The sequence below is a fragment of the Nocardia yamanashiensis NBRC 100130 genome (assembly GCF_001613325.1).
Lineage (GTDB): Bacteria > Actinomycetota > Actinomycetes > Mycobacteriales > Mycobacteriaceae > Nocardia > Nocardia yamanashiensis.
This window is the reverse complement of sequence record NZ_BDCD01000022.1, coordinates 114,763-171,560: the sequence shown is the minus strand read 5'-3', so window position 1 is coordinate 171,560 and position 56,798 is coordinate 114,763. Positions and strand designations below refer to the sequence as shown.

Here is a 56,798-nt window from a genome sequence, read left to right as displayed (position 1 = left end):
GACGATTTCCCGGCCACCCTGCTGTGGCAGTTCCGGGTGGCGTCGCTGGCCGAGACCGCCACGCTGTGGGCGGCGCTCGGGCTGGCCTTCGCGGCCTTGACCGAATTCGCTAGCCGCGATCGGGTACCAGCCGGTCTGTGACGCCCATGGTCACCCTGTGGAGCAGCCACTCCGCTGGACCGCGGCGGAATACGCTGCGCCACAGGGTCGCCAGGAGCAGTGAACCGAGCGCCAGGATGGCCAGCAGGCCCCAGCCGGGGGCATGGATTCCGGTCGGCATCGCCTCGGATTCCGAGTCCGGCAGCGGGACCAGCATTCCCACGGCCAGCACCTGCAGGATGTAGAGACTCAACGCGCAGGACCCTGCGGCGATGAGGGGCCGCAGGAGCAGTTCCATATGCGGGGTGAGCAGCAGCAGCGCCCCGATCACCAGCAGCGCCGTGCCGGTCGCGCCGAAGACCTCGAACGGGGTGCCGCTGTGCGGGTTCGCCACGGTAAGCCACCACCAGCTGGTGGTCGGGGTGACGCCGAGGCCGGACGCGTCGAGGAACTGACCCGGCTCGAAATCCATGCCCGATTCGGCGAAAACCGGGGCCAGCAGATCGATCAGGTGCTGCCGGCCGCCCAGTGCGTGCTGCACGAACCACGAACCGCCGTAGCCGAGCACGGCCAGTGCCAGACCGCCGCCGAGCACCACGACGGGCCGGATATGGCGAATTCCGAAGCGCCCCAGGGCCAGACCGGCCAGCACGAACGGCATCCAGGTCAGCGCCGGATAGCCGCCGGTGAGAACCAACATCTCGGCGAACTCGCGCACCCCCGCCCACGAGGTGAGCATGTCGAAGGTCGGGCTGCCGCCGAAGGTGTTCTGGTCCATATGGCTTCGGAGCACGAAGGACAGGATCGGTCCCGCCACCGCCCACGCCGCCGCGAGCAGCGCGAGCATCCGTGCGGAGAGCCGCAGCAGGGGTAGCGCGAGCAGGAAATACAGGCCGTAGTAGGTCAGGATGATCATGATGCCGATGCCGGACGGTACCAGCGCGAGCGCCATGCCCAGCACCGCGATGAGCAAGGCCCGCGCGGCAATGCGAATCTTGGCGCGGCGTGCCGCGATTCCGGAGTAGGGGCGATCCCCGCCGGACATCAGCGCCAGCGACACCCCCGCGAGCACCGCGAACAGCGCGGCGGACCGGCCCTGGAAAACCGTCAGCCACGATGCCCCGGCCATGCCCTCCTGCGGTCCGACGTGCACCGCGAACATGCCGAGCACCGCGATCCCGCGCGCCGCGTCGAGCGCGAGCACCCGCGGCAGCGAACCCTTGGCATCCGCTGTATCGGCGGTTTCGACGGCTGTCTGCCCACTCATGAAAAACACCCACCTTCGCGATCTCGACTGGCAGCGACTGCCAGGCTAGATCCGAAAGTGGGTGCGATTCGAGGCGAAAGCCCGGTTCCGGGCGAGAAATAGCCGAAAGGACTAGCCCCCGGCCATCCCTCGCAAACTATCGGCGTACCGGCTTCGCGACTCAGGACTCGAAGGTCGCGTCCAGTTCGATGTTGTCCACACCGGAAAGCGCCTTGGAGACCGGGCAGCCCGCCTTGGCGGCCTGCGCGGCGGCCAGGAAACCGTCGGCGTCGATGCCGGAAGCGCGGCCGACCACGGTCAGCTTGATGTTGGAGATGCGGAAACCGCCGGCCGGATCCGGGCCGAGCGTCACATCGGCGGTGACGTCCAGGGCTTCCGGAGTGCCGCCGGCCCGGCCGATCTCGGCCGAGAGCGCCATCGAGTAGCAGGAGGAATGCGCGGCGGCGATCAGCTCTTCGGGGCTGGTGGTGCCGTCGGCATTGTCGGCCGAACGCTTCGGGAACGAGACGTCGTACTTGCCGACGCCGGAGCTGACCAGCTCGACCTGACCCGAGCCGTCCTGCAGACCACCGGTCCACGCGGTGCGTGCGGAACGTGTAGGCATTCTTGTCCTTTCCAGGATGGAAGTCTTACAGGACGAACCTACTCCGGCGGTCCGCATGTGGGCTGGGACCCGCGACTATCGGCAGCCCTGCAGTTGTGCCGCTACGTTCTTGGGAACGTTGTAGGCCTCGTTGCAGTCGATCGCAGAGCCCTGGGTGACCAGTTGCCAGAAGCCCTGGACGTTGGGGTGCAGCAGGTAGCCGGTGGGCTGGGGGTATTTGTCGCTGTGGGCGGAGTGGAGCATGGCCCAGCTGTCGACGCACTTCCAGCGGTCGATCTCGATGCCCGGGAGGCCCAGGACCTGCTTCAGGTCGGCGAGGCCGACGCGGGAGCACCAGTCGAATCCGACGTCTCCGGGCTTGGCCACGGTGGTTGCCGGGGCGGCGGTGGCGGTGGGCTCGGCCGGGGCGGCCGTCGCGGGGACGGTCGCCGGTTCGCCGCCTGATGCGCCGCCACCGGAATTACCTTGGCCGCCCGAGCCCTCCGATCCGCCCGGCCCGTTCGATGCGGTGGTGCTGCTCGGGGCGACAGTGCTCGATGCCGAGCTGGAGGTGGCGGGGGCGGTGCTCGAGGTGGCGGGTGCGGCGCTCTGGTTGCTCGAACAGGCGGTCAGCCCGAGCGCCGCGGCCAGCAGCAGGGTCGAAACGGCAACTCTCACTTGGTGATCCCCCAGAATTCTTCGAGAGCGGATTGATCACCTGGAGCATCGGCGGGGCACGGGCCGATCATTACGCCGTGAAACGATCCGGCGGGCCATGACTTTTGGGGGCATGACCCGGCCGGATCAGACCGAGGCGGAGGCGCGCTCGTCCCACTGCTGGAGAACCTGGGGCCAGGATTGCTCGTGGCGATCGCGGGAGGCGGCGTTGGGGAAGCCGGCGTGGGTGAGCAGGAGGACGGTGCCCGCGCCGTGGTCGGTGAATTCAACGGTGAGAACGGTTTCCACGCCCTCGGTGCCGCCAGGACCGGTCACCCAGGTCAATTCGACCAACTGGTCCGGGATCAGGCGCAGGAAGCGGCCGTAGTGGGGGTGCCCGCCGCCGGCCGTGAAGAAGAACGGTTCGTTGACGGCGGGACGCATGAGCACCGATCCGGGATCGGCGAACCACAGCGACAGCTGCTGGGTGCACATGCGGTACAGCTCGGCGGGCGAGGCCGCCATGATGCGCTCGGTGGCCAGGAAGAACGGCCGCGCGGAGAGGTCGGGAGGCCGGATCGGCGCAACGTCCATGGGGCGGCACGATACCGCCCCGCGCGCACGTCACTCGGGATTGGTCACCCTTGCCAGCACTATGCCGCCGACGATCATGGCCAGCGCGAGCACCCGGCCCGCGCTGAGCGGGTCCTTCTGCACGATCACGCCGAGGCCGATGGCGCCCACCGCGCCGATGCCGGTGAAGACCGCGTAGGCGGTGCCGACCGGGAGCGATTGCATGGCATAGGAGAGCAGGTAGACGGCGACCGCGGCCAGCACGAAGCAGATCAGGGTGGCCAGCGGCTTGGTGAAATTCTGGGTCGGCTTGATGGACTGCGACCACGCGATCTCCACCAGGCCGGCCAAACCGAGGATGAGCCAGTTCATTTCAGTACTCCTTGCCGAGGCGGCGGGCCGCTTCCAGGGCCGCCGCATAGGACGCGTCGTGCTGGTCGCGCAGGTGGGCCAGGCCGGGATCCTGGCGGGAGTTGGCCAGTTCCGCGTGCACGAAGGCGGTGTCCTCGACGGCGAAATGGCCGGCGAAGAAGTCGCGGAGGTAGCGCTCCTGGTAGTCGTAGATCGCCTTGGGCGCGCCGGGCGAGTACGCCCCGCCGCGGGCGCTGGTCACCACGAAACGGCTGGGGGCCAGCGACATTCGCGGGAAGGTGATCTGGTCCAGCCAGGCCTTGAGCGCGGCCGGGATCGAGTAGTTGTACATCGGGGTGCCGATCAGCACCACGTCGGCGGCGCGCACCTCGCGCAACAGCGGTTCGACGATGGCCCAAGCCGCCTGCTGCGCAGGGGAATTCACCAGTTCCGGGAGCCGATCGAGGTCGATGCTGCCCGGTCCGGCGGGGAGCAGCCGGGCCAGCACCAGATCGCAGAGTTCGGTCCACGCCTCGCCGATGAACGGGACGGGCTCGGCCGCCAGGTCGCGATAGACGTAGCCGCCGTCCGGGTGCTCGGCCCGCCAGGCGTCGGCGAACACGCCGCTGAGCTCGCGGCTGATCGAGGTGCGGCGGGCGCTGGCGTCGAGGTGCAGCAGGTTCGGCATGACGTTCTCCATTCAAGTGGACATTCTGTCCGGTTGATGAATCGAACGATAGCGATAACCGGACAGCTTGTCCACTTATTCCGTGACGGCTACAGTGAGCTGCATGAAACCCGTCGGGCTACCGCTGCTGAACGATCTCTCGACGCCCGCCGCGCCGGTCGAACGCGCCGATGCGGCCCGCAATCGGGCCAAGATCCTGGCGGCCGCCACCGAACTGTTCGGGTCGCGCGATCCGCGCACGGTGACCATGGACGACATCGCCAAGGCGGCCGGGGTGGGGCGGGGGACGCTGTATCGGCGCTATCCGGATGTGGGATCGATCGCCGTCGCGCTGCTGGACGAGCACGAAAGGGCTTTGCAGGAAAAGCTTTTGCGCGGCGAGCCACCGCTGGGTCCCGGCGCGCCGCCCGCGCAGCGATTGGCCGCCTTCTACGCCGCCATGGTCGAACTGCTGGACACCCACGCCAACCTGGTGCTCGGCGCGGAGGCCGGCAGTGCCCGGTTCCGGACCGGGGCCTATCAGTTCTGGGTCGTGCACGTGCGGTCGCTGCTCACCGAAGGCGCTGTGCCGCAGCCCGATTCACTGGTGGACGCACTGCTGGCTCCGCTCGCCGCGGAGGTCTACCAACAGCAGCGCGAGCGCGGCCTGACCTCGGAGGAGATCAAGACCGCGCTCGGCAGACTGGCCGTCGGCGTATTCGATTAGGCCATATCGCGGCGGCGGATCAGGAATACCGTGCCCGCCACGAACAGCGCCACGTAGATGGCGAGAGTGAGCAGGGATTCGTTGCGGCTCAACACATCCAGCACTCCGGGGGTGGCGGGGCCGCCCGTGGTGCGCATGGCTCCGGCCAATGAGCCCGCGGCCGTACCGGGCAGATGATCGGTGATCGCCTCGATGGGCGAGAAGATGCCCGCTACCCCTCGAAGCAGGTTCTCCACCACCAATACCCAGACCAGGCCCAGGCCCACGGCCAGCGCCGGTCCTCGGGCGATCACGCCGATCACCGCCCCCGCGAGGGTCCACATGCCGAGAATCGCGGTGCCGGTGGCGATTCCGAGCACGATCCGGCTCACCGGCGGCAGGGCGAGAGACTGCCCCTGGGTCGAGGCGATCAGCGCCGCCACGCCGGTATCGACGACGAAGGCGGCCAGCACCAGCGCCACCACCGTCGCGGCCAGGCTCACCACCACGCCGCCCACCGCCGCGGCCCGCGAAGGCCCTTGGGTGAGAACGGTTTTCCAAGTCCCCCAGCCGTAGCCGCTACCGGTGGCCAGTGCGCCGAGCACCAGCATGAGCGCCCCGCCGAACATGGCCATGCCCTGCGTGAACACCTCGGGCACGGCGGCCGGAAGCATCAACTGCAACAACACTTCTCGCGGCTGGCCATTGGACATCCGGCCGCTGTCGCCGGTGGTGTAGGCCAGATAGTTGAACAGATATGCGAACGTGAGATTCAACAGGATCCACGTCCCCAGCACGATCCAGAAGGCGGGCCATTTGCGCAGGCGCAGCAGTTCGGCCCGGGTGGCGGACAGCAGGTCTCTCATTTCACCGACTCCGTCATCTCGAAGAACACTTCTTCCAGGGATTTCTCGTCACTGCGCAGTTCCAGCAGGTCCGCGCCCGCCCCGATGACCGCACGCGCTACCGCGGGCGCCTGTGCCGCACCGGCGTCGACTCTGATGCCGGTGGCGGTCAGCAGTGCGGATCGATCGCCGACCACCCGGCGCACCGCCGGGAAAGCCAGCTCGAGCGGGTCGGCGCGCACGAAAAGCGATGCCGCGCCGCGCAGTTCACGCACCGTGGACTCGGTGAGCAGCCGGCCACCGGAGATGACGCCGACGCGGTCACAGATCTCCTGCACTTCGCTGAGCAGGTGACTGGACAGCACGACGGTGTGCCCGTCGGCGGCCAAACCGGTGATGAGCTCCCGCATCTCGGCCATGCCGGCCGGATCGAGACCATTGGTGGGTTCGTCGAGAATCAGCAGGTCGGGACGGCCGAGCAGGGTCGCGGCCACGCCCAGGCGCTGCTTCATGCCGAGCGAGTAGGTGCGGAACTTGTCGTCGCCGCGCTCGGTGAGCTTGACCCGGCCGAGCACTTGCTCCACCTCGTCGCGCCCGGCCCCGCGGTATTCGGCCAGCACCCGGAGGTTGTCGCGGCCGGAGAGATACGGGTAGAAGCCGGGGCCTTCGATCAGAACTCCAATGCGGCGCAAGGTATCTGGATCACCGGGCCGCTGCCCGAGCACCGTCGCGGCGCCCTCGGACGGCCGGATCAGGCCGACCAGCATGCGCAGGGTCGTGGTCTTGCCCGCCCCGTTCGGGCCGAGGAAACCGTAGATCTCACCGCGCTGGACGCTCATGCTCACGGCGTCCACTGCGGTGTGGGAGCCGTAGCGTTTCGTCAACCGGTCGGTGCTGACTACCGCGTCGGTCGCGTCAAGCCCGGAGGCGGCAGCCCGCGTAACCACGGAGGGCTCGCGATCGACGCTGTCAGATGCTGCTTCGTTCATGGCTTCCAGAATCCGCTCCGACCTGCGGCGGAACATCCGGCGCGGGGCGCGATCGGGCGTACGTATCCAGACGTATTTCGGGCGTAGCGGCTGCCGCCAGGGGGTGTACGGCATTACCGTGCAGCTATGGAGTCGAGTGGGGGACGAGTCGGACGGTGGGATATCGCGCTCGCCGCGATCGTCGCCGTCGTGCAAGTGGGGGCGGGCACGCTGGCCAATCGGCATCAGACCGGGATCCGGGAACTGGACGTGATCGGGTACCTGCTGCTGGTGGCGGGGCCGCTGCTATTGCCGGCGCGCAATCGGTATCCGCTGGCGGTGTTCTACGGCGTGCTGGCGGCGACGTGCGCGTTCATGCTCGCGGGGTACGGGTACGGGCCGGTGTTCATCTCGCTGGTGATCGCGTTCCTCACCGCCGGGGTGCGCGGATCACGTTGGCACACCTACGGTTTGGTACCGGTCGGCTATCTGCTGATGGTCTGGCCGGTGCCCGGATGGCGCGGCTACGACACCGATGCGTGGCAGGAATTCGGGCTGCTGGCGTGGCTGGTCGTGCTGGTGGCCATCGCCGAGGGGCTGCGGCAGCGGCGGGCGGCGGTGCGGGCGCGGCGCGAACGCGAGGACGAGGCGCGGCGCAACGAACAGGCCGAACGGGAACGCGAACACGCCGAACAGGCGCGGGAACTCGCCGAACGGGAGCAACGCGCCAGTGAGGAACGCCTGGCCATCGCGCGGGAACTGCACGATGTGCTGGCGCACAGCCTGTCGCTGATCAATGTGCAGTCCTCGGTGGCGCTGGAGCTCATCGACCGCAAACCGGAGCAGGCGGCCACCGCGCTGGCGGCCATCAAGACGGCGAGCAAGGACGCGCTCGGCGAGGTGCACGCGCTGCTGCGGTCCATCCGGGCGGGGGCGGGGACCAGCAATGCGGGGACCATCACCGCGCCGACCGCGCCCACCGTGGGCATTACCGATCTCGACAGTCTCACCGCGCCCGCTCGCGCCGCCGGGCTGGTGGTGCACACGGCGGTGACGGGAGCGCGACAGCGGCTGCCCGCCGTGGTGGATGTGGCGGCGGCGCGGATCGTGCAGGAGTCGCTGACCAATGTGGTGCGGCACGCGCCCGGAGCGAGTGTGCTTGTCACGCTGAACTATTCGGCCGATCGGCTGCAATTGACCATCGACAACACCAAGCCCACGCGGGCGCCGGCGCCGGCTTCCAGCGGCGGGCACGGGATCACCGGGATGACCGAACGGGTGCGGGCGCTGGGCGGGCAGCTCTCGGCGGAACCCAAGGTGGACGGTGGATTCCGGGTGACGGCGCGGCTGCCCACCCATCTGGCCCGGCCGGAACCGGCTGCGTAACTTCGATATTCGACAGGAAGGACGGGCCTTGAGCATTCGAGTGGTGATCGCCGACGATCAGGCGCTGGTGCGGGCGGGATTCGTGGCGCTGCTCGATGCCCAGGACGATATCGAGGTGGTCGGCGAGGCCGACAACGGTGAGCAGGCGCTGCGGCTGGCGCGCGAACACGCGCCCGACGTGGTGCTGATGGACATCCGCATGCCGGTGCTCGACGGGCTGGCCGCCACCCGCGCCATTGCCGCCGATACCGCGCTCACCGGCGTGAAGGTGGTCGTGCTGACCACCTTCGAGCTCGACGAATACGTCTTCGAGGCGATGCGCGCCGGGGCCACCGGGTTCCTGGTGAAGCACACCGAACCCGCCGATCTGATCAAAGCCATTCGGGTGGTGGCGGGCGGTGACGCGCTGCTCTCCCCCAGCGTCACCCGCCGCCTGGTCGCCGAATTCGCCACGCACGCCAAACCCGCACCGGCGGCGCAGCTCTCGGAACTCACCGACCGGGAACGCGAGGTCATGGCGCTGGTCGCCGAGGGGCTCACCAATGCCGAGATCGCCGAGCGGCTGTTCATGAGTCCCGCCACCGCGCGCACCCACGTCAGCCGGATCCTGTTGAAGCTCAATGCCCGGGACCGCACCCAGCTGGTCGTCATGGCCTACGAATCGGGGCTGGTGCGGCCGGGCTGGCAGTGAATCAGCTGCCGGGATTGGATTCGTGGCGCTCCTGATCGGTGAAGCCGCGGCGCGCCCGGGCATGCAGGTGCCGCTGGGATTTCAGGTCCGAGGTATTGCGTGCGGCGGCCCGGAAGACATTCGAAACACCCTGTGCCCCGGCGGCATAGGTGATGGACTGCTGCGGGGCGAAACCCATGGCGGTGCCGATCGAGACGGCGTCCATGTTCGCGCCCAGGAACAGGAAGTTCCAGTTGTAGACGTCCTGCTGCTGGGTGATCAGGGCGCGGACGGCCGGATGCGTCCATTCCTTGCTGGAGTTCTCGTGGCCGTCGGTGAGGACCACCACCACGACGGTGCCGGGGCGGGCGGACTCCGGGCGGGCGGCGAGTTCCGCGCCCACATCGGTGATCAGACGGCCGACGGCGTCGTACAGGGCGGTCATGCCGCGCGGTTGCAGTTGCAGCGGCGGGACCGCGGGCAGTGGGCGATTGGCGTAGACCAGGTCGTATTCGGTGTCGAACTGGGCCAGGGTCACCTCGACGATCTCGTCGCGGCCCGCGGAATCGCGCTGTTCCTGCATGTAGGCCGCGAAGCCGCCCTCGGTATCGGACTTGATGGACTGCATCGACCCGGAACGGTCCAGCAGTACCGCGATCAGCGTGAGATTCGGATTCGTCATCGGTTTCAACCCTTGCGATTCGGCCATGTGAACGACCCCGACGGTACGACCGGGCGCTTACGGCCCACCGTGTCTTTTCCTTGCAGGACCGGCGGATCGGGTCGATCCCCGTTGACGCCCGTACGTACCCGGACGTAGTCGAGATACCGTCCGCAAACAGATTCCCCGGCAATCCGCCCCGCGCATGCTCGAAGCATGAGCATGAACTTCGGCCTAGTCACCGCCCCTCGATCCGGTTCCGAATGGGTGCGCACCGCCCAGGACGCGGAAGCGCAGGGCTATTCGGTCCTGCTGCTCCCCGACACCCTCTACACCCCCTCGCCCCTGCCCGCCCTGGCCGCCGCGGCCGCCGTCACCGAACGAATCCGATTGCGCCCCAACGTCCTGGCCGCCCCCCTGCGCACTCCCGCCGCCACCGCCCGCGAAGTGTCCGCGCTGCAATTGCTCTCGGACGGCCGGTTCGAACTCGGACTCGGCTCCGGCCGTCCGGACGCCGCCGGCGAGGCCGAAAAGCTCGGGGTGGCCTGGGGTTCCGCCGGGCAGCGGCGACAGCAGCTGGTGGACGTCATCGTGGCCGTGCGCGCGACGGTGCGACCCGCCCCGCCGATCGTGCTCGCCGCCTCCGGGCCGCGCATGCTGGCCACCGCCGCCGAACTCGCCGACCGCATCCACCTGGCCGTCCAGCCCGCGGCCACCGAACAGGAGCTCGCCGGCATCGTGGCCACCGTGCGCGATCACACCGACCGGCCGATCGCCTTCAGCCTGCAATTGGTCGGGATCGGCGAGCAGCTGCCCTACTTCATGTCCAAGCACCTGGGCGTGACCATCGAACAGTTGCGGGCGGCCGACTCCGCCGCGCTGCTGCCCGCCGATCCGGGGGCGGCCGCCGAACTGCTGGAATACCGTCGCGAGAAATACGGCATCGACGAACTGCTGGTCCCCGCCGAACTCGCCCGGCCCATGGCTCCCGTGCTGGCCCGTTTCCGCTGACCTGCGCTACCCGGGAGCTCAGGCCGGGACTTCGGTGAGACCGCGGCGGATAGCCAGTTCTACGGGTGAATAGTCGGCGCCGCCAGGGAATTTCGGCGGGCGGATACGCGGAAGCCCCGCACACCTGAGTGGGTGTGCGGGGCTTCCGTTGTCTCGCTGGGCCTTTCGGACTACTCGCCCGAGGCGGCCGCGGCATCACCCGCGAGGGCGACGACCGGCTTGTCCTCGGCGGCCTCGTCCTTCTTGGTCAGCTTGGCCTTGGCCGTGAACGTGAACTTGGCGTTCTCGCCCTGGCCTTCGCCGTCCCAGCCTTCCACGTCGACCACCACGACCTGACCGGCGCCCAGTTCGCCGAAGAGGATCTTCTCCGACAGCTGGTCTTCGATCTCGCGCTGGATGGTGCGACGCAGCGGGCGGGCGCCGAGCACCGGATCGAAACCGCGCTTGGCCAGCAGGCTCTTGGCCTGCGGGGTCAGCTCGATCTCCATGTCCTTGTTCCGCAGCTGCGTGGCGACGCGGCCGATCATCAGGTCCACCATCTGCACGATCTGCTCGCTGGTCAGCTGGTGGAAGACGATCACGTCGTCGATACGGTTCAGGAACTCCGGGCGGAAGTGCTTCTTCAGCTCGTCGTTGACCTTCTGCTTCATGCGCTCGTAGTTCGAGCCCTCGACATTGCTCTGGGTGAAGCCGAGGCCGACCGCCTTCGAGATGTCCTGGGTGCCGAGGTTCGAGGTGAAGATCAGCACCGTGTTCTTGAAGTCGACCGTGCGACCCTGGCCGTCCGTCAGGCGACCGTCCTCCAGGACCTGCAACAGGGTGTTGTAGATCTCCTGGTGGGCCTTCTCGATCTCGTCGAAGAGCACGACCGAGAACGGCTTGCGGCGCACCTTCTCGGTGAGCTGGCCGCCCTCTTCGTAGCCGACGTAGCCCGGAGGGGCGCCGAAGAGCCGCGAAGCGGTGAAGCGGTCGTGGAACTCGCCCATATCGATCTGGATGAGCGCGTCGTCGTCGCCGAACAGGAAGTTCGCCAGCGCCTTGGACAGCTCGGTCTTACCGACACCGGACGGACCGGCGAAGATGAACGAGCCCGAGGGACGCTTCGGATCCTTCAGACCGGCACGCGTACGGCGGATGGCCTTGGACACGGCCTTGACCGCGTCCTCCTGGCCGATGATCCGGCGGTGCAGCTCGTCCTCCATGCGGAGCAGACGGGTGGTCTCCTCCTCGGTGAGCTTGAACACCGGGATACCGGTCCAGTTGGCCAGCACCTCCGCGATCTGCTCGTCGTCGACCTCGGCCACGACGTCCAGATCGCCGGAGCGCCACTGCTTTTCGCGCTCGGCCCGCTTGGCGACGAGCTGCTTCTCCTTGTCGCGCAGGCGCGCGGCCTTCTCGAAGTCCTGCGCGTCGATGGCGCTTTCCTTCTCGCGGCGGGCGTCGGCGATCTTGTCGTCGAACTCGCGCAGGTCCGGCGGCGCGGTCATCCGGCGGATGCGCATGCGCGCGCCCGCCTCGTCGATCAGGTCGATGGCCTTGTCCGGCAGGAACCGGTCGTTGATGTACCGGTCGGCCAGCGTCGCCGCCGCCACCAGCGCGGAGTCGGTGATGGAGACGCGGTGGTGCGCCTCGTACCGGTCGCGCAGGCCCTTGAGGATATTGATGGTGTGCTCGACCGTCGGCTCGCCGACCTGCACCGGCTGGAACCGGCGCTCCAGGGCGGCGTCCTTCTCGATGTACTTGCGGTACTCGTCGAGGGTGGTCGCGCCGATGGTCTGCAGCTCACCGCGGGCCAGCTTCGGCTTCAGGATCGAGGCCGCGTCGATGGCGCCCTCGGCGGCACCCGCACCCACGAGCGTGTGCAGCTCGTCGATGAACAGGATGATGTCGCCACGGGTGTTGATCTCCTTGAGCACCTTCTTCAGGCGCTCTTCGAAGTCACCGCGGTAGCGGCTGCCCGCGACCAGGGAACCCAGGTCGAGGGTGTAGAGCTGCTTGTCCTTCAGCGTCTCCGGCACCTCGCCGTTGACGATGGCCTGCGCCAGGCCCTCGACCACGGCGGTCTTACCGACACCGGGCTCGCCGATCAGGACGGGGTTGTTCTTGGTACGGCGCGAGAGCACCTGCATCACGCGCTCGATTTCCTTCGAGCGGCCGATGACCGGGTCCAGCTTGCCTTCCAGGGCGGCCTGCGTCAGGTTGCGGCCGAACTGATCCAGCACCAGCGAGGTGGACGGCGTACCGGCCTCGCCACGGGTGCCCGACTCCACGGCTTCCTTACCGCCCTGGTACCCGGACAGCAGCTGAATCACCTGCTGGCGCACGCGGTTCAGGTCAGCGCCCAGCTTGACCAGCACCTGCGCCGCGACGCCCTCACCCTCGCGGATCAGGCCGAGCAGAATGTGCTCGGTGCCGATGTAGTTGTGGCCCAGCTGCAGCGCTTCGCGCAGCGACAGCTCGAGCACCTTCTTGGCGCGCGGGGTGAAGGGAATGTGACCCGACGGGGCCTGCTGGCCCTGCCCGATGATCTCCTCGACCTGCGACCGCACGCCTTCGAGCGAAATGCCCAGCGACTCCAGCGACTTGGCGGCGACGCCTTCACCCTCATGAATCAGACCCAGCAGGATGTGCTCGGTGCCGATGTAGTTGTGGTTGAGCATCCTGGCCTCTTCTTGTGCCAGAACGACGACCCGCCTAGCGCGGTCGGTGAACCTCTCGAACATCGCTCCCTCACTTCCTGCTCCGCTGTCAACGGCATCCGGCGCTTCAGTACCCGACTGTGCGTCAGCCTGCCATGAAGCCCTGGGGTTGCTTCCCCCGACTCCACTCTAGTTGTCGGGGGTCACGCACGTCGCCCGTCCACCCTATTGCGAACCAGCGACAACACGAGTCATTAGGTCATAACGGGGCTGTAGCCGGGATCGTTTCCGACCCGGCTACGCCCACAGCGAACAAACCCGTCTGCTCGAATGATTACCCGGTGAAGGGGGCCACGAACCCGCACGGCACATCACGCTGATGTTCCGGATCGAGACCGTTCAGGGCAAAGGCGGCCGAGCGCCAGCTGCCGGCGATGGCCAGGTGATCGGAGTAATCGATGGGGCAACCGTCCTGCACCACGTGGTTGACCGCGTTCGGCGCTTCGACGACGCCGATCGAGTAGGGCACCACCAGTTCGTCGTAGATGCCGATGATGTTGGTGTAGGAGACGGTCGGGTCGTAGATACCGTCGGCGTTGAGCGCGGTCATGAAGTCCGCGCCGCCGGTCATCTGGGTGCAGGGGGTGCAGACGCCGCCGCCGAGCAGGGCGTCGACGTTCGAGACGCCGAGCGCCGTGGAGAAAGCGCGCACGGCCTTCATCTGATCGCCGTAGGTGCCGAGCCAGGGGGCGGCGATGGCGATGAAGTTCCCGACGTGCCCGGAGCCGCCGAGCCGCTTGATGAAGTACTGGGCGACGATATTGCCCTGCGAGTGGGCGACGAAGTCGACCTTGTCCGCGCCGGTCGCGGCCCGGACCCGGGCCACGAAGGACGCCAGCTGCTGGCCGCTGGTCTCGATCGGCTGCATGCCGCCCATGGCGTTCAGCGGCCAGGGGACGTCCAGAGCGCCATAGGTCAGCGAGTAGACGCAATAGCCCTCATTGGCCAGCAGCGGGGCGTACGCGCCCCAATTGGTCTGTGCCCCACCGGCGGTGCCGTGCACCAGCACGACGGGATCGGGGTGGGCGGCGGTGGGTTTGCAGTTCCAGTCGTTCGAACCGGGCAGGGAGCCACCGGGATTCGCGAGCTCGTAGGGGATGCCGGCGAAGAAGTTGTAGACCACCGGGTATTCGGCCCGCGCGGAACCGGCCGCGGCCGTCCATAACCCCGCCAGTATCACCAAGATCAGCATCGATCCCGGCGTACGCCGCAGCATACGTCGCATGAACCCCTCCAAAACTAGAACGCGTTCCGGACAAGGTAGCCGGAGCATCGGGCAGTTCGAGGGCGTACCGGCGAGTAACTATTACAACGTGTTACGCACACAGAAAAAATGCGCTCCGCCCGGCAGGGCGGAGCGCATGTTTCCTGCTGTGAATTCAGCGGTTCCAGTTCTGCCCCGGCTGCAGCGGCGCCTGACCCGGCTGCTGCACCGGCGCCTGGCCGTACGGCGCGGCCGCCTGGCCGAACTGCGGGCCACCGGCCACCGCACCCACCGGCGCGGCGGCGGCCGAGTTCTGCGACTTGCCGTGCTGCACGCCGGCCACGAACAGCGCGCCCATCAGCACCAGGAAGGCCAGCGTGTGCAGGATGGCCCGCAGCACGTTCCAGCGCACCCAGGAATCCTCGAACTGCGCCCGCACCGCGGCGATATCGCCGATCTGCCCGACATCCCCGGCCGCGGCCAGCTGGTCGTTCAGCGGCACGTTCAGCCCGGAGGTGATCCCGAAGGCGATGATATTGATGACCAGCGCGACCACCGTCCAGATCAGCACGGTGCGAACGTCTTTGCCCAGATGCAGTGCGGCCGCCAGGATGCTGAACCCGACGGTGCCCATGAAGCCGATCATGAACCACGGGTTGATGATGACCACGTTGATCTTCTGCATCACGTCGACGAAAGTGCGGTCGTCCGACTGATGCAGGGCACCCATCACCGAGGTCGCGTAGGCGTAGAACACTCCGGCGATCAGACCGGTCGTAAGCGTCGCGGCGACCAGAGCGGCCATGCGAAGTGCGAACATTTGACTATCTCCTGACTGGGTCTGTTCCCCGCCGAAATCTTCGGGGGATCAATGACTTCCAGTCAACCGCTGCGGCTCCGCACTCTCCATCGCTCAGAAGCTCACGCGCATGAGCTTCCGTCTCACAGGTCGCGTTCGGAGATCACGCCGGAGCGCAGGGCCAGATTCGCCAGCTGCACCCGTTTGGCGTTCTGCGGCAGATCCTCCACGCCGAACTTGGCGAACAGCGCGCGCAGGTGCGTCTTGATGGCGTCCACGCTCAGGAACAGCTCGGCCGCGATCTGCTGATTGGAGGCGGGCGAGGCGAACCCGTCGTTGCCGCGCAGCGGGCGGCACAGCGCCACCAGCACCGAGCGCTGGGTTTCGGTGAGCGAGCGCAGGGTGGGCAGGCCACCGGTGGAGGTCTGCGTGATATCGCCTGCGGCGCCGCTGAAGTCGTGATAGGTGATGCGCGAGGTGCCCATCCGGATGACATCGCCGGGCTGCAGCCGATGGCGGCCGACCAGGCGATCGCCGTTGACGAAGGTGCCGTTGCGGGACAGTCCGTCGTCGACGATGGTCCAGTGCGGGCCCAGGTATTCGGCGGTGGCGTGCAGCCGGGACACCTCGACGTCCCAGAACAGCGAAAGATCGGCCTGCGGGGAGCGGCCGATGGTGATGCGAGGCTGATCAGGGGTCAGCATCAACTCGTGCTGACGGCCCTCGTGATCCTTCACTCGCAGGAGTGAACCGTGAAATGCGGTCACTGTGCCGATACCTTCTCTCTACACCCAGCCAGTGACATCATGCACACAGTTTCAATGGTGCCTGCCCGCTTCGGCCCGAGCAAGATCGGGGCTCGTAGATGGGCGACGACCACCCATCGGAGTTATACGCAAAGCGTATGAATAAACCACTGCCGCCCGGGTTCGCACGAAACACCCGAGCGGCAGTCGAATCGGCGACTAGTTCTTGACAGCAGCCTTGTTGTAAGCCTCGGTGATGTCCGCGGAGATACGACCGCGCGCCGAAACCTTGTGTCCATTACGACGCGCCCATTCACGAATGGCGGCGCTCTGTTCACGATCGATGGAGATCCGGCCCTTGGGCGCAGCGCCCGCGGCGCCGGCGGCGACCTTGGTGCGGCGGCGTCCACTCACCCGACGCGCACTGGAAACCCAGACCTCGAGCCCGTCCCGCAGCTTGGCCGCATTCTCCGTCGACAGGTCGATCTCGTACGAGACGCCATCGATAGCGAACTCGATGGTCTCGTCCGCGATGGACTCACCGTCGACATCGTCGATCAAGCTAACGGTGACCTTCTTTGCCATGAGATGAACGTCCTCTCGAAATCGTGCGACCCGCATAGTTAGGCCGATTACCCGAACCCAGAATAGCGCTAATTGCAATACTCCCAGAACGGGCCTCGACAATGCAATCCAGCGAACTCAGCGAGACGATGGACGCACAATTGGAAAGAGTATCGTTTCCCGGATTCCCAAGCCAGTCAGGGCCATCAGCAAACGATCGATACCCATACCGGTTCCGGTCGTCGGCGGCATACCGTGCTCCATCGCGGCAAGGAAGTCCTCGTCCAGGCGCATAGCTTCATCGTCACCGGCGGCGGCCAAACGCGCCTGATCAACGAATCTTTCGCGCTGGATGACCGGATCCACGAGTTCGGAATATCCGGTGGCGAGTTCGAACCCGCGCACATAGAGGTCCCACTTCTCGGTAACCCCGGGTTTGCTGCGATGCTGACGCGTCAACGGAGAGGTCTCCACCGGGAAGTCGCGCACGAAAGTCGGGGCGTACAGCTTGTCGCCGTAGACGTGCTCCCAGAGTTCCTCGACGAGTTTGCCGTGACCGTAGCCCTTGTCCGCCGGAATTTCCAGACCCACGCGATCGGCGAGCGCCAGCAATTCCTCGACCGAAGTTTCCGGAGTGACCTCCACACCGATCTGCTCGGACAGCGACGGGTACATCTCGACCGTCGTCCACTCGCCGGACAGATCGTATTCGGTGCCATCGGCAAGGGTGACGACCTGCGTGCCGTACACCTCCTGCGCGACTTCCTGGATCAATTCCCGCATCATCTTCGCGGAATCGTCGTAGGTGCCGTACGCCTCGTAGGTTTCCAGCATTGCGAACTCCGGCGAATGCGTGGAGTCGGCGCCTTCGTTGCGGAAGTTCCGGTTGACCTCGAACACCTTCTCCAGGCCGCCGACCACACAGCGCTTCAGGAACAGCTCCGGCGCGATACGCAGGAACAGCTCCATATCGAGCGCATTGGAGTGGGTGGCGAACGGACGGGCCGCGGCGCCGCCGTGAATGGTCTGCAGCATCGGGGTCTCGACCTCGAGGAAACCCCTGCGCTCCAAGGCATTACGCAGCGCGCGCACCGCCTTGACGCGGGTGCGGGCCATTTCCCGGGCCTCCGGGCGCACGATCAGATCGACATAGCGCTGGCGGACGCGGGCCTCTTCCGACATCTCCTTGTGCGCCACCGGCATCGGGCGCAGCGCCTTGGCGGCCATCTGCCACTCGTCGGCCATCACGCTCAATTCGCCGGTGCGGGAGGCGATCACCTCACCGTGCACGTAGACGAAGTCGCCCAGGTCGACATCGGACTTCCAGGCCGCGAGGGCATCGGCGCCGACGCCGTTCAGGCTGATCATGGCCTGCAGCTTGGTGCCGTCGCCCTCCTGCAGGGTGGCGAAACACAGCTTGCCGGTATTCCGGACGAAAATGACCCGGCCCGCGATTCCGACCACCTGACCGGTCTGCGTATCCGCTTCGAGATCGGGGTACGCCGCGCGAATTTCGGCCAGGGTGTGGGTGCGGGACACCACCACCGGATAGGCCTCGCGGCCTTGCTCCAGCAACCGCTCCCGCTTCTCCCGGCGAATCCGCATCTGCTCGGGAACATCGTGCTCGACAGCATCCTTCGCACGGGTTTGCCCAGCAGGAGCCGTGTTGCTACCGGTGGAAGTGGGGTTGGGGGTGCTCACGGGTTTCAAGGGTATATGGCGCGGGAAAGCGAATTTCCCGCGCCCGGGTCAGAGGCGGCGGCCCCGTGCACCCCGGGGTCTACAACCAGGCGAGCGCCGCGACCTCGCGCTGGAAGTGCGGGGCGGCCGCGGCCACATTCAGCAGTCCGGCGGCTTTGGCTGCCTGATATCCGCCCACCAGGTCGGTGGCGCGGCGCAGGCCCAGCTGCTGCAGGGAGGCGGCGGCCAGGCTCGAGGTGTAGCCCTCCGAGCAGAGGATGATCCATTCCACATCGTGGTCCTCGGCCAGCGCGAGGCGCGCGGAACTGGTCGGATCCAGCCGCCATTCCAGGACATTGCGCTCGATGACCAGCGCGCCGGGGAAGGTCCCCTCCTTCAGGCGCTGGGCCTGCGGGCGGATATCCACCAGAATCGCACCGCGCGCGATGGCCTGCGGCAATTCGTAGGCGTAGATCCGTCGCAGCGTCTCGCGCGCCTGGGCGAGCATGCCGTCGATGGTCAAGTGCGTCATTCGAGTTCGCCTTCGGGCTGATCGGTCAGGACGGAACGGGTGCGCCGCAGGGTGCCGTGGCCGGTGACCTCGTAATAGGACATGGCCGTCAGCGGCGGCGAATAGGCGTGCACGCTCAAAGTGGGATTCAACGGGCCGGTGATTCCGGCTTCCTCGGCCGGCGCGCGAACCACGTCGTGCACCCAGCCGAGCGGAAAAGACGCCTGATCGCCCGCGGTGAGGGTGCGGCGGCGCAATTCCTGGCCATTCCAGCGATATTCGGAAAGTGCACCGGACAAAACGGTCAGCGCGCCCAGCGAGCCGGCGTGATCGTGCAGTTCGGTGTACTTGCCCTCCGCCCAGCTGATCAGCCAGAGGTCGACCTCGTCGTCGGCGATCAGCCTTGCGGCCCAACGGTTTTCGGTCGGCCACAGGCCGCCCTGCGGCAGCAGGTGATCGTAGCGGCCCTCCAGGACGTCCTGCGCTCCTTCATCGGTGAGACGCAGCAGATCGGCCGGCCGGAGCCGGGTCGGGAGAGCCGAGGCGGTGGCCCGCTCGGTGACCTCGGGCAACAGCCGCGAGGCGCCGGTACGGGCGGAATCGTTCTTCGACAGCGAAAGCAAAGAAGATCGCATGAGCGAAACTCCAGGAGTCGTGTAAATGGCCGGGGGCTATACGAAGCCTCGACGACCGTCGAGGCGAGTCAGCCTCGACAACACTCCTGGGTGCTCATGCGGGAATACACGTCGGCGAGTCTAACAGCGCATCTCCGGGAAGCAACAGACCCTCCCGGAGACGACTGGATCACTTTTACTCAGACCGGTCGGTATCAAGCGCGCCGACGTTGCTGGTTGCGCTCATAGACGAGTCGCAGACCGTCGAGCGTGAGGTTGGGTTCGTGATGCTCGATGGTCTCGGACTCCGGGACGATCAGCGGCGCGCTGGCGCCCGTCGCCACGATGGAGACGTCATCGCCGGCGAAGGCGTCGAACTCGTCGCGAATACGGTCGATGAGCCCGTCCACCAGTCCGGCGAATCCGAAGATGGCGCCCGACTGCATGCACTCCATGGAATTCTTGCCGACCACCGAACGCGGCCGCGCCAACTCCGCCCGGCGCAGCGCACTGCGCTCCACCAACGCCTCGGTGGAAATCTCCACACCGGGCGCGATGATGCCGCCGAGAAATTCGCCCTTGGCCGAAACGAGATCCACGCAGATGGCCGTGCCGAAATCCACCACGATGGCCGGCGACTGGAAACGGTGATATGCCGCAAGGCAATTCACGATTCGATCCGCGCCCACTTCTTTCGGATTGTCCACCAGCAGCGGAATACCGGTGCGCACACCGGGTTCCACCACCACGTGCGCCACATGACCCCAATAACGGGTCAGCATCTCGCGCAGCTCGCGCAGTACCGGCGGCACCGTCGACAAGGCCGCGACACCGGTCACCTGCTCGGCGTCCGCGCCGATCAAACCGCGCACCTGCAAAGCGAATTCGTCCGCCGTCAGCAGCGGATTGGTGTGCATCCGCCAGTGCCGGGCCAGCTTCGCGTGATCGCCGCTACCGGTGAACAGCCCCAGCTCGATACTGGTGTTGCGGACATCGATGGTCAGCAGCATGCCCGCCCGCCGCTCAGACGGCCGAGAGCGTGCGCGGGGAGATCAGATCCGAGCCCTCCGGGGCGTGCGCCGGGTCGGTGCCCAGCTCGATCGGGCGATTGCGCTCATCCACGAAAACCACGTGCGGAGCGTAGTTCTCGAGCTCCTTCGCGTCCATCATGCCGTAGGCGATCAGAATGACCAGATCACCCGGATGCACGAGATGCGCTGCGGCGCCGTTGATTCCGATCACGCCGGAACCGCGCTCGCCCGCGATCACATAGGTCTCCAGGCGGGCGCCGTTGGTGATGTCGACGATCGAGACCTTCTCGCCCTCGAGCAGATCGGCGGCGTCCAGCAGATCCTGGTCGACCGTGACCGAGCCGACGTAGTGCAGGTCGGCGTGAGTCACCGTGGCGCGGTGGATCTTCGAGGTCATCATGGTGCGCAACATCGTCGTCGCCTTCCTAGTGAGACGCCTGGGCAGGCTGGTCGGGGGTGGTCGGGTGGCCGTCGATCGGGGCGCCGATCTTGACGGGCATATTGTCGATGAGCCGGGTAGTGCCGACCCGGGCCGCGACCAGCAGGCGGGCATTGCCGGTCGGCCATTCCTCGGAGAAGTCCGAACCGCGCAGCGCCAAGTAGTCGACGTCGATCTCGGGGGCCAGATCCAGCACCGACTGCGCGGCTTCCAGCACCGCTTCCGGGCCCAGGCCGCCGGAGTGGCGGCCGGCCAGCAGGGCGGCGGACAGGGTGGCCGCGAGCTCGCGCTGTTCGTCGCTGAGGTAGCGGTTGCGCGAGGACATGGCCAGGCCGTCGCGTTCGCGGACGGTGGCGGCGGGGACGATCTTCACGTCCATGTTCAGGTCCACCACCATCTGGCGGATCAAAGCCAGCTGCTGGTAATCCTTTTCGCCGAAGAACGCCTCGTGCGGCTGGCAGATGTTGAACAGCTTGGAGACCACGGTCAGCACGCCGGAGAAATGGCCGGGCCGGGTCGCGCCCTCGAGGATGTCGCCGAACGGGCCGGCCTGCACCGTGGTGCGCGGGCCGAACGGGTACATGTCGTTGGCGCTGGGCGCGAACACCAGCTCGACGCCCTCGCCGCGCAGCAGCTCCACGTCGGCGTCCAGGGTGCGCGGGTACTTGTCGAGGTCCTCGTTCGCGCCGAACTGCAAGGGGTTCACGAAGATCGAGACGATGACGGTGGTGTTGGACAGCTTCGCCAGCCGCACCAGCTCCAGGTGGCCCTCGTGCAGCGCGCCCATGGTGGGGACCAGCGCGACCCGGCGGCCGACCGACTTCAGGGCCTTGACGACCTTGGTCATGACGACCGGATCGTGGTGCACGGTCAGTTCGCCGCGCTTGTAACTGCCGATCAGTTTGGGGTCCATCAGTGTCCTTCCAGCAGTTCGATCAAGGCGGGGTTGGTGCGGGCGCGTTCGGCCGAACGCAGGGATTGGGCGCGATAGCCGGCGGCCAGACGGGGATCCAGGGCCTCGAGGGATTTCAGATGCGCGGCCACCGCGGCCACGTCACCGCGCGCGACCGGGCCCGTCAGCGCGGATTGCCCACGGCGCAGGGCATTGTCGAGCGCGGCCGAGGCGAGCGGGGCCAGCATGCGTTCGGCCAGGCCGTTGGGCTGATCGTCGACGATCTGCTGACCCAGCAGACCCGGGCCGGCGAGAGCGGCGCGCAGTGCTTCCACCGCATCGACGATGAGCGTGACCAGGTGATTACTGCCGTGCGCCAGGGCCGCGTGATACAGCGTGCGGTTCTCCTCGGCGACCCGCACCGGCTCCCCGCCCATCTCGATGACCAGCGACTGGGCGATGGCGAAGCCGATATCGTCCGCCGCGGTCACGCCGAAGCAGGCATTGGACAGGCGGGCCACATCCTCGTCGTGACCGGTGAACGTCATCGCCGGATGAATGGCCAGCGGCAGTGCGCCCTGCTCGGTGAGCGGAGCCAGGATGCCCACGCCGTTCGCACCGGAGGTGTGCGCCACGATCGTGCCGGGCCGCACCACCATCGCGGCGGCCAATCCCGAGATCAGCCCGGCCAATTCGCTGTCCGGCACCGCCAGGATCAGCAATTCGCTCCGCGCCGCCACTTCTTCGGCGGGCAGAATCCGTGAATCCGGCAGCCGGGTCTGCGCACGGCGCACCGACGCGTCCGAGATCGCGGAAACGCCGAAAACCACGTGACCGGCACGCTCGAGTGCCGCACCCAGAGCGGACCCGACGCGTCCCGCCGAGACGATTCCCACCGTCAACCGTGCAGGCGCAAGATCGGTTCCGCAGACATCCTTGTCCGAGGTCACCCTTGTCCTCTCGAAAGTCGTTCCAGTCCCGCCATGCGGGTACCGGACGTTACTTGCCGAGAATATCGGCCCCGATTCGGGACGACCACCGACTGTGGGAATGCCCACTCCCGGGGTCGGTCAAGGGTGGGTCAGCGTTCGCTTTCGGAGCGGAGGTTGGCCATGATCTCGGCGACCGAGAGGCGGGGGCCGGAGTCGGTGGATTCCTCGGAGCGGCGGCGGCGACGGGAGCTGGCGGTGCCCATCGGGGTGGAGGCGCGGGACGGCGACGGGTGGGTGGAGCTGGGGCCCGAGGCCGGGTGGTCGTGGCCGTTCGACGCGGGGGCCGCAGGGGCGGCGGGTTCGGCGGCGGCGGGGGTGGGGACCGGGTCGGTGGGGGTGTTGCCGGCGGGGATGTCGGTTTCGAACCAGGCGATCTGGGTGAGTTGTTCGCGTTCCAGGCCGGTGAGGGGTTCGGCGGGGCCGGGTTCCGGGGACTCGGCGGTGCGGGCGCGGAAGTCCGCGGATTTGGGTGCGCCGTTGCGGGATTGGGCGGCTTCGGGCGCGGCCAGGTCGGGGGCGAAGGCGCGGTCGGGGGTGGCGGCCGCGGCGGTCGCCGGGGTGGCGGCCGGGGTCGGGTCGGCGGGTTCGTCGTCGTCGAAACCGCTGAGGCGGACCGCGGAGAAGCTGCCGGTGTCGAAGGTGACGATGGAGGTTTCGGCGGTCACCGGGTCGTCGAAGGGGGTGGCGAAGGCCGGGGGTTCGGGGTGGTCGGCGTCGAAGACGGGGGCCATGCGGGCGTGCAGGTCCTGCTCGTCCTCGTCGGGCGTGGACCACGGATCCCAGGGCTCGGTTTCCGTCCAGTTATTGTTCGCGGAATTGCCGTTGGCGGCGGGGTCGCGGGCGGGCAGTTCCGCCACGCGCACCGCTTCGGCGCGCAATGCGGGCCGCTCTTCGAGCAGATCGCCGTCGAACAGGCGGTGCAGGTTCTCCCGGAGAATGGCGAGTTCGGCACGCAGCGCGGCCATTTCCTCGGCATTGGCGCCCACCTCGCGGCGCACCCGGGTCTCGACCCCGAGCTCGTATTCCCGGCGGGCAGCAACCTCGCGCTCCAGCTGCAGTTGGTAGACCTTTTGCAGGTCACCCACTTTCGCCTTGTCGACCGCCGCCTCCCTGCGATAACGGGTGGCCGCGAGGGCTCCGATGGCGGCCGCCCAGAGGGCCGCGACCAGGCCGACCCGAATCATGTGCGGGTTGTCGCTGAAGACCAGGAAAATACTGGCTACCAGTCCGAGGAGAAGCAGTACGCCGGTGAAAAACTTTCCCGCGTCTTCTCGCCGTCGACGGGAAGTGCTGCTACGGGAGGGTGAAACCATGTCCGCCAGCGTAGCTTGATCTACCGTCCAAGTCCGCCACCTTGGTAATGATCACTGCCAACCTGTTAGCTAAGAAGTTGCTGCCTCATCGGGCGGATCGATCGGCGCCCGGCAGCAATATTCCAGCCACAGCGCCGCCGCCACCAATGCCAGCCCGGCCACCAGCCCGACCACCGCGCCCGGCGTATCCGAAGCCGCCGCGCTCATATCCGATCGATTCGGCAGCAGCCAGATCAGGAAGCCCAGCCAGATACCGCCGACCAGCGACCCCACCTGCAACGACGCCTTGGCCAGCGCCACCGCCCGGGCCGCCGTGATCGGATGCAGCTGCCGCGGCCCGTCCCCGATCCCGCGGTTCTCCACCCGCGCCCGCACCACGAACGCCAGCACCGCTTCCAGCACCGCCACCGGCAGCAGCGAGGCGCCCGAGAGCACGGTGATGGGCGGGAAACTCGAATACGCGATATTGGTCGCCACCCAGGCGATCACCGCCGCCAGCGCGACATTCGCGCACAGATCCAGCACCCGTGTCGGTTTCACGGCATCACTACTTCCAGCCCAGCGCGTGCCCGGTGCGGCGGACGCCCTCGACCTCGGCGGCATCCAAGGCGGACAACCACTCTCGCAATGAGCGCACCCTCCCGGCGGCTTCCAGCGTCGCGTCCGGCTCCACTTCCAGCCACGGCACCAGCACGAAGGCGCGATGGTGCGCCTGCGGGTGCGGCAGCGTCAGCGTCGGATCCAGGCTGCGGACCACCACCTGCGCGTCCCGGCGGCGCTGCGCGGCCCAGACCACGTCCACATCGAGAGTGCGCGCGCCCCATCGGACTTCGCGCACCCGGTCGGCGGCCTGCTCCAGCTCCTGGCCCAGCTGCAGCCAGTCCGAGGGCTCCAGCGCCGGATCCTCGGCCACCAGTACGGCATTCAGGTAGTCCTGCTGCGGCACGCCGCCCCACGGCGGGGTGGAGTACACCGACGACACGGCCAGCAGCCGTGGCCGCAGCGCGTCCACCACACTGCGCAGATGGGCGAGCCGATCGCCGAGATTGGATCCGATCGACAGGACTACCCGGGTCACCCCTGCTCCTCCGGTTCGCGACGGCGGGACGTGACTACTCGAACGTCTTCGAAAGCGTGCGGGATCGGCGCGGAAGGCTTGTGCAGCACCACTTCCACGGCCGCGATCCGGGTGTCGAACATGATGGCGTCGGCCACCTCGGACACCACCGTCTCGATCAGATCGCGCGGCGGCCCGGAGACGATGGCCACCACCTGATCGGCCAGCTCCCCGTAGTGGATGGTGTCGCCGATATCGTCGGATTTGGCCGCGGCCGTGAAATCCGTCCACAGCGTCACATCGACCACGAACTCCTGGCCGTCGCGCTTCTCGAAGTCGAAGACGCCGTGATGGCCGTACACCTTCAGGCCGCGCAGTTCGATCCGGTCCGTGCTCAATTCGGTTCTCCTCGTCCCCGCCGGTACCGGCCGCGCAGCCGGGAGGCGGCGCGGGTGCAGGCATCGGCGACGGCAATGGCGTCCAGCGAGGCGCGTACATCGTGCACGCGTACGCCCCAGGCCCCGTGTTCGGCGGCCAGCGCGGAAATGGTGGCGGTGGCGATCTCGCGGCCGTCTGGCGGGCGCGGGCCCGCCTCGTCGGCCAGCAGCGCGCCGAGGAAACGCTTGCGCGAGGCCCCGATCAGGATCGGCAGCCCCGCGTCCATCATCTCGGTGAGCCCGAAGTACAAGGCGCCCAGCAGCTCCCAGTTGTGGTCGGCGTTCTTGGCGAACCCCAATCCCGGATCGATGACCAGCTGGTCGAAGTCCACGCCGCCCGCGACCGCGAGATCGACCTGGGCGTGCAGTTCCTCCCACACCCGCGCGACCACGTCGTCGTACTGTTCGGCCGGCCCGGTGTGCCGGTAGTCGGCATCGGCCCGCCAGTGCATGAGGATCCACGGAATCCGCGCCTCGGCAACGACTTTCACCATGTTGGCGTCGGCCCGGCCGCCGGAGACATCATTGACCATGGCCACCCCGGCCTCGATGGCCGCCTCGGCCACACTCGCCCGCATGGTGTCCACGCTGGTCGGCACCCCGGCCGCGGCCAGCCCGCGAATCACCGGCGCGACCCGCGCGGCCTCGGTCGCGGGATCGATCCGGATGGCGCCCGGCCGCGTCGACTCGCCGCCGACATCGATGATGTCCGCGCCCATCTCGTACAGCTCGATGCCGTGCGCCACGGCCAACTCCGGGTCCAGGTAGCGCCCGCCGTCGGAGAACGAATCGGAGGTGACGTTCACGACGCCCATCACCACACACGAGCGGCCACCGCGAGGAACGATCAGCTTCGTCCCCCGGGTGCCGCTTTCGGTCATGGTCGGTGCGCTCACTTCCGGAGAATGAGGTCGAGGGCCTCCGCACGCGAGGAGGCATTGGTCTGCAAGAGGCCACGCACCGCGGAGGTCGTGGTCGACGCGCCGGGCTTGCGAATCCCGCGCATGGCCATGCACAGGTGCTCGGCCTCGATCACCACGATGGCGCCGCGCGGGTCCAGCTTCTCCATGACGGCGTCCGCGATCTGGCTGGTGAGGCGTTCCTGCACCTGCGGGCGCTTGGCGTACAGATCCACCACGCGGGCCAGTTTGGACAGGCCGGTGACGCGGCCGTGCGGGCCGGGGATGTAGCCGACGTGCGCGACGCCGTGGAAGGCCACCAGATGGTGTTCACAGGTGGAGTACATGGGGATGTCGCGGACCAGCACCAATTCCTGATGCCCCTCGTCGAAGGTGGTGTTGAGCACCTCGGACGGTTCGGTGTAGAGCCCGGCGAACATTTCCCGGTAGGCCCGCGCCACGCGCGCGGGGGTGTCGGCGAGGCCCGGGCGGTCCGGATTCTCACCGACCGCGATCAGCAATTCGCGCACGGCAGCCTCCGCGCGCTCCTGATCGAACGGCCGACCGGTGTCGAGCGCCAGCGGGCCCGAAACGACACGGTTGTTGGTGGCCGACAATCGACACCTCCTGTGTTGAATTGCCGCGTAGTGAAGTGCGGCCTGTCCGCGGTCGCCGACGGCCCGGCCGATGCGCGCGGCAGGCGTCTCACCTGCCCCGCGAACCGGACCGAGCCGGGCCACGAACCTCTCGAGCGTATCGGGACCCGGTCAGCGACGACCGTTCGGTCCGTCCCAACCGTTGTCGCCGTCCTCGTCATTCCCGGCGGGGCGACCCGATTCCGGCTGCGCCGGTTGCGGATACCCGGACTGGCCGGGCTGGTACCGCTGATTGCCGGCCGGAGCCCAGCCACCGTAGGCGGGGCGGGCGGGCGGCTGCTGCGGTTCGTCCTCCTGCGGCGGCCAGCCCGGAGCGGACCAACCGGCCGGTGCGCCGTAGTCGGGACGCGAACCGTGCGTACCGCTGCCGTGCCGCGGATAGGCCGGAGCCGGCTGCGGCGCGGGATAACCGGCCGGAGCGGGATAGCCGTACTGCGGCGGGGCCGGAGCGTACGGATCCGGCGCGTAACCGCCATTGACAGGCTGGCCGGCGGGCACCGGGGTGCGGGCCGACTCGTCCGGCCACGGCTCGCCGCGCTCGGTGGCCAGCTCACGCGGAGTCTTCACCGGCGGCCGATCCGACGGGGTGCGCCCGCCGAAATCGTTGAAAGCGGTGATGCGCGGCCGCTTTTCGACGGTGCCGAGCACGGTCTCGAGATCCTTGCGGTGCAGGGTCTCGCGCTCCAGCAGCGCGGTGGCCAGGGCGTCCAGCTCGTCGCGGTACTCGTTGAGCACCGCCCACGCCTCGGTGTGCGCGGCCTCGATGAGGTTGCGCACCTCCTCGTCGATCTCGCGGGCGACCTCGTGCGAGTAGTCCGAACCGGTGCCCATGGACCGGCCCAGGAACGGGTCGCCCTGCTCCTGGCCGTAGCGCACCGCGCCCAGGCGAGCGCTCATGCCGTATTCGGTGACCATGGCGCGGGCGATCTTGGTGGCCTGGTCGATATCGGAGGAAGCGCCGGTGGTGGGCTCGTGGAAGACCAGTTCCTCGGCCGCGCGACCGCCCATGGCGAACACCAGGCGGGCGATCATCTCCGAGCGGGTCATCAGGCCCTTGTCGTCCTCGGGCACCGTCATGGCATGGCCGCCGGTGCGGCCGCGGGCCAGGATGGTGACCTTGTAGACGGGCTCGATGTCCGGCATGGCCCACGCGGCCAGGGTGTGCCCGGCCTCGTGGTACGCGGTGATCTTCTTCTCTTCCTCGCTGATCACGCGGGACTTGCGGCGGGGGCCGCCGATCACGCGATCGACCGATTCCTCCAGGGCCGCACCGGTGATCACATTGCCGTGCTCGCGTGCGGTGAGCAGCGCGGCCTCGTTGATCACGTTGGCCAGGTCCGCGCCGGACATGCCGACGGTGCGCTTGGCCAGACCGTCGAGGTCGGCGTCGGGCGCGATCGGCTTGCCCTGCGAGTGCACGCGCAGAATCGCGCGGCGGCCCGCCAGGTCCGGATTGCCGACCGGGATCTGCCGGTCGAAACGACCCGGGCGCAGCAGCGCGGGATCGAGGATGTCGGGCCGGTTGGTGGCCGCGATGATGATGACGCCGGTGCGCTCACCGAAGCCGTCCATCTCGACCAGCAGCTGGTTCAGCGTCTGCTCGCGCTCGTCGTGACCACCGCCGAGGCCGGCGCCGCGCTGGCGGCCGACCGCGTCGATCTCGTCGACGAAGATGATGCAGGGGCTGTTCTGCTTGGCCTGATCGAACAGATCGCGCACCCGGGAGGCGCCCACGCCGACGAACATCTCGACGAAGTCGGAACCGGAGATGGTGAAGAACGGGACGCCCGCCTCACCCGCGACGGCCCGGGCGAGCAGCGTCTTACCGGTGCCGGGCGGGCCGTAGAGCAGCACGCCCTTGGGGATCTTCGCGCCGAGCGCCTGGTAGCGCGCCGGAGCCTGCAGGAAGTCCTTGATCTCGTACAGCTCTTCGATGGCCTCGTCCGCGCCCGCGACGTCCTGGAACGTCGTCTTGGGCATGTCCTTGGACAGCAGCTTGGCCTTCGACTTGCCGAAGCCCATCATGCCGCCGCGGCCGCCGCCCTGCATGCGGGCCATCACGAAGATGAAAAGGCCCAGCAGAATGATCATGGGCAGCATGAACAGCAGAATCTGACTCAGCCAGGAATCCTGCTTGACGCTGGTGTCGACCTTGGCGCCGGTGGCATTGGCCGCCTGGAAGATCTGCGCGGAAATCTCGCCGCCGCCAGGGTATTTGGCGAGGATCTTGGTCTTGCTGTCGGTAGCATCATTGCCGTTCTTCAGCGTGATGCGGATCTGCTGCTCTTTGTCGTCGATCTGAACGTTGTCGACATTGTCTTTGTTCTGCAGCTGAGAAAGCGCCACCGACGTGTCGACCTTCTGCCAGCCGCGCGTGTCATCACTGAAGAAACTGACCAGATAGATCACGAGCAGGAAGCCCGCGACTATCGCCAGGTTGCGGAACACATTCTTGCGGGTCATAGAGCGTCGGCCGGCGGCCAGTCCTTTCCGGGGGGTGTATCCGGTTTGCCTGCGATGCTTGTGGCGCGCCCGTTCCAGCGAACGGATGCGGACAAGCCACGTTACCCCGTAGGGTCGAGTCGTAACATCGCGCAGTTCGGCAGCTAGTGCAGTTCAACAGGTAAACGGCTGGAGAACGCGGGTGGTTCCCCGACCATCTGCGGCAACACGTCGGGTCGATCACCCCCTGGTGTCGGACCGAGTGGTCACAATGATGGCATGGTCGTCCTATCGTGAGTGACGACACAACAGAGCGCAGGGGGTATGGACATAGTCGAGCTACGGACACCCACAGCGATAGTGCGTCACGGCAACGGGCGGTTGACGGTGCTGCGGCCGGGTACGGACGGCGAGCGTGTGCTGGATGTGCCCGTAAGCGAACTTCTCAAGGTGCGTTTGAATCGGCGCGCCGACGACGCGGTCGTCATCGAGATCTACCTGCGCTACCCCACCCCCGTGCTGACCGGCGTGCCCGCCGACCGCACTCCCCTACCCGTGCTCATCGCCGAACACGATGTGCCCGCGGCGACGGTGATCGTCGAACGCATCAACAATCAGATTCTGGCGACCCAGCGCCTGGATGTCGCCGCCCCCGATCTCACCCCGCCCACCCCGTCCTGGGGCCGCAGCGGACCTGCCCGCGCCGATGTGGACCGTGCGGTCCGGCGGATGGCGCCCAAGCGCGATGGCAAACCGGCCGTCGCCGCCTTGCACCGCTATGTGACGCCCGACGAGTACGTGCTGGAGACGGCCGTCGTCACCGCACAGCCGCCCGCCGCCAAGGGGACCGGTCTGCTCGCCGTCACCACCACGCGGTTGATCTTCGTATCCATCGGCGCCAGTAGGCGATTCGCGCACGAACTGCCGATCGCCGCCTTGCTCTGGGCGCGCACCACCGACGATTCCGAGACCGGCGGCGCCGCGCCCGGCGAGTACGGGGTCGAAGTCAATGACGGTAATCAGACTTGGCATTTCACAGGTACCGATCGTGCCGATACCGACCGGGTCACCGGGGCCTTGAATTTCGCGATTCAGCGCGAGGTGGCCGATGGCGCCGCCGGGCCCGCGGATCCGGGTGTCTCCAAGCTGTATTCGGAGTGGGAGCTGCTGGTCGAGCGGCATTCGCTCGGCATGGTGGACGACGCGCAGTTCCAGCGCTACGGACGCGGGATTCTGCGTTCGCTGCCGGACTGAGCGGATCGCACCGGAATTCGCCGCGGCCCGTCTCGAAAGAGGCGGGCCGCGGGCATTTTCATTCCTGGGCCTGCGCTTCGGGCTGCAGGGTGATGCGCCGCCACGGGCTGGACGGTCGCATCCACAGGCGCAGCAGTTCCATCCGGCGATCCACGCCACCGGATTTCAGTTCCGCCAGGTCCTCGCAGGCCTGCCAGTAGGTCCAGCCGGCCAGGTAGGCGTCGCCGAACTGCCGCCAGTTGCGGTACTTGCGCTGGGCCAGCGGCAGCGCGCGCATGAGGTAGTCCCACGCCACGTCCGCGTCGAGGTAGCCGGCGGTGTAGGCCATCCGCGCCACGGCCACCACGCGGGCCAGATCCCAGGCCTGGATATCGGTCGGCAGCGGACGGACCAAATGGTCGGTGAGCCCGAGTTTGATGGCCTGCGACCAGATGTCGTAGTCCCGGACCAGCGCTTCCGGATTCTCCATGCCCCGGAACGAACCCACCTGCCGCAGGAAGGCGCGATGGCGGTCCGCGCGTTCGCCGAAACGGTCGCGCTCGGCGGAATTGATGGCGGCCATGACGAGCGGGTGCACCAGCGCGTACAGCGGCGCGTGCATACCCTCCAGGAGTTGCTCCATGGATGCCATCGCCTCGGTGCCGTCGGTGATGCCCCACGCGCCGGTCAGCGTGTCGATGGCCAGCTCGCGCCGGTCACCGAGCGGATGCTGGCGTTCGGGTCCGAGCAGCAGGGCGTCGTGGAAGGCATCCCAGCGCGCCGAATAGAAGCCGCCGAGCGCCAGGGCGCGCAGTTCGTCGTCATTGACCTGCGCACCGGACCAGTGGTCGTCCTCGCGCTGGTCGAGCTCCGGGTACGGAAAAGTCGTCAGCGTTGGCACGTCGCGGGCGGGCATACCGTCGATTGTTCCCCATCGATCTTGGAGTGGCCCACTATTCGCCGATAGCGTGTGGCGGCACTCTCCGGACAGTGTCGAATTCTTGCCCTGTCACACAAGGTAATCGGGCGCTAACCTCTGGGGGCATGAGCGGGAACATCACCCTCCTGCGTGGGCTGTCACCGGCAGCCACGGAGCAGGAAATCTACGCCGCCGCACAGGAATACGTGCGCAAGGTCGGCGGGGTGTCTGGATTGACAACGACCACCAAACCGGCCGTGGACAAGGCGGTGGCGGCCATCGCGGCGGCGACCACCGCGCTGCTGGCCGAATTACCGAGCCGGCCGGCCCCGGCGGAAAGCGAACCCCCCTTGCGGCGGCGCGCCGCACGGGAGGCATTGAACAAGGACGCGAGCTAGCCCCGGGCACCGGGCGTGCGGGTGACCGTCCGCCCGGTTCTCACACGCCGTACACCGCGACACAGTCCAGCGCGAGGTCCAGGCGCGTCCCGTGCTGGTCGATGGGGTGGCCGAGCAGTTCCTCTATGCGCTGAATCCGATAGCGGACCGTGTTCTTGTGCACCCCGAGCGCTTTGGCCGCCGCCTCGGGACTGCGCCAGGCGCGCAGATACGCGTGCAAGGTCTCCCGCAGCCGGGCCGATTGCGCGTCCGGCGCGGCCAGCGGCCCCAGTTCCCGCACGATGAGTGCCCGCATGGCCGCCTCGTCCACCCCGGCCAGGTACGCGAGTTCGACCTCCGCGTAATGCAATACCCGCGGCAATCCCGGCCGGGCCCGCTCCGCCACCTGCCGCGCCGCCACCGCCTCCCGGTGACTCTCCCGGAACCCCGCTACATGCGCGCCCGGACTTCCCACCGCCACCCGCACCGGCGCCTCGACCGGCCAGGCCGGCACGCTCCAGCGCGGCTCGAGCTGTCCGGCCCGACCGGCTACGACCGGCAGGGCCGCCCGGCCCGGCCCACGTGCGTCCTCCGCGCGCGGCGACGCGGGTGGAAGCAGCGCTTCGACCGCACGGGTGGCGGCGACCACCGCGGCGGCGCGCGTTTCGATGCCCGGGGCGGCGTCGTCGTCCAGTCCGATCCAGGCCCAGAGCGCGGAGGCGCCGGCGGGGAGGGTCAGCGCGCTGCCGTTGCCGAGGGCGGTGGCGCAGCGGGCGACCACGCGTTCGAGGAGGCCGGTGACGACGTCGGCGCTTTCGGGGCGGACGGCGCTGGGGACCTCGTCGATCCAGAGCAGGAGGGCGAGGTGGCGTTGGGCGAGCCGGTAGCCGAGGCGGGCGGAGGCGATCTCGATATCGAGTTCGGTGCCGTCGAGCAGGGCGCGGACGGTGTCGGTGCGCTGGCTCAGGGCGGCGCGCAGGCCCTGTTCGCGTTCGCGCATGTAGGTGTCGGTGAGGGTTTCGATGGAGGCGCTGACCCAGCGCGTGGTGCGGTCGAAAAGGCGCAGCAGGACGGCTTTTTCGAGATCGCGCGGCAGTTGGCGTTCTTCGAGGACGTCGGTCATGTAGTCCAGGACGGCTTCCTGGCCGAGGTGGTAGACGCGCAGCAGCAGGCGGACGTCGTGGCCGCGGCGGGCGATGGTGCGGGCGAAGTCGTGCGCTTGCTCGGGGACCGGATAGTCGGAGCGATCCTGGGTGAGCCCGGACAGTACTTCCAGGGCGTGGGCCCGGGTGCTGGCGGCGAGATCACGCCGCATATCGCGATCCCGCAGCTCGGGGACGCGGGCGATGATGGCGGTGTCGAGCCGGGTCACCACGTTCTCGAGGGTTTCGGTGCGCAGCGTCTCCGCGACGAAGTCGGCGATCCAGCCGCGAATCACCTCACTACTCGCATCCGCCTGCACGCGCGACCCCTCCTTTGGTTCCAGAGCACAAATCCGGTGCGAAGAGTTGAGCCGAGAGGCCAAGCAGGCACCACCGAAATTGTGTCACGATCATAGTTCAGTGAGCTGTCGCACAGCTCGAGGACGGCCGTTCGCAACGCAGCGCACGTGGGGAGCAGACAAACGTGACCAATTCCGAACCCGCCGCGGGCTCCGCCCGCAAAACTCCCGCGCGAAAACCGGCCGCGAGCAAAGCGAAGGCCGAGGCCGCCGACGCTCCGCGGGCCGACAGCGCCGCCGCCCCGGCCGCCGAACCCACGCCGGTCAAGGCCACCGGCGCGGCGTCCACGAAGAACGGTCGTACCGCCGCCGCGAAGAACGGCACTACAGCAGCGGCGAAGAACGGCACTACAGCGAACACGAAAGCCGACGGCGCGGCACCTGCGAAGGCCAAGGCCGCGCCCGCCAAGGCCGCGAAGACCGCGAAAGCCGCACCCGCGAACACAACGCATGCGAAAGCGGCACCGAGGAAGGCTTCACCCGCGAAAGCCTCACCTGCGAAAGCCGCCTCGACCGAACTGCCCCGCACGCCGGAGACCCAACCTGCGGCAGCCACCACGGCCGAAGCTGTGCCGACGCCGGCAACCGAACTCGCGCAGACCGCCGCGACCGAACCTGTGAAGGCAACCGTGACCGAACTCGTGCAAACCCCCGAGGCCGAATCCGTTTCCGCGGCACCGGCTCCCACGGAGATCGAGGTGCGTAATCCCGCGACGGGCGAGGTGGTCGGCACGGTGCCGATCGATTCGGCCGAGACCGTGGCCGCGAAAGTGCGTGAGCTGCGGGTGCATCAGCGGGAGTGGGAGGCCATCGGGCCGAACGGGCGCAAGGAGTGGCTGCTGAAGCTGCAGGACTGGTTCGTGGACAATACGGATCGGCTCGCTGACGTCTTGCAGTCGGAGACCGGGAAGGCGCGGGTCGACGCGCTCATCGATCCAGCTTTCTCCATCGACCTCACCGGTTATTACGCCCGCCGCGCCGCGAAATTCCTTGCCGACGAACATCCTTCGCCGCACAGCCCGCTGGCCCGGGTGAAGACGCTGACCACGGTGTTCCGCCCGTACCCGGTGGTCGGCGTGATCACGCCGTGGAACTTCCCGCTGGCCATGCCGGTCATCGATGTGATTCCGGCACTGGCCGCCGGCGCGGCGGTCATCCTGAAACCCTCCGAGGTGACCCCGCTTTCGGCGCTGGAGCTGGCGCGCGGCTGGCGGGAGATCGGCGCGCCGCCGGTGCTGGAAGTGGTCACGGGTGCGGGCGCGACCGGTGCGGCCGTGGTCGCCAATGCCGACTACGTGCAGTTCACCGGTTCCACGCCGACCGGTCGCAAGATCGCCGCCGCCTGTGTGGAGCGGATGATCCCGTACAGCCTGGAGCTCGGCGGCAAGGATCCGGCCATCGTGCTGGCGGACGCCGACCTGGACCGCGCCGCGCACGGCATCGCCTTCGGCGGGTTGTTCAACTCCGGCCAGGTGTGCATCTCGGTGGAGCGCGTGTACGTGGAAGCGCCTGTCTACGAGGAGTTCCTGCGCAAGCTGACCGCCGCGGTCAAGGAGGTCCGCCAGGGCGTGGACGGCCGCGTCCCCGAGTACGACATGGGCGCGCTGGCCAACGAGAACCAGGCCGATATCGTCACCCGGCACGTGGACGATGCGGTGAAGGCGGGCGCGCGGGTGCTCACCGGCGGTAAGCGCACTGGTGTCGGCACGCTGTTCGAGCCGACCGTGCTGGCCGACGTGGACCACTCCATGACCTGTATGACCGAGGAGACCTTCGGCCCGACGCTGCCGGTCATGAAGGTGGCCGACGAGTCCGAAGCCGTTCGCCTGGCCAATGATTCGATCTACGGCCTGTCCGCCTCGGTGTGGAGCGGCGACAAGGATCGCGCGGAACGCCTTGCGCGGCAATTGAACGCGGGCGCGGTGAACATCAACGACGTGTTCTCCAATATGTTCAGCTTCGCGCTGCCCATGGGCGGCTGGGGCCTGTCCGGCGTCGGCGCGCGCTGGGGCGGCCCGAACGGGGTGCGCAAGTACTGCAAGCAGCAGGCCATCACCAAACCGCTGCTGCCCACGCAGACCAAGGAACTGCTCTGGTTCCCGTACAACACCACCAAGCTGGGCTTCGCCCTGGCCGCCATGCGCGCGGCGGGTACGCGGGGCATGCGCCGGCTGTCGATTCAGGATGTCTTCAACACGGTTCGGGGGAAGTGACATGACCGACTTCGGTTCGATCGCCGGCAAGGTGGTCGTCATCACCGGTGGCGCGCGCGGTATCGGCCTGGCCACCGCGACGACGCTGCAGGCGCTGGGCGCGCGCATCGCCATCGGCGACATCGACGAGACCACGGTCAAAGAGTCCGGTGTGGCAAAGGGTTTCGAGGTGTACGGCAAGCTGGACGTCACCGACCAGCAGTCCTTCACGGCCTTCCTGGACGAGGTCGAGCAGCGACTCGGCCCGATCGACGTACTGATCAACAATGCCGGGATCATGCCCACCGGCCGCCTGGTGGACGAGCCCGATCAGGTCACCCGCCGCATTCTCGACATCAATGTGTACGGCGTCATCCTGGGTTCCAAGCTGGCGCTGGCGCGCATGCTGCCGCGCGGGCGCGGGCACGTCATCAATATCGCGTCGCTGGCGGGCGAGACCCACATCCCGGGTCTGGCCACCTACAACGCCTCCAAGCACGCGGTGCTCGGCTTCACCGACACCCTGCGCGAGGAGTACCGCGGCACCGGCCTGCGCTTCTCCTCGGTGCTGCCCACGCTCACCAATACCGAACTGGGATCGGGTGTCACGGCCCCGAAGCTGCTGCGCCCGGCCGAGCCGGAGGAGATCGCGGACGCCATCGCCAAGCTGATCGTCGAGCCCAAGTCGAAGGTGCGGGTGACCGCGGTCGCGGGCATCATCGCCCAGGTGGTCGGGCTGCTACCCGAGGCCGTCGGCGATGCCATCGGCCGGGCGCTGGGCGCGCAGAACGCCTTCCTCGACGATGTGGACTCCGATGCCCGTAAGGCGTACGAGAACCGGGTGCGCCGCGACTAGTCCCCGATAGGCGACCGGTCGGACCGGTATCGTCGTCCGCCATGGATACCGGTGCGGTCTTCGTCGGCCTGTCCACGCTGGATCTGGCCTACGCGGTGGGCCGGTATCCCCTGGAGGACAGCAAGACCCAGGCCGACGAGCTGTTTCTGGGCGCGGGCGGTCCGGCCGCCAATGCCGCGGTGACCTACGCCTTCCTGTCGAACCGGCAGCCGGCGCTGGTCACCGCGCTGGGCGGGCACGCGCTGGCCGAATTGATCCGGGGCGATCTGGAGCAGCACGGGGTGCGGGTCGCGGACCTCACGCCCGGCGGCTCGGCGCAGCCGCCGGTGTCGTCGATCGTCGTCGCCACCGAGGCGGCCACCCGGACCATCGTGTCACTGGACGGTTCCCGCATCGATCCGCCGTTCGATCCAGGGACCGCCGAACTGCTCGCCGGGGCGGCGGTCGTGCTGATCGACGGTCATTACGCGGAACCCGCGCTGCGGCTGGCCGAGGCCGCCCAGACAGCGGGTGTACCCGTGGTGCTGGATGCCGGGCGCTGGCGGCCCGTGCACGCCGAACTGCTGCCGCTGATCGATATCGCCATCTGCTCGGCCGCCTTCGTTCCGCCCGGGCTGCAACGGCATTCGGCCGATGCGGTGATCGAATTCCTGCACTCGGCGGGGCCCGGCCTGGTGGCGATCACGGACGGTCCGCAACCCATCGAATATTCGCTGTACGGCGAGCGCGGCCGGGTCCCGGTACCGGTCGCGGTGGCCGTCGACACCCTGGGCGCGGGCGATATCCTGCACGGCGCGTTCTGCCATTTCCACGCCGCGGGTGAACCCTTCCCCACCGCTCTCGCGCACGCCGCCGAAGTGGCCACCGCATCCTGCCGTTTCACCGGCACCCGGGAATGGATGCGGCACCGGGCAATTCACCCGAATCGATAACCCCGTCCGTACTTCCGCAACACCAGATCCGCCGTGAACCGCGTCGACTCCACCAGGCGCGCATTGACCAGATCACTGTGCGCCACTTTGTCCTTCGCCGATTCCGGCGTCCGCCCGCCCCGAATATGCCTGCGCACCAAACGCCTTTCGATGATCGGCCGTGGCACATCCAGATACCAGGACTCGTCCAGCAGTCGCCGCACCGCCGACCATCCGGGCGTCCCCCGATCATCCAGCAGCAGATAGTTTCCCTCGGTCACCACGACCCGCTGCCGATCGAAAACCACTCCCCCCGGCACGGGTTCGTGCAATTCCCGCGAATAGGTCGGCCAGGCCACCGGCTCCCCCAACGAGCTGTTCCGCAGCGTCCGCAGCAACGCCACATACCCCGCCACATCGAAGGTGTCCGGCTCGCCTTTGCGCGCCAGCTTCCCCTCCGCCGTCAATCGCGCATTGGTGAAGTGGAATCCGTCCATCGGCGCGACTTCCGCGAACCCGCTGCCCGCCGCGATATTCAATTCGTCCCGGACCCCGCGTGCCAGCGTGGATTTCCCCGCCCCGGGCGGTCCCGCGATCCCCAGCACGAATCGTCCGGCCCGCCCGTCGGCGCGCGCGCGAATCCGCGCCGCCAACTCCGCCAAGGAGGTCTCGACACTGCCCCGGGTCACCCGTCCACCCTACGGAACCACCGCGAAAAACCCTGTGGGCGCGCCCCGCGTCCCGTCACGCCTGCCGGATGGGGCGCGGAATCGCCCGCACCAGGGCATTCAGATCGGCTTCCAGTCGCTGGAAGAGCAGGAAACTGATCACGAAGGCGAGAATGCCGCCGACGCTGAGCCAGCGCACCGTCACGATCACCAATTCCAGGTCGGCCCGTGATACGAAGGTCGCACTCGCCACCCCGAGCAGCGGCACCGACGCCGCCACCGCCAGATAGAAATTCGCGCGCCGCGCCAGCCCCCACAGCTGCCGTCGATCCTCGGGCCCCACCGCGCCCCGGGCCAGCAGTTGCGGATACAGCGATCGCACCGAGAACACCGCGATCAAGAAGAACGGGTACGCCAGCGCGATGGCCGCGCACACCGCCTGGGCCGCGAAGAAGTGCGCGTAGGCCTGCGCCGACAGTTGCGCTCCCATCCGCGAAAGCCCCAGCGGCCAAGCCACTCCCGCGAAGATCCACATGGCGAACGGCACCCACACCGCCCGCTCCCCCATCAGCAAGGTGTCCCGGCGCGCCCGCGCCAGTTCGGCGGGCGTATACCGGTGCCCCCGGGCCAGCCTATAGGTGACGGCGAGCGGCCGCCGGGCCAGCCACAACAGCACCAGGGCGGCCAGCGGGAACGCGATCGCGTTGTTCACCAGCGCGACCGTCCCGAATCGCTCCTGATCGGCCGCCGGCAACCGGTCCACGATCAAACTCTGATTCAGCCGGATGTTGTACACGCTGGCCAGCAGATTCGGCAGCCCCACGCACAGCGCCGCGATCGGCACCGGCCACCGCCGCAACCGCGCCCACACACTCCGCGGCGGCGGATCCACCAGATCCCGCGCCCGCGCATCCAGACACAAATCCAGCTGCCCCGCCAGCTCGGCCCCGTTCTGCCACCGCCGATCCGGATCCGGCTCCAGACACGTGGTCAGCACCCGCCGCAAGGTCGCGGGCGTATCGGCGGGCAGCGCCGCGATCGCCGCCGCCGACACCCCGATCCGCCGCTGCCGCAACAACCTCCGAACCTCGGAGTCCCCCCGCGCGCCCAGCGACGAACCATTACCTGGCGCGGCCGCGTGCGAGCCTGCTCCGTCCGCGGTCGGATCCGATCCGGTCGTCGCCGCACCGTCGATGCCGTCCTCGTACGGATCTCCACGGCCTGGCAGCCGAGCGGGCCCCGTCGTCGGCATGTGCTCGCGATCCGGTCGATCGACCGGACCAGTTGTCGCATGCTCGGCAGGGGGCGTCGCCTCAACTTCGGCAGGAGGGTCGAAAGGCATTGCGCCGGTGAGCATTTCCCACAGCAGGAGCCCCAGGGAGTAGATGTCGCTGCGGGCGTCGGGGGCGGCTACGACCGGCGTGCCCGGGCCGACGCCGACTACGCCGTAGCCGTCGTCCAGGGCGGCGCGGGGGTCGAGCGCGGCCAGGGCCTCCGGGGAGCGGTAGCGCTGTTGTTCCAGTTCGGCGAGGTCTTCGGGGGGATACAGCGGGCCGACGCTGAAGTCGGCCAGCTTCGGGACCCCTTCGGCCGTGAAGATGACGTTTCCCGGGCGGATGTCGTGGTGCAGCACGCCGTGGCGCTGGGCGTACTCCAGGGCTTCGGCGAGCCGACGGCCCACCCACGCAACGGTTTCCGGCCAGGTCAGTTCCGCGATCTCGGCACGGATCCGGGAAGAGGCGGCGGAGCGGATCTCGCCGCGGGCCTCCATGGCCGCGTCGACCGCGGCGAGCAGCACCGATCCGGTCAGCCGGGGCCCGTTGTGATTGCGCCCCACGCGGGCGGCGAGCACCGTGCGCTCGGCCCGGCCGACGACCTGACCGGGATGCCCGGCGAGTCCGGAACCCGTTTCCGCCGTGACTGATTCGGCGACACGAGCGCCACGGAGCTGGGCGAGAACACCGGCCACCGTGCCGCCCGGGTGGTACTGCATGTAGAGCAGGCGCAGAGGTTTGCCGCTGCTGCCGTCGGCGATCAGGCGCTGATCGTAGACGCGGACGATGTGCTGATGCTCGAGCTGCGCGACCGTGGGGGTGTCGGTGTCGGCGCCGGCCTCCACCCGGACCGCGACCAGGCGTTGCATGGAACGCTGGCGAGCCAGGAACATGCGGCTGTGGTCGGTGCCGCCGAGTTCGGTGAGCAGATCGAAATCGTCGAGGCGGCGGCCGGTTCCGATGTCCGCGGGCAGAGCCGGGCGGACCGGCGGCTCGGGCAGGCCGGCCGAGCGGGCCCGGATCTCGCCCGCCACCTCCGGGTATTCGACGACGAAGGTGTCGATGTCGAGGGGACGGCGCCGATTGCGCGCGAGGTACTCGTCGAACACCAGGTCCGCGTATTCGGGGCTGCCGGTGACCTCCGGGAATTCGCTGCGGTAGTCGATGATCCGCTTCTCCATACCGGCACGGCGGCGGCGCTGCCGCACGTCGATCCGCACCAGTTCGGTGAGCACGGCCAAGCGCGCCAGCTGCCCGTCGGGCAGGAAGCGCCGCAGCCCGGGCGGCTCGTCACGTTCTCCGCGCAGCGTGGATTCCCATTCGGCGGTGAACCGGCAAACCGCCTGTGCCGGATACTCGTTCACGTCCGGTGACCCGTCGCGGCCCCACCGTCATGTACCGACCGTCCCGGTTCCACCACCCGCTCCAGCGCCCGCAGATCCGCCTCCAGTGCCCGGAACATGACGTACACGGCCACGAAGGCGGCGATCCCGCCCACACTGAGCACCCGCACCGCCACGATCACCCGCGGAATGTCCTCGGGCGGCAGGAAGGTCACGCCCGCCACCGCCAGCAACGGCACCGAGGCGGCGACCGCCAGATAGGTGGTACAGCGCCGCCCGAGCCGCCGCAGCCACGCCGCGTCGTCGGCGCTGATATCGCCGTGCCGCAGGAACATCGGATAGATGCACCGCACCAGATAGAAGGTGACCAGGAAGAACGGATACGCGACCGCGATGGCGCCGCACACCACCAGCGACACCAGGAAGTGCACCACCCCGCGCATCGGCAGCTCCCCGGTGGCCAGGCGCAAGGCGATCGGGAAGGTGATCCCCGCGATCACCCATAGCGAGAACACCACGAACGAAATGCGTTCCCCCGTCAGCAGCACGTCGGCGCGGGTGCGGCGCAAGGTATCCGGGTCGTACGCCTTGCCCTTGCGCAGCCCGCGCGGCACCACGATCACCGACCGGCACAGGTACGCGATGGTCAGCGCGCCCAGCGGGAAGAACACGAGATTGACCAGCGCGGTGGTGAGGGTGAAGGTCCGCATGGCCGCTTCCGACAACCGGCTGATGATCAGGCTGTCATTGTGCGCGATGTTGTACAGCGAGGCGAGCCCGTTGGGGATCGCGACCGCCAGCGTGACGATCGGAAGCAGGTAGGGCCGCAGGCGTTTCCGCCAACTGCCGGGCGGCGGATCGACCAGATCGCGGGCGCGTTCGTCCAGGCACATCTCGAGCTGCTGGGCGAGCACCCCGCCGCTGCTCCAGCGCTGCTCCCGATCCGGGGCCAGGCAGGTGAGCAGCACCCGGCGCAGCGCGGCCGGGCAGTCGGCGGGAAGGCGTTCCAGCGCCGCGGTTTCGACGCCGCCGCGCCGCCGGTCCAGCATCGCCTCCAGCGTGGTGCGGTCGCCGTGTTCGCCCGGCCCGGCCGTGCTGTCGTCGAACGGCTTTGCGCCGGTGAGCAATTCCCACAGCACCACGCCGAGCGAGAAGATGTCGGCGCGAGTGTCCAGATCGCCCGCCGTGGCCGCGCGTCCCGGATGACAGGCTTCCAGCTGCTCCGGCGACATGTAGGACAGCGACCCGCCGAAGTAGGCGACCGGGCTGGCGTCCTCCAGATTGCGGCTGAAGCTGATGTTGAAGTCGGCGAGTTTGGGCACGGCTTCGGCGGTGAGCAGCACATTGGCGGGCTTCACATCGCGATGCAGCACCCCGTGCCCGTCGGCGTATTCGAGCGCCTCGGCCAGCCGCCGCCCCAGCCACGCAACGGTTTCCGGCCAGCTCAGCCCCGCGATCTCGGCCCGCACACTGGAATCGGTGGGCCGGATCTCGCCCTTCTCCTCCATGGCGGCGTCCACGGCGTCGAGCAGCAATTGCCCGGTGCGCTCGGCGGGCGGGGTGGCGCGCACCCAGCGCAGCACCCCGAGCAGCGTCCCGCCGGGCAGGAACTGCATGTACAGCAGCCGCAGCCGGCGACCGGTCGAGGTGCGCATCCCGGACATCAGGCGCTGATCGAAGACCCGCACGATGTAGTCGTGGTCGAGCTGGGCCAGGGTCTGGGGCTCGGTGCCGTGATCGGCGGAGATCTTCACCGCGACCAGACGCTGCAGTGAGCGCTGCCGGGCCAGGAACACCCGGGCGAAAGCGCCGCTGCCCAAACCGGTCAGCAGGTCGAAATCGTCGATCCGCTGGCCGATTTCGATGCGGTCGAGCAGGTCGTCACTGCCCGGAATGGACATGCCGCCGGTGGCCCGCGTCGATCCCTCGTGCACCCCGGTGAGCTCGGAGACGTCCAGGCGGGTGAGTTCACCGGAGGTCGGCACCCGGGTGCTCTCCTCCCCCGGTACCGAGCGGACCGAGGTGTCGAGCCCGAACGAACCGGGCGCCGCGAAGGTAGTGTCGCCGGGCGCTTCGTGGAGCGTGGTGCCGCCCCGCGTCGATTCGTCGAGCGCGGCCCGGCGGGTGCTCTGATCCTCGTCGTCCGCGTTCAGCAGCTCCCGCAACTCGGTCGCCTGATACGGGTATTCCAGCAGGTAGTCGCGTGGATCGACGCGTTCGCCGCTGTGCCGGCGAATCACGAACTCCTCGTACACCAGCCCGGCCGGCAGGTCCCGGGACGCGAGTTCGGGAAACTCCGCGCAGTAGTCGCTGAGCCGTTTCGGCACCCGCGGCCGCTCCCCGGCGGGCCGCAGCCAGCGATGCCGCATATCGACGCGGATCAACTCCAGCAGCGCGCTGCGCCGCAAGGTGCGCGCATCGGGCAGGAAGTCGGCGATCCGGGGCGGGGCCGCGCCCGTATCCCAGGCGGCGGCGAACTCGGCGACCACCGTGAACTCCGTCCCGGCCGGGTAGCGGCCGGAACGGTGCTCGGAACCAGATGTCATGTCCGCACCCCGCTGGCTCGGCGCGGAAACCGTTTCGAATCCGCACTTTCGATCCGCGGATGCGACAGAGAAATTCCGCCACACCCGACACCATCATCCCCGAGCAATAGCCTGGATGATAACTTGCGGCTCAACAGCGGATCACCCGATTTCGAACACGAAGCGACGGGGGAACACCAGCATGTACGACGAGGGCACCACGCTGGCAGGCGGAATCGCGGCGGGGGGCGGTCCCGGAACTCCCGGACGGACATCTTCTGATATCGGTGAGAACGGCTCCGGCGCTACCGCTGACACGACGGCCGGACTGCCGGATGCAGGCAAGGCGGCGAGCACCGATTCGAAGCGGGGCGGGGCGGCGGTAAGCGATCCAGCACGGGGCGAGGCGGCGATCAGCGATCCAGCACGAGGCGACGCGGCGATCAGCGATCGGGCACCCGGCGACGCGACGATCAGCGATCCAGCACGGAGCGATGCGGCGGTCGCCGATTCTGGGCAGGGTGACTCGGCGGTCGGCGATCCAGGACCGGAGCGCGCGGACACGGCGGTGGAGATCGCGGCAGCGGTGCAGAACGGGGTGGTCACGCCCGAGGAAGTGGTGGCCGCGACGCTGGAGCGGATCCGGGGGCGGGATCGGAAGCTGAACGCGTTCAGCGTGGTTCGGGTCGACGCGGCGCGGGCCGAGGCGCGGGCGGTGGCCGAACGGCCGGATCTGGATGTGCTGCCGCTGGCCGGGGTGCCGATCGCGGTGAAGAACAATGTGGATGTGGCCGGGGAGGTGACGCGGGGCGGATCGCTGGCGGTCGCGGATCGGCGGGCCGCGGGCGATCACACGGTGGTGCGGCGCTTGCGGGCGGCGGGGGCGGTGGTCGTGGGCTTGACGACCATGCCCGAGTTCGGACTGTGGGGCGTCACCGACGGACCGGATCGGATCACCCGGGGGCCGTGGAATCAACGGTTCAGCGCGGGCGGCTCGTCGGGCGGCGCGGGCGCGGCGGTGGCGGCGGGCATGGTGCCGGTCGCGCACGGCAATGACGGGCTGGGATCGATCCGGATTCCGGCGGCCTGCTGCGGGCTGGTCGGCATCAAACCCGGGCGCGGGCTGGTGCCCGCCGAGGTCGGGGTGGACTCCTGGCACGGGATGACCGAAAACGGCGTGCTGGCAACGACTGTCGCGGATGCCGCGCTGGTGCTGTCGGTGCTGGCCGATCGGCCGGATCTCACGGATCCGGGGACGCCGCCGACCTTGCGGATCGGGCTGGCCACCGCGGCCCCGCTGCCGCTGATCCGGGTGGATCGCGCGTGGACGGCCGCCGCCGACAAGGCCGCCGCCATCGCCTCGGCCGACGGGCACACCATCGGCGTGGCCGAACTTCCTTATCAGGGTGCGGCTTTCGCGGCGACGCTGCGCTGGCTGGCGGGTGCGGCCGCGGAGGCCGACGCGGTCGCGTATCCCGAACGCCTGCAACGCCGTACGCGCACGCACGCGCGGCTGGGCCGGCTGGCGCTGAAGTCGGGGCTGCTGCGGCCGTCGCAGGTGGATCGGGTGGAGGCGCGACTGCAGGACTACTTCGAACGCTACGACGTGGTCATCACGCCGACGCTCGCCACGCCGCCGCCCCGGGCGGGCCGCTGGCATGCCCGGCCGTGGTTCACGAATGTCGTTGCGAACGTGCGCTTCTCCCCGTTCACGCCGCTGTGGAATCTGGTCGGCTGGCCGGCCATCACCGTTCCGATGGGATTCCATCCGCGCACCGGCACTCCGGTGGCCGCGCAGCTCGCCGGTCCGCCCGGCAGCGAGTCCACCCTGCTGGGCCTGGCCGCTCAGCTCGAGGCCGCCCACCCCTGGCCGCGAACCGCCGCCTAGCCCCGGAACGAACGGAGCCGCCCGCGAGCTGATGCTCGCGGGCGGCTCTGTCGAATCCGAACCCGTTCGGCGCGAATCTCACCCGGGGACGGCGGCAACCTCCGACTCCTGCCGCCGCCCGGCACGGGCGTTTATCGGGGACGCGCTACTGCGCGGCAACCACCGCTTCCTTGGTCTCGGCGAAGCCGCCTTCGAGCACGCGGGCCGCGAACTCCAGGATGGTCGGGCGGTCGTCGTCGGCGCGCCAGGCCACCGCGAGCTCGCACGGGGCGAGGCCGGTGAGCGGGCGGGCGGTCAGGCCGGGCCAGCGGTACATCGGGACATTGTTCTCGGCCAGCAGGCAGACGCCCAGGCCCAGCGAGACGGCCTCGAGCCGCTCCTCGGCGGTGGCGGCCTCGGCGCCGATCTTGATCTGGCGTCCGGCGCGGGCGTCGGCGCCCAGCCAGAAGTCGCGGGCCGCACCGGCTTCGGCGGGCATGGCGATGAAGGGCTCATCGGCCAGATCCGCGAAATCGATGGTCTCCTGGCCGGCCAGCGCGTGGTTCTCCGGCAGCAGCACCCAGCGCGGCTCGGTGCGCAGCACCTGCCAGCGGTAACGGCTGGTGTCGGGTACGGGCAGCCACATCAGCGCCAGGTCGGCCTGTCGCCCGGCCAGGCCGGAGGACGGGTCGGTCCAGGAGGCGGAGTGCAGGGCCAGGCGGTGACCGCTGGCGCTCTCCAGATCGGTGATCAGCCCGCGCCCGATGGAGGACTGGATGCCGACGCGCAGCACCTCACCGGCCTCCTGCAGGGCGACATTGGTGACTTCCCAGAGCTCCAGGATCTTCCGCGCCCCCTCGAGCAGTTCCTTGCCCGCGACGGTCAGGGCCACGCTGCGCTGATTGCGGTCGAACAGGACCACGTCGAGCTGACGCTCCAGCTGACGAATCTGCCGTGAGAGGGTGGGTTGAGCGATGTGCAGCCGCTGGGCGGCGTTGGTGAAGTGCAGTTCCTCAGCGACGGCGACGAAATACCGCAGGTCGCGCAAATGCGGGTCCATAGCCCCTTGCTATCAGAATCGGTCTTGAATTTCCAGCCGAATCCGACCCGAAAGTTTGAAATCGAGTCAGAAAACAGCCGTCAGGTTTGTTACAGACAGCATAGGGCTGACTCGAAACATTCCGGTAACCGGGACGGCGAATTCCTGGCCATTCACTGCGACGGATCCCCACGCCCATCATGTGAACATGTGACCAGCAGTAACATACGCCACGGTTTATCCGCGCGCTCACCTGGGGACCGCTCGCGCGGACTTTCAGCAACGGCGTCCGGCAACCCGCCTCACCGTCCGGGCGTACCAGAAGTGAAATTAGTCACATAAGACCGAAAGCCGCCCACCGAGACGGCGGACGGCTTGGGTTCGGGCGTCCCACAGGAGACCTCCGGCGACGACTCCCGGCGATCCCCCGAGGGGGTTCGGGGGCGAAGCCCCTGAGAGTCGTGCGAGTTACTTCCCCCCGTAGACCTTCGGGTCCAGCGTGCCGATGTACGGCAGGTCGCGGTAGCGCTCGGCGTAGTCCAGGCCGTAGCCGACCACGAACTCGTTCGGGATGTCGAAACCGACCGCCATCACGTCCACCTGGGTGCGCAGTGCATCGGGCTTGCGCAGCAGGGTGACGACCTCCAGCGAGGCCGGATTGCGGCTGGAGAGGTTGCGCAGCAGCCACGACAGCGTCAGGCCGGAGTCGATGATGTCCTCGACGATCAGCACATTGCGGCCCGCGATGTCCTTGTCGAGGTCCTTCATGATCCGCACGACGCCCGACGAGGAGGTCGAGGAGCCGTACGACGAGACCGCCATGAACTCCATCTGGGTCGGCACGGTCAGCTTCTTCGCCAGATCGGTCATGAAGAAGATGGCGCCCTTGAGCACGCCCACCAGCAGCAGATCGCCCTCGGGCGCACCGGCCGGATAACGCTTGGCAACCAGTTCCGCGAGCTCGTCGACCTTGGCCGCGATCTGGTCTTCGCTGATCAGCACCGACGCGATGTCATCCCCGTACACGTGCGCTGGTTTCCCTTCAGTGATGATGTCGACCCAGATCGGGTCCGATGTGGTGCAAGCCCAGTATGAGCCTGCCATGTTCACGCCCGGCAACCAACCTGGTCCCGCTCACCGAGCCGCCCACGGCCACCCCGCCCTGCCCGCGCCAGTCCGTGACCAGCGCTTCGACCATTCGTAAGTTGGTGTCCGTCAATGATTTTGCGCCACCTGAAAGCAACCACGCGCGCAGGACACGGCGGCGCAGGGCGGGAGCCGCAGTGGCGAGCGTCTCGATCACCAGCGTCTCGCCATCACGCGCCTCTGCCAGCAACTTCTCGGCGAGCGCGTCCAGCACGCCGCCGTCCTCCCGCAATTGCGCCGCCGTCCGCGCCAGCGCCCCCGCCACCCCGCCCCCGAGCACTTCCTCGAGCAAGGGCAGCACCTCGGTACGCAATCGCACCCGGGTGAACTCGGGCGAACTGTTGTGCGGGTCCTCCCACGGCTCCAGCCCGAGATCCGCGCACACCTGCCGCGTGGTCTCCCGCCGCACCCCGAGCAGCGGTCTGCCCCACGGCGCATCGAACTCGGCCATGCCCTGGATCGACCGCGCGCCGGACCCGCGCGCCAAACCCAGCAAGACCGTCTCGGCCTGGTCGTCGAGGGTGTGCCCGAGCAGCACCGGCAGGCGGTCCGCAGGAAGACCCGCCGCCTCGATCCGCTCGCCATCCGGCGGGACCGCGAGCGCTCCGGCCGCTCGCGGCGCCGTGTACGGGGCATCGCCGATCAGATCGGCAGCGCGCGCGTCAGCGCTGCCCGCAAGTTCGATACGAGCCGTGCGCAATGCGCCGTACCGCGCGCGCCGCGCCGCGGCTTCGAGGCCGCCACCGCCGCTCACCTCGACCGTCAGCACCCGTGCCGACTGGCAGCCCAATCGCAGCGCCGCGGCGGCCGCGGCGGCCGCGACCGACTCGGACCCTCCCTGCAACCCGTGATCGACGATCAGGGCATCCACCACGTCGGCTTCGGCTACGGCTGCGGCCGTGAGCGCCAAGGAATCCGCGCCACCCGACAAGGCAACGGCCACTGCCCCTTCCGGTGCATACCGGCCCAGCCAGTCACGCACCGCATGCCGCACCGCGAGCACGGCCCGCGTCTCGGGCAACCGGGGACGATCGTTCACGCCCCCGATCGTCGCATGCGCTGCTCTGCCCGCTGCCGCTCCGGCAGCCGACACCGTCTTCGCAGCATGCGTCGCGCTCTCGTCATCCCGGCATGCGTCGCGCTCTCGTCATTCCGGCACGTGTCGCGCTCTCGTCATTCCGGCACGCGTCCCGCGCGCGTCATACCGGCACGCGTCGCGCTCTGGTCCTACCGGCACACCTTTGGCCGGGATCTCACCTCCGAGCCGGCGCCACACCCAGGGTCAGCCGAGAACGCGCCTCACCCACAGTTGCGGTTCGCCGATCTCGTCGGGGCGCGGCAGGGTTTCGGCGTCGGTCCAGATGGTGTTGAAGCGTTCCATGCCGACGGTATCCACTACTTCGTCGACGAAGGCCTTGCCGCGAACGTATTGCGCCACTTTGGCATCCATGCCGAGCAGCGCGCGGAGTAGTCGTTGCAGGGGGTTGGCAGGCCGTTTGCGGCGTTGGTCGAAGGCGGCGCGGATGCGGGCGACCGAGGGGACCACGGCCGGGCCCACGGCGTCCATGACGTGATCGGCGTGGCCTTCCAACAGGGTGCCGAGCATGAGCAGGCGGTCCAGGGCGTCACGCTGCGGTTCGGCCTGGGTGGCGCGCAGCAGGCCGACCACGCCGCTCGCGGCCGGATCCTCGGCGCCACGGCGTCGGTCGCGCACGGCTTCGGCCAGGCGGGCGAGCATATCGGCGAGCGGCTCCTCACCGGCTTCGCCGAGGATCTCCACGTTCCGCTGCATGTACCCGGCCAGCCAGGGCGCGGAGGAGAACTGCACGCGATGGGTGACCTCGTGCAGGCACACCCACAGCCGGAAGTCGCTGGGCGGCACGCCCAGTGCGCGCTCCACGGACATGATGTTCGGCGCGACCAGCAGCAGCGTGCCGTCCGCGCCGGTGAACGGGTCGTACTGGCCGAGGATGGCGGTGGACAGGAACGCCAGCATGGCACCGGCCTGCACGCCCGCCGGTTTCCCGGCCAGCATGCCCTTGGCCGCGCCGTCCTCGATACCGGAGCCGGTGAGCTCGGACATGGAATCGGCCGCGGCCCGGATCCAGCCCGGCCGGTCCACGATGAGCGCGGCGGGCACCGGCGCGTCGTCGACCAGCCGGCTGACCTCGCGCACCGGGCCCTCGGCCCGCACCGAGGCGGCGGCCAGCTCGGTCACCGCCTGTTCCGCGGCGAATCGGGTGGTGCGCGGCCCGGCGGGCACCAGGGCGGACCCGGTCCGCGCGGCCAGCGCCCAGTCGACCGACCCGGTCAGGGCGGTCCGCACCTTGCGGACGTCATCGGTTTGCGTCACCAGAACCTGCTCCCTCGCACCGGAGTCCTGGCTCCCGCGCGCGTTCTCGGCGGTCCCGGGCGCGATATCGCCCGGCAGCCCGCCCGATCCTCGCGAATCCGGCGCATCACCGACGCCGTCCGCTCTCGGTCGCCCACTCCCTCCATCGTGCCCGCCACGGGGCGGTTCACCGGGTCCCGGCTGCTCGGCGGGGGCCGAATTCGGTTCGGGTCCGGTCATGTTCATCCACCCGTCAGGAGCAGCCACAATTGCGCAGTGCGGTGGCGACGGCGTCCAGTGCCGGACGGCTCGCCTCGGGCGGCCGTTCGTTGGACATCAACGCGAAGGTGAGTACCCGCCCATCGCGATCCAGCACATACCCGACCAACGTGCTTGCCACGGAAAGAGTTCCGGTCTTGGCCCGCACCCAGCCCGCGCCGGCCCGGTCGCGCAGTACATAACGGCTGGCCAGCGAGCCGGTGCCGCCCGCGACGGGCAGATAGTCGAGCATGGCGGCGAGCGGATCGTCGGCGGAGCCGGCGGAGGTGGTGACGCCGCTCGAATTGCCTTGGCCGCCAGCGGTGTCGGGCAGCGCGGCCACGGTCAGCACCCGGTTGAGCAGGCGCGCCGGAATGCGATCGTCGGTGGACAGCCCGCTGTTGTCGAGCATGGTCATGCCGGTCAGATCGAAGCCGGCGGCACGCAGCACCGTGCTCATGGCGGTGACCGCGCCGGTGAAGGACGGTTCCTGCCCGGTGGCGACGGCCAATTCCCGGCCCACCGCCTCGGCCAGCACATTGTCGGAGTGAATCATCAGATCGCGCAGCCGGTCCCGCAGCGGCGCGGATTCCACCGATGCGAGCTGCTTGGCCCCGGCGGGTTGCGTGCCCAGTTTCACCCGGGCCGGATCCACGCCCAGCTCGACGGCCAGCTTGCGCCCGGCGTCCAGAGCGGGCGCGTCGGTGCGCGGCGAGTACTCGACCAGCGGATCCAGCCGCCCGCCGTCGATCATGACCGATTCCATCGGCGCGATGGACCCGCCCGCGATATCGGGCGCCTCCCAGCCCGGCGCCATGGTCGGCCCGGTATAGGCGGAATTGTCGACCACGATCGAATCCACCCGCTGCCCAGCGGCTTTCACCTGCGCCACCAGATCCGACAGCTTGGCCGAGCCGGGGTAGTAGCCCTTGCCGTCCGGCTGCGCGGTGATGGTCGGGTCGCCGCCGCCCACCAGCACGATCTCGCCCGGCGTCGCACCGGACACCACGGTGGTGGTGAGGCGATGGTCACCCGGCAGCGCCAGCAGCGCCGCCGCCACCGTAATGATCTTGGCGGTAGAGGACGGGATCATCGGCTTGTCCGCGTCCTGCGTCCAGAGCACCTGCCCGCTGTCACCGTCGGACACCGAAGCGGCGAAGATCCCCAGGTCCGGATTGCCCACCACGGGCGCGAGCGCGGCCGCCAGCCCGCTCGCACTGGGCGCGGTCACCGGCGCGGGCGCGACCTGCGGCAGGGCTTTCACCGGGGAGGGCGGCGCGGCGATCGTCAAACCCCCGTGCCGGAACTCCTCCGTCCACGGTTTCACCGTCAGCACCACCGCCGCGATCGCCACCACCACGACGACCAGGGCGGATGTCACCACGATCCAGGTTCGCTTGCGGCGCTTGGCCTCCAGACCACCGATGTTCTGCTTGTTCTTGACCGACACCTGCCCGCTGTCTCCCTGATACCTGTGGTGGGGAATGCCCCGGGCGTCCCTGCCGAACCCACACGCCCGCGCTCCACACTATCCTCGTTGCGCAGTCGTTCCCCCGAACGAGCTGGCGAGTCGGCAGCCATACCGCCCATGAAGAAGGAGATGACGTGGAGTTCGACGTCACCATCGAGATCCCCCGGGGTCAGCGCAACAAGTACGAGGTCGATCACGAAACCGGACGCGTGCGGCTGGACCGCTACCTGTACACGCCGATGATGTACCCGGCCGACTACGGCTACATCGAGAACACCCTGGGCGGCGACGGCGATCCGCTGGACTGCATGGTGCTGCTGCCCGAGCCCGTGTTCCCGGGTGTGCTGGTCGAGGCCCGTCCGGTCGGCGTGCTCATCATGAGCGATGAGGCCGGCACCGACGAGAAGCTGGTCGCGGTCCCGAACAAGGACAAGCGCTGGGATCACATCCAGGATGTCGAGGACATTCCGGAGTTCCAGCGCAAGGAGATCGCGCACTTCTTCGAGCGCTACAAGGACCTGGAGCCCGGCAAGTGGGTCAAGGTCGAGGGCTGGGAGAACCGCGCCAAGGCGGAGACCCTGGTGACCGAGGCCTACGCCCGGCTGAAGGAGCAGGGCGGCCACTGACAAGGGCCGTGAGTCGCGTCGAAAGGGGCGTGGGTTCGTTCGCGAACCCACGCCCCTTTCCGCTGTCTCAGCCGAGCCAGAGGTCCCAGTTGCCCTGGTCGTCGCGCTGGCAGGTCCAGCGGGTGTAGGCGGTGGCCGGGCTGTCCACATAGTTCTGACCGGCGGCCTCGCACCCGCCGCGGCTGTAGTAGGTGCCCTCGTACACGTCGGCGTGGGCGATCGCGGTCCCGCCCGCGACTACGCCGACGGCGAGCAGTCCGGCCGCCGCAATGGTCTTGATACGCATGGTGTCTCGTTCTCCTCGGCTGGGAGCGGGCCCGCCCGACGCCGCTCGATCGACGAGTTCGACGGTAGGAGAGCGGAACTCGCCGGACAGCCCACCCGAGGGTGTGCATCCGCCCACCCTGCCGGTGAATTCACCCGCGCGCGGTCATTCGCCCGAACCGAGACCGGCGGTGGTGCGCAAGGGGACTTCCTTCCAGAACAGGACCAGGACCAGCGCCACCAGGGTGACCGCGGAGGTGGTGAGAAACACCGTCGACAGCGATTCCGCGAAACCGTCCTGGAAGGCCCGAGCGATCTGCGGCGGCAAATGCTTGATGATGGAACTGTCGCTCAGCACCTTTTCGGTGGGCGCGCTCGAATTCGGCACGGTCACAACGAGTTTCGACTGAATATTGGGCACCAGCCGGGTGAAGAGAATGGACAGGAACACCGCGGCGCCGAGCGTGCCGCCGATCTGCCGGAAGAAAGTCGCCGCGGCGGTGGAGACACCCATATCCTTGGGCGGCAACGCATTCTGCAAAGCCACGATGAGCGGCTGCATGAGATTCCCCAGCCCGAATCCGACGCACAGCATGTACAGCACCACCTGCCAGAACGGCGTATCGGTGCGCAGGTAATGCAGCAGGAACAGGCCGAGCGTGATCATGGCCGCGCCCAGGATGGTGTACGGACGGTAGCGCCCGGTCCGCGAGATCAATTGCCCGGACAGCACCGATCCGAGCATCATGCCGAGCACCATGGGCAGCATCTGCAAACCGCCGAGCATCGGGCTCGCACCGCGCACCACCTGCAAATACTGTGGTAGCAGCAGGATTCCGCCGAACATGCCCGCGCCCACCACGAACGAGATGATCACGCCGAGCGCGAAGGTGCGATTCGCGAAGATGCGCAGCGGAATCAGCGCGGCGTCGCCCATACCGGCTTCCACCGCCACGAATCCGAGCACGCCGAGCCCGCCTATGACGTAACAGAGAATCGATCTCCCACTGCCCCAACCCCATTCGCGGCCCTGTTCCGCGACTATCAGCAGTGGGGTGAGTCCGATGACGAGCACCAGCGCACCCCAATAATCCACGCGGTCACGGGATTTCTCGCGCACCGGCAGCTGCAATACCCGCGTCACCACCGCGAGGGTGAACAATCCGATCGGCACATTGACCAGGAAGACCCAGCGCCAGCCCGCGATACCGAGAATGCTCTCCTGCCCGGCGAACAACCCGCCCAGCACCGGGCCGATCACGCTCGAGGTGCCGAATACAGCCAGGAAATAGCCTTGGTACCGGGATCTTTCGCGCGGGCTCACGATATCGCCGACGATGGTGAGCGCCAGCGACATCAATCCGCCCGCGCCCAAACCCTGAATCGCCCGGAAAATGGCCAGTTCGTACATGTTCTGCGCGAAAGTGCAGAGCAGCGAACCGGCCAGGAAGATGGAAATGGCGGCGAGATAGAAAGGCTTGCGCCCGTACATATCCGAGAGTTTGCCGTACAGCGGCGTGGCCAGCGTGGCGGTGATCAGATAGGCGGTGGTGGCCCAGGCCTGCAGCGCGTAGCCGTCGAGATCGTCGGCGATGGTGCGGATCGCCGTGGAGACGATGGTCTGATCGAGCGCCGCCAGCAGGATGCCGAGCAGCAGCCCGCTGAGAATCACCAGAATCTGCCGGTGGGTGAAGTCGCCTTCGCCGGTCGACTCGCGCACTTCGGATGTAGCCATGAACAACCTCCAGCCCCCGACCAACGATAGGCCGGGGAACCGGAGGTGCACAGTCCTTTTCGCACATCCCCGGAGGCCCGGGGACGAACCCCCGGAGAGTTGTTACTTCCCCTGGAAGCGCGGCGGGCGCTTCTCGAAGACCGCGGTAATGGCCTCGGTGAGATCCTCCGACGGCAGGAACGCGGCGTTCCAGGCCGATACGTAGCGCAGGCCGTCAGCGACCTTGCCGCGGTTCGGCTGATCCAGCACGTCCTTGATGCCCTGCACCACCAGCGGCGGGTTGGCGGCGATCTCGCGCGCCATCTCGTGTGCCGCGTTCAGCACCGCTTCCTGATCCTCGAACACCTCGTTGACCAGGCCGATCTTCTCGGCCCGCACCGCGTCGATGTCCTTGCCGGTGAGCGCGAGCTCACGCACATGCCCTTCGCCGATGATCCCCGGCAGCCGGTGCAGCGACCCGATATCCGCCACGATGGCCACCTTGGCCTCGCGCAGGCTGAACTTGGCGTCCGCACTGGCCAGCCGCACGTCCACGGCCGCGATCAGATCCAGCCCGCCGCCGATGCACCAGCCGGAAATGGCCGCGATGACCGGCTTGCGGCAGTCCGCGACCGCCGTCACCGAGTCCTGCATCTCGCGCACGTGCTTGAGGAAGCCGGTGCGCGGTCCGGCGAGCGCCTTGTCCGCCAGCAGCGGCCCGAACAGCGGGCTCATCGCCGGCAGGTCCAGCCCGTACGAGAAATGCTTGCCCGAACCGGTCAGCACGATGGCCCGGACCTCCGGGTCGGCATCGAGTTCGCGGAAGATGAGCGGCAGCTCGCGCCAGAAGTCCGGGCCCATGGCATTGCCTTTGCCGGGGCCGGTCAGGGTCACCTGGGCGACGTGGTCCTTGCTTTCTACCTCGAAAGCCTTCCAATCGGTCATCGGTCCAGCGTATCGGGCCTGCCGGAGCCCTCCCATCCACCCGCGCCGCCCGGCTCACACGGGCCGGGCGGCTAGAGACCGAGAGGTTTGCTGGGTGGTGTTAAAGCTGTGCTAATTCTGCTGGGACGCACTGTTTTACGCATGGTTGCGGACGCACGATTATCTGGTCCGCACTTGCTATATCCCCAGTGTGTGAGGTCTCGATGTTGATGCATCATGGGGTCGGGCTCGACCGCTTCAACCATCTCTCCCGCCAGCAGGCCATCCACGCCCTCTACGAATGCTGCTGCAATGTCACCTGGGCGGCGAAACTGGCCGACGGCCGTCCCTACCCGAGCTACGCGGCACTACAGACCGCCGCCGAGGCCGAACTCCACGCCCTCTCCCCCACCGATGCGGAGCGAGCCTTCGATTCCTGTGTGCACGAGGCGATCTCGGACCACTCCGTAACGGAGCTGATCCGGGTCACCCAGGCGCGCATCGTGCAAATGCTGGGCCCCGAGGACGGCTACCCCGATTACTGATCCCCCGCACATTCACCGCAATCGCTCTACCCTGGTTGCCATGCGCAGGTCCCTGCCACCCGTCGCGACAAGGGTTTCCGACACCTTGATCCAGCGCGGCCATCACGGGGTGATCGTCACTCAGCCCACGCCCACCCACACCGCGGCCGAGGCGGCGGAGGCGCTGGGCGTGGACGTCGGAGCCATCACCAAATCCCTGGTGTTCCTGCTGGACGAGGATCCGGTGCTGCTGCTGGTCTCCGGCGCGCACCAGGTGCATCTGGAGAACACCGGAAAACGCCTGGAGGGCACCCTGACTCGCGCGCCCGCCGCCATGGTGCGCGAGGTGACCGGGCAGCCGATCGGCGGGGTGGCCCCGCTCGGGCATCCCACCAATCTGCCCACCTTCATCGACAACGCGCTCGCCCGGCACCCCGAGCTGTGGGCGGCCGGCGGTCATCCCACCACGCTGTTCCGCACCACGTTCGGAGAGCTGGTGCGGATCACGGCGGGCCTGGCCATCGACGTGGATTGAGCGAGATTTCTTACAGCCGGGGAATAAGCGGCCGGGGTTGCGCGTAGGTTCGAGGCGTGAGCGATTCTCCGGCGCCCGGGTCCGAGCTACAGGTGCCCGATGATCTGAGCGGTATCACCGCGCAGCAGTATCGGGCGGCCATGCGGCACTATCCGGCGGGCGTCACCATCGTGACGCTGAAGTCCGAGCACGGTCCGGTCGGTTTCACCGCCACCTCGTTCGCCTCGCTCTCGGCCGAACCACCCCTGATCTCCTTCAATATCGCCCACACCTCGTCGAGCATCGCCGCCCTGCGCGCCAGCGACTCCGTGGTGGTGCATTTCCTGGGCGAGCACCAGAAGCATCTGGCGCAGCGCTTCAGCCGCGCCGCCGAGGATCGTTTCACCGACCGGTCGCTCTGGAACACCCTGGAATCGGGCGAGCCGATCCTGCACGGCACGCCGATCTGGGTCCGCGCCACCGTCTACCAGCGCATCGAACTCGGCGATCACGACCTCATCATCGGACTGGTGACCCGCGTCTACGACCACACCCAGGACACCCCCGCCGCGGGCCCCCTCGTCTACTACAACGGGGCCTACCACCGCGCCGAGATCGCCGACTGACTCACGCCGCCGACGCGGCCGTCCCGATACCCAGCGCCGCCAGCACGGCCGCACTCGCCTGTTCCAGCCGCTGCCGCACCCGAGGCCGCCGCAATAGCGCCACCGCCCGCGAGGCAGCGACGGCCAGCAGCACCATTTCGATTGCGGCGACGGTGGATTCGATCGCGCCGAGGGTGAGCGTGTTCGCGAAAGTCACCTGGGTGAGGAACTGCGGCAGCACCGCCAGGTAGAACAACCCGACCTTCGGATTGAGCACACACGACAGCAATCCCGCA

General features: G+C 68.4%; 57 protein-coding genes (2 of these 57 only partly in view). 15 read left to right on the top strand and 42 right to left on the bottom strand.

Annotated elements, in window-relative coordinates; genetic code table 11:
* Positions 1–141, top strand: partial view of a CbtA family protein gene (locus NY1_RS26335; RefSeq protein ID WP_067718775.1) — the final stretch only. Its footprint begins 651 nt before the window's first position; the window shows 141 of its 792 coding nt (coding positions 652–792); its start codon lies beyond the left edge, outside the window; its stop codon occupies positions 139–141.
* Here the strand turns inward: NY1_RS26335 and NY1_RS26330 are convergent.
* The 6 genes from NY1_RS26330 to NY1_RS26300 form a co-directional block, all read right to left on the bottom strand.
* Complete coding sequence (locus NY1_RS26330; RefSeq protein WP_084535353.1) at positions 110–1,366, bottom strand: DUF418 domain-containing protein; 1,257 nt, start codon at positions 1,364–1,366, stop codon at positions 110–112. The genes NY1_RS26335 and NY1_RS26330 overlap by 32 nt on opposite strands.
* Before the next feature lie 160 nt (positions 1,367–1,526).
* Entirely contained in the window at positions 1,527–1,970 is a 444-nt protein-coding gene (locus NY1_RS26325; protein WP_067718772.1) for an OsmC family peroxiredoxin, read from the bottom strand.
* A gap of 75 nt (positions 1,971–2,045) precedes the next feature.
* A complete protein-coding gene (locus NY1_RS43150) occupies positions 2,046–2,627 on the bottom strand; it encodes a hypothetical protein (protein WP_157762484.1) in 582 nt (193 codons plus the stop codon).
* Between the two features lie 126 nt (positions 2,628–2,753).
* Positions 2,754–3,200: an SRPBCC family protein gene (locus tag NY1_RS26310; protein ID WP_067718765.1), complete on the bottom strand. Its 447-nt coding sequence runs from the start codon at positions 3,198–3,200 to the stop codon at positions 2,754–2,756.
* 30 nt (positions 3,201–3,230) lie between these two features.
* On the bottom strand, positions 3,231–3,551 hold the full coding sequence (locus tag NY1_RS26305; protein WP_067718762.1) for a DMT family transporter: 321 nt from the start codon (positions 3,549–3,551) through the stop codon (positions 3,231–3,233).
* Position 3,552: 1 nt separating this feature from the next.
* Entirely contained in the window at positions 3,553–4,218 is a 666-nt protein-coding gene (locus NY1_RS26300) for an FMN-dependent NADH-azoreductase (RefSeq protein WP_067719067.1), read from the bottom strand.
* Between the two features lie 103 nt (positions 4,219–4,321).
* Here NY1_RS26300 and NY1_RS26295 point away from each other — a divergent pair, with 103 nt between their 5' ends.
* Positions 4,322–4,924: a TetR/AcrR family transcriptional regulator gene (locus NY1_RS26295; RefSeq protein WP_067719064.1), complete on the top strand. Its 603-nt coding sequence runs from the start codon at positions 4,322–4,324 to the stop codon at positions 4,922–4,924.
* Here the strand turns inward: NY1_RS26295 and NY1_RS26290 are convergent.
* A complete protein-coding gene (locus tag NY1_RS26290; RefSeq protein WP_067718761.1) occupies positions 4,921–5,769 on the bottom strand; it encodes an ABC transporter permease in 849 nt (282 codons plus the stop codon). The two genes, NY1_RS26295 and NY1_RS26290, sit on opposite strands and share 4 nt — an antisense overlap.
* Positions 5,766–6,737 carry an ABC transporter ATP-binding protein gene (locus NY1_RS26285; RefSeq protein WP_084535369.1) on the bottom strand — a complete coding sequence of 324 codons (972 nt, stop codon included), beginning with the start codon at positions 6,735–6,737 and terminating at the stop codon, positions 5,766–5,768. Before NY1_RS26285 ends, NY1_RS26290 begins: the two co-directional genes overlap by 4 nt.
* A gap of 126 nt (positions 6,738–6,863) precedes the next feature.
* Between NY1_RS26285 and NY1_RS26280 the strand changes: the two genes are divergently transcribed.
* Both NY1_RS26280 and NY1_RS26275 read left to right on the top strand, forming a co-directional pair.
* Positions 6,864–8,102 (top strand): sensor histidine kinase, encoded by a 1,239-nt coding sequence (locus tag NY1_RS26280; protein WP_067718758.1) that lies wholly within the window; start codon positions 6,864–6,866, stop codon positions 8,100–8,102.
* Between the two features lie 28 nt (positions 8,103–8,130).
* Complete coding sequence (locus NY1_RS26275) at positions 8,131–8,793, top strand: response regulator transcription factor (protein ID WP_067718755.1); 663 nt, start codon at positions 8,131–8,133, stop codon at positions 8,791–8,793.
* A gap of 1 nt (position 8,794) precedes the next feature.
* Here NY1_RS26275 and NY1_RS26270 read toward each other — a convergent pair whose 3' ends face one another.
* Positions 8,795–9,454 (bottom strand): vWA domain-containing protein, encoded by a 660-nt coding sequence (locus NY1_RS26270; RefSeq protein ID WP_157762483.1) that lies wholly within the window; start codon positions 9,452–9,454, stop codon positions 8,795–8,797.
* A 195-nt stretch (positions 9,455–9,649) separates the two neighbouring features.
* Here NY1_RS26270 and NY1_RS26265 point away from each other — a divergent pair, with 195 nt between their 5' ends.
* Complete coding sequence (locus NY1_RS26265) at positions 9,650–10,444, top strand: LLM class flavin-dependent oxidoreductase (protein ID WP_233434490.1); 795 nt, start codon at positions 9,650–9,652, stop codon at positions 10,442–10,444.
* Positions 10,445–10,614: 170 nt separating this feature from the next.
* On the opposite strand, the gene NY1_RS26260 is transcribed toward NY1_RS26265, so the two are convergent.
* The 19 genes from NY1_RS26260 to ftsH form a co-directional block, all read right to left on the bottom strand.
* The gene (locus tag NY1_RS26260; protein ID WP_067718752.1) at positions 10,615–13,167 is read right to left on the bottom strand and encodes an ATP-dependent Clp protease ATP-binding subunit; all 2,553 of its coding nucleotides are present in this window, start codon (positions 13,165–13,167) and stop codon (positions 10,615–10,617) included.
* Between the two features lie 250 nt (positions 13,168–13,417).
* A complete protein-coding gene (locus NY1_RS26255; protein ID WP_233434489.1) occupies positions 13,418–14,335 on the bottom strand; it encodes an esterase/lipase family protein in 918 nt (305 codons plus the stop codon).
* A 187-nt stretch (positions 14,336–14,522) separates the two neighbouring features.
* Positions 14,523–15,167 carry an anthrone oxygenase family protein gene (locus tag NY1_RS26250; protein WP_067718749.1) on the bottom strand — a complete coding sequence of 215 codons (645 nt, stop codon included), beginning with the start codon at positions 15,165–15,167 and terminating at the stop codon, positions 14,523–14,525.
* A 122-nt stretch (positions 15,168–15,289) separates the two neighbouring features.
* A complete protein-coding gene (locus NY1_RS26245) occupies positions 15,290–15,913 on the bottom strand; it encodes an FHA domain-containing protein (protein ID WP_067718746.1) in 624 nt (207 codons plus the stop codon).
* A gap of 198 nt (positions 15,914–16,111) precedes the next feature.
* Positions 16,112–16,477, bottom strand: coding sequence for a histone-like nucleoid-structuring protein Lsr2 (locus NY1_RS26240; RefSeq protein WP_067718743.1), 366 nt, complete (start codon positions 16,475–16,477; stop codon positions 16,112–16,114).
* 117 nt (positions 16,478–16,594) lie between these two features.
* A complete protein-coding gene (gene lysS / locus NY1_RS26235; protein WP_067718741.1) occupies positions 16,595–18,061 on the bottom strand; it encodes a lysine--tRNA ligase in 1,467 nt (488 codons plus the stop codon).
* Positions 18,062–18,236: 175 nt separating this feature from the next.
* Complete coding sequence (locus NY1_RS26230) at positions 18,237–18,668, bottom strand: rhodanese-like domain-containing protein (RefSeq protein ID WP_408639270.1); 432 nt, start codon at positions 18,666–18,668, stop codon at positions 18,237–18,239.
* Positions 18,665–19,282, bottom strand: coding sequence for a cysteine dioxygenase (locus NY1_RS26225; RefSeq protein WP_084535351.1), 618 nt, complete (start codon positions 19,280–19,282; stop codon positions 18,665–18,667). Before NY1_RS26225 ends, NY1_RS26230 begins: the two co-directional genes overlap by 4 nt.
* A gap of 194 nt (positions 19,283–19,476) precedes the next feature.
* Positions 19,477–20,271: a type III pantothenate kinase gene (locus NY1_RS26220; protein ID WP_067718738.1), complete on the bottom strand. Its 795-nt coding sequence runs from the start codon at positions 20,269–20,271 to the stop codon at positions 19,477–19,479.
* 13 nt (positions 20,272–20,284) lie between these two features.
* Positions 20,285–20,704 (bottom strand): aspartate 1-decarboxylase, encoded by a 420-nt coding sequence (panD, locus tag NY1_RS26215; RefSeq protein WP_067718736.1) that lies wholly within the window; start codon positions 20,702–20,704, stop codon positions 20,285–20,287.
* A gap of 13 nt (positions 20,705–20,717) precedes the next feature.
* Positions 20,718–21,644, bottom strand: a complete 927-nt coding sequence (gene panC / locus NY1_RS26210; RefSeq protein ID WP_067718733.1) for a pantoate--beta-alanine ligase — start codon at positions 21,642–21,644, stop codon at positions 20,718–20,720.
* The gene (locus NY1_RS26205) at positions 21,644–22,573 is read right to left on the bottom strand and encodes a Rossmann-like and DUF2520 domain-containing protein (RefSeq protein WP_067718730.1); all 930 of its coding nucleotides are present in this window, start codon (positions 22,571–22,573) and stop codon (positions 21,644–21,646) included. Before NY1_RS26205 ends, panC begins: the two co-directional genes overlap by 1 nt.
* 131 nt (positions 22,574–22,704) lie before the next feature.
* The gene (locus tag NY1_RS26200; protein WP_157762482.1) at positions 22,705–23,928 is read right to left on the bottom strand and encodes a DUF6779 domain-containing protein; all 1,224 of its coding nucleotides are present in this window, start codon (positions 23,926–23,928) and stop codon (positions 22,705–22,707) included.
* A gap of 69 nt (positions 23,929–23,997) precedes the next feature.
* Positions 23,998–24,468, bottom strand: coding sequence for a DUF3180 domain-containing protein (locus tag NY1_RS26195; RefSeq protein ID WP_067718724.1), 471 nt, complete (start codon positions 24,466–24,468; stop codon positions 23,998–24,000).
* A gap of 7 nt (positions 24,469–24,475) precedes the next feature.
* Positions 24,476–25,006: a 2-amino-4-hydroxy-6-hydroxymethyldihydropteridine diphosphokinase gene (gene folK, locus NY1_RS26190; RefSeq protein ID WP_067718722.1), complete on the bottom strand. Its 531-nt coding sequence runs from the start codon at positions 25,004–25,006 to the stop codon at positions 24,476–24,478.
* Positions 25,003–25,383: a dihydroneopterin aldolase gene (gene folB, locus NY1_RS26185; RefSeq protein WP_067718719.1), complete on the bottom strand. Its 381-nt coding sequence runs from the start codon at positions 25,381–25,383 to the stop codon at positions 25,003–25,005. The genes folK and folB overlap by 4 nt, the downstream gene beginning before the upstream one ends.
* Positions 25,380–26,303, bottom strand: coding sequence for a dihydropteroate synthase (folP, locus tag NY1_RS26180; protein ID WP_067718717.1), 924 nt, complete (start codon positions 26,301–26,303; stop codon positions 25,380–25,382). Before folP ends, folB begins: the two co-directional genes overlap by 4 nt.
* A gap of 11 nt (positions 26,304–26,314) precedes the next feature.
* Positions 26,315–26,938, bottom strand: a complete 624-nt coding sequence (gene folE, locus NY1_RS26175) for a GTP cyclohydrolase I FolE (protein ID WP_157762481.1) — start codon at positions 26,936–26,938, stop codon at positions 26,315–26,317.
* A gap of 150 nt (positions 26,939–27,088) precedes the next feature.
* Positions 27,089–29,440 (bottom strand): ATP-dependent zinc metalloprotease FtsH, encoded by a 2,352-nt coding sequence (ftsH, locus tag NY1_RS26170; RefSeq protein ID WP_067718714.1) that lies wholly within the window; start codon positions 29,438–29,440, stop codon positions 27,089–27,091.
* A gap of 339 nt (positions 29,441–29,779) precedes the next feature.
* Here ftsH and NY1_RS26165 point away from each other — a divergent pair, with 339 nt between their 5' ends.
* Positions 29,780–30,673, top strand: a complete 894-nt coding sequence (locus tag NY1_RS26165; RefSeq protein WP_233035051.1) for a hypothetical protein — start codon at positions 29,780–29,782, stop codon at positions 30,671–30,673.
* 58 nt (positions 30,674–30,731) lie between these two features.
* Here the strand turns inward: NY1_RS26165 and NY1_RS26160 are convergent, their stop codons facing one another.
* Positions 30,732–31,568, bottom strand: coding sequence for a DUF1266 domain-containing protein (locus NY1_RS26160; RefSeq protein ID WP_067718708.1), 837 nt, complete (start codon positions 31,566–31,568; stop codon positions 30,732–30,734).
* A gap of 128 nt (positions 31,569–31,696) precedes the next feature.
* On the opposite strand from NY1_RS26160, the gene NY1_RS26155 reads away from it, so the two are divergent.
* The gene (locus tag NY1_RS26155; protein WP_067718706.1) at positions 31,697–31,969 is read left to right on the top strand and encodes a DUF2277 family protein; all 273 of its coding nucleotides are present in this window, start codon (positions 31,697–31,699) and stop codon (positions 31,967–31,969) included.
* A gap of 40 nt (positions 31,970–32,009) precedes the next feature.
* On the opposite strand, the gene NY1_RS45165 is transcribed toward NY1_RS26155, so the two are convergent.
* Entirely contained in the window at positions 32,010–33,410 is a 1,401-nt protein-coding gene (locus tag NY1_RS45165; protein ID WP_067718703.1) for a PucR family transcriptional regulator, read from the bottom strand.
* A gap of 668 nt (positions 33,411–34,078) precedes the next feature.
* On the opposite strand from NY1_RS45165, the gene NY1_RS26145 reads away from it, so the two are divergent.
* From NY1_RS26145 to NY1_RS26135, 3 genes are read left to right on the top strand one after another with little or no spacing between them, the layout of a single operon-like run.
* Positions 34,079–35,662 carry an aldehyde dehydrogenase family protein gene (locus NY1_RS26145; protein WP_439956041.1) on the top strand — a complete coding sequence of 528 codons (1,584 nt, stop codon included), beginning with the start codon at positions 34,079–34,081 and terminating at the stop codon, positions 35,660–35,662.
* Between the two features lies 1 nt (position 35,663).
* Positions 35,664–36,497 (top strand): SDR family oxidoreductase, encoded by an 834-nt coding sequence (locus tag NY1_RS26140; RefSeq protein WP_067718700.1) that lies wholly within the window; start codon positions 35,664–35,666, stop codon positions 36,495–36,497.
* A gap of 41 nt (positions 36,498–36,538) precedes the next feature.
* Positions 36,539–37,429: a PfkB family carbohydrate kinase gene (locus NY1_RS26135; protein ID WP_067718697.1), complete on the top strand. Its 891-nt coding sequence runs from the start codon at positions 36,539–36,541 to the stop codon at positions 37,427–37,429.
* Here NY1_RS26135 and NY1_RS26130 read toward each other — a convergent pair.
* From NY1_RS26130 to NY1_RS26120, 3 genes are read right to left on the bottom strand one after another with little or no spacing between them, the layout of a single operon-like run.
* Positions 37,414–38,097, bottom strand: a complete 684-nt coding sequence (locus NY1_RS26130; protein ID WP_067718694.1) for a nucleoside/nucleotide kinase family protein — start codon at positions 38,095–38,097, stop codon at positions 37,414–37,416. The two genes, NY1_RS26135 and NY1_RS26130, sit on opposite strands and share 16 nt — an antisense overlap.
* Before the next feature lie 55 nt (positions 38,098–38,152).
* Positions 38,153–40,714, bottom strand: a complete 2,562-nt coding sequence (locus NY1_RS26125) for a protein kinase domain-containing protein (RefSeq protein WP_067718691.1) — start codon at positions 40,712–40,714, stop codon at positions 38,153–38,155.
* Positions 40,711–43,239: a serine/threonine-protein kinase gene (locus tag NY1_RS26120; RefSeq protein ID WP_084535349.1), complete on the bottom strand. Its 2,529-nt coding sequence runs from the start codon at positions 43,237–43,239 to the stop codon at positions 40,711–40,713. The genes NY1_RS26125 and NY1_RS26120 overlap by 4 nt, the downstream gene beginning before the upstream one ends.
* Positions 43,240–43,420: 181 nt before the next feature.
* Between NY1_RS26120 and NY1_RS26115 the strand changes: the two genes are divergently transcribed.
* Positions 43,421–45,106, top strand: a complete 1,686-nt coding sequence (locus tag NY1_RS26115) for an amidase (protein WP_084535348.1) — start codon at positions 43,421–43,423, stop codon at positions 45,104–45,106.
* 145 nt (positions 45,107–45,251) lie between these two features.
* On the opposite strand, the gene NY1_RS26110 is transcribed toward NY1_RS26115, so the two are convergent.
* From NY1_RS26110 to dacB, 5 genes are all read right to left on the bottom strand, one after another.
* On the bottom strand, positions 45,252–46,145 hold the full coding sequence (locus NY1_RS26110) for a LysR family transcriptional regulator (RefSeq protein ID WP_067718689.1): 894 nt from the start codon (positions 46,143–46,145) through the stop codon (positions 45,252–45,254).
* 447 nt (positions 46,146–46,592) lie between these two features.
* Positions 46,593–47,150 (bottom strand): hypoxanthine phosphoribosyltransferase, encoded by a 558-nt coding sequence (gene hpt / locus NY1_RS26105; RefSeq protein WP_067718685.1) that lies wholly within the window; start codon positions 47,148–47,150, stop codon positions 46,593–46,595.
* 16 nt (positions 47,151–47,166) lie between these two features.
* Complete coding sequence (locus NY1_RS26100; protein ID WP_439956039.1) at positions 47,167–48,309, bottom strand: tRNA lysidine(34) synthetase; 1,143 nt, start codon at positions 48,307–48,309, stop codon at positions 47,167–47,169.
* Positions 48,310–48,552: 243 nt separating this feature from the next.
* Positions 48,553–49,623 (bottom strand): zinc-dependent metalloprotease, encoded by a 1,071-nt coding sequence (locus tag NY1_RS26095; RefSeq protein ID WP_233434488.1) that lies wholly within the window; start codon positions 49,621–49,623, stop codon positions 48,553–48,555.
* Between the two features lie 232 nt (positions 49,624–49,855).
* The gene (dacB, locus tag NY1_RS26090) at positions 49,856–51,310 is read right to left on the bottom strand and encodes a D-alanyl-D-alanine carboxypeptidase/D-alanyl-D-alanine endopeptidase (RefSeq protein WP_067718682.1); all 1,455 of its coding nucleotides are present in this window, start codon (positions 51,308–51,310) and stop codon (positions 49,856–49,858) included.
* A gap of 155 nt (positions 51,311–51,465) precedes the next feature.
* Here dacB and ppa point away from each other — a divergent pair, with 155 nt between their 5' ends.
* Positions 51,466–51,957: an inorganic diphosphatase gene (gene ppa / locus NY1_RS26085; protein ID WP_067718678.1), complete on the top strand. Its 492-nt coding sequence runs from the start codon at positions 51,466–51,468 to the stop codon at positions 51,955–51,957.
* A gap of 67 nt (positions 51,958–52,024) precedes the next feature.
* Here the strand turns inward: ppa and NY1_RS26080 are convergent, their stop codons facing one another.
* The 3 genes from NY1_RS26080 to NY1_RS26070 form a co-directional block, all read right to left on the bottom strand.
* A complete protein-coding gene (locus NY1_RS26080) occupies positions 52,025–52,243 on the bottom strand; it encodes a hypothetical protein (protein ID WP_067718674.1) in 219 nt (72 codons plus the stop codon).
* Positions 52,244–52,387: 144 nt separating this feature from the next.
* Positions 52,388–53,956 carry an MDR family MFS transporter gene (locus tag NY1_RS26075; RefSeq protein WP_067718672.1) on the bottom strand — a complete coding sequence of 523 codons (1,569 nt, stop codon included), beginning with the start codon at positions 53,954–53,956 and terminating at the stop codon, positions 52,388–52,390.
* 102 nt (positions 53,957–54,058) lie between these two features.
* Entirely contained in the window at positions 54,059–54,880 is an 822-nt protein-coding gene (locus tag NY1_RS26070) for a crotonase/enoyl-CoA hydratase family protein (protein ID WP_067718669.1), read from the bottom strand.
* Positions 54,881–55,083: 203 nt separating this feature from the next.
* Between NY1_RS26070 and NY1_RS26065 the strand changes: the two genes are divergently transcribed.
* The 3 genes from NY1_RS26065 to NY1_RS26055 are packed head-to-tail and all read left to right on the top strand — an operon-like array spanning position 55,084 to position 56,523.
* Positions 55,084–55,404 carry a 2-oxo-4-hydroxy-4-carboxy-5-ureidoimidazoline decarboxylase gene (locus tag NY1_RS26065; protein ID WP_067718666.1) on the top strand — a complete coding sequence of 107 codons (321 nt, stop codon included), beginning with the start codon at positions 55,084–55,086 and terminating at the stop codon, positions 55,402–55,404.
* 40 nt (positions 55,405–55,444) lie between these two features.
* Positions 55,445–55,918, top strand: a complete 474-nt coding sequence (locus tag NY1_RS26060) for a YbaK/EbsC family protein (protein ID WP_067718663.1) — start codon at positions 55,445–55,447, stop codon at positions 55,916–55,918.
* Between the two features lie 56 nt (positions 55,919–55,974).
* Positions 55,975–56,523, top strand: a complete 549-nt coding sequence (locus NY1_RS26055) for a flavin reductase family protein (RefSeq protein ID WP_067718660.1) — start codon at positions 55,975–55,977, stop codon at positions 56,521–56,523.
* 1 nt (position 56,524) lies between these two features.
* On the opposite strand, the gene NY1_RS26050 is transcribed toward NY1_RS26055, so the two are convergent.
* Positions 56,525–56,798, bottom strand: the 3' portion of a protein-coding gene (locus NY1_RS26050; protein ID WP_067718657.1) for a LysE family translocator. Its footprint extends 350 nt past the window's final position; the window shows 274 of its 624 coding nt (coding positions 351–624); its start codon lies off the right edge, out of view; the stop codon is at positions 56,525–56,527.

Bases quoted from the DNA above. Each gene is read 5' to 3' on its own strand.
- NY1_RS26075 (WP_067718672.1), bottom strand. From the start codon at position 53,956: ATGGCTACATCCGAAGTGCGCGAGTCGACCGGCGAAGGCGACTTCACC.
- NY1_RS26310 (WP_067718765.1), bottom strand. From the start codon at position 3,200: ATGGACGTTGCGCCGATCCGGCCTCCCGACCTCTCCGCGCGGCCGTTC.
- NY1_RS26060 (WP_067718663.1), top strand. From the start codon at position 55,445: ATGCGCAGGTCCCTGCCACCCGTCGCGACAAGGGTTTCCGACACCTTG.
- NY1_RS26080 (WP_067718674.1), bottom strand. From the start codon at position 52,243: ATGCGTATCAAGACCATTGCGGCGGCCGGACTGCTCGCCGTCGGCGTA.
- NY1_RS26220 (WP_067718738.1), bottom strand. From the start codon at position 20,271: ATGCTGCTGACCATCGATGTCCGCAACACCAGTATCGAGCTGGGGCTG.
- NY1_RS26290 (WP_067718761.1), bottom strand. From the start codon at position 5,769: ATGAGAGACCTGCTGTCCGCCACCCGGGCCGAACTGCTGCGCCTGCGC.
- NY1_RS26255 (WP_233434489.1), bottom strand. From the start codon at position 14,335: ATGCTGATCTTGGTGATACTGGCGGGGTTATGGACGGCCGCGGCCGGT.
- NY1_RS26070 (WP_067718669.1), bottom strand. From the start codon at position 54,880: ATGACCGATTGGAAGGCTTTCGAGGTAGAAAGCAAGGACCACGTCGCC.
- NY1_RS26065 (WP_067718666.1), top strand. From the start codon at position 55,084: ATGTTGATGCATCATGGGGTCGGGCTCGACCGCTTCAACCATCTCTCC.
- NY1_RS26200 (WP_157762482.1), bottom strand. From the start codon at position 23,928: ATGGTTTCACCCTCCCGTAGCAGCACTTCCCGTCGACGGCGAGAAGAC.
- NY1_RS26270 (WP_157762483.1), bottom strand. From the start codon at position 9,454: ATGACGAATCCGAATCTCACGCTGATCGCGGTACTGCTGGACCGTTCC.
- NY1_RS26330 (WP_084535353.1), bottom strand. From the start codon at position 1,366: ATGAGTGGGCAGACAGCCGTCGAAACCGCCGATACAGCGGATGCCAAG.
- ftsH (WP_067718714.1), bottom strand. From the start codon at position 29,440: ATGACCCGCAAGAATGTGTTCCGCAACCTGGCGATAGTCGCGGGCTTC.
- NY1_RS26155 (WP_067718706.1), top strand. From the start codon at position 31,697: ATGAGCGGGAACATCACCCTCCTGCGTGGGCTGTCACCGGCAGCCACG.
- NY1_RS26230 (WP_408639270.1), bottom strand. From the start codon at position 18,668: ATGACGCACTTGACCATCGACGGCATGCTCGCCCAGGCGCGCGAGACG.
- folP (WP_067718717.1), bottom strand. From the start codon at position 26,303: ATGACCGAAAGCGGCACCCGGGGGACGAAGCTGATCGTTCCTCGCGGT.
- NY1_RS26265 (WP_233434490.1), top strand. From the start codon at position 9,650: ATGAGCATGAACTTCGGCCTAGTCACCGCCCCTCGATCCGGTTCCGAA.
- NY1_RS26250 (WP_067718749.1), bottom strand. From the start codon at position 15,167: ATGTTCGCACTTCGCATGGCCGCTCTGGTCGCCGCGACGCTTACGACC.
- NY1_RS26160 (WP_067718708.1), bottom strand. From the start codon at position 31,568: ATGCCCGCCCGCGACGTGCCAACGCTGACGACTTTTCCGTACCCGGAG.
- NY1_RS26295 (WP_067719064.1), top strand. From the start codon at position 4,322: ATGAAACCCGTCGGGCTACCGCTGCTGAACGATCTCTCGACGCCCGCC.
- NY1_RS26280 (WP_067718758.1), top strand. From the start codon at position 6,864: ATGGAGTCGAGTGGGGGACGAGTCGGACGGTGGGATATCGCGCTCGCC.
- NY1_RS26325 (WP_067718772.1), bottom strand. From the start codon at position 1,970: ATGCCTACACGTTCCGCACGCACCGCGTGGACCGGTGGTCTGCAGGAC.
- NY1_RS26285 (WP_084535369.1), bottom strand. From the start codon at position 6,737: ATGAACGAAGCAGCATCTGACAGCGTCGATCGCGAGCCCTCCGTGGTT.
- NY1_RS26240 (WP_067718743.1), bottom strand. From the start codon at position 16,477: ATGGCAAAGAAGGTCACCGTTAGCTTGATCGACGATGTCGACGGTGAG.
- NY1_RS26300 (WP_067719067.1), bottom strand. From the start codon at position 4,218: ATGCCGAACCTGCTGCACCTCGACGCCAGCGCCCGCCGCACCTCGATC.
- NY1_RS26115 (WP_084535348.1), top strand. From the start codon at position 43,421: ATGTACGACGAGGGCACCACGCTGGCAGGCGGAATCGCGGCGGGGGGC.
- NY1_RS26140 (WP_067718700.1), top strand. From the start codon at position 35,664: ATGACCGACTTCGGTTCGATCGCCGGCAAGGTGGTCGTCATCACCGGT.
- NY1_RS26135 (WP_067718697.1), top strand. From the start codon at position 36,539: ATGGATACCGGTGCGGTCTTCGTCGGCCTGTCCACGCTGGATCTGGCC.
- panD (WP_067718736.1), bottom strand. From the start codon at position 20,704: ATGTTGCGCACCATGATGACCTCGAAGATCCACCGCGCCACGGTGACT.
- NY1_RS26225 (WP_084535351.1), bottom strand. From the start codon at position 19,282: ATGCGATCTTCTTTGCTTTCGCTGTCGAAGAACGATTCCGCCCGTACC.
- NY1_RS26110 (WP_067718689.1), bottom strand. From the start codon at position 46,145: ATGGACCCGCATTTGCGCGACCTGCGGTATTTCGTCGCCGTCGCTGAG.
- NY1_RS26260 (WP_067718752.1), bottom strand. From the start codon at position 13,167: ATGTTCGAGAGGTTCACCGACCGCGCTAGGCGGGTCGTCGTTCTGGCA.
- lysS (WP_067718741.1), bottom strand. From the start codon at position 18,061: ATGCGGATTCGCCGGGAGAAGCGGGAGCGGTTGCTGGAGCAAGGCCGC.
- NY1_RS26120 (WP_084535349.1), bottom strand. From the start codon at position 43,239: ATGACATCTGGTTCCGAGCACCGTTCCGGCCGCTACCCGGCCGGGACG.
- NY1_RS26305 (WP_067718762.1), bottom strand. From the start codon at position 3,551: ATGAACTGGCTCATCCTCGGTTTGGCCGGCCTGGTGGAGATCGCGTGG.
- panC (WP_067718733.1), bottom strand. From the start codon at position 21,644: ATGGACCCCAAACTGATCGGCAGTTACAAGCGCGGCGAACTGACCGTG.